Consider the following 57,671-nt stretch of genomic DNA (forward strand, 5'->3'; position numbering starts at 1 on the left):
ACCGGCCTGCGCAATCGTCATCATCTTGAAGATACTCTCCGTACCCAGATGAGCCAGGCGGTTCGTACCCAAGAACCGATCAGTTGCCTGATGATCGATATCGACCATTTCAAAAACATCAATGACCGCTTTGGTCATGAGGCCGGCGATAGTGTGATAAAAAGTATCGCCGCCGTTATTCAGCGTGTTGTCCACGACAGCGGCATGGCTTTCCGTTACGGTGGCGAAGAGTTTCTGGTACTGCTGGCAGGTGCGGATGAACAGGCGGCCAATAGCTTTGCAACGGATATTTACAACGGCGTACGCGAATTGTCACTGCGCTTTGGCGTATCCGATATTGGTCACGTGGATGTCTCTATCGGTGTTGCCAGCTACCCGCAGCATGCCCAAAGCGATAATCTGCTGCGTGCCGCAGACGTCGCGCTGTATCGCGCAAAAGAACTGGGGCGCTCGCGCATTGTGAGCTTTGGCATGCTGGAAGCAAGCTGAACTATGTCAGTTGTCGGCGCATTGCTTTACCTCTACGTCAGGTAGTGGTAAGTTGACGGGATGAACACCAGACACGATATCAACGCTTTTACTCATAATCTGTGGTGGCTGCCTTCTTAAAGGCGGTCAGAATGTGTTTCCCCCATTTTAAATAACCGCCGAAAGGCGGTTATTTGCATTTGAAGACCCCTTTCGGTTTTACGATCAAGGAGTCTTATATGAACAACAAAACCATCATCCTCACTGGCGATCGTCCTACTGGCCCGCTGCACCTCGGCCACTATGTTGGCTCGTTGCGCCAACGCGCCACGCTGCAGCACGATTATCAGCAGTTTATATTGGTCGCGGACCTGCAAGGACTGACCGATAACGGCAGTACGCCACAAAAGATCCAAAACAACATTCCCGAAGTGCTGGCTGACTATCTCGCCGCAGGCATAGACCCCTCACTCACCACCATTTGTTTGCAATCGGCCTTGCCCGCCCTTGCCGAACTGACCGCGCTTTATATGAACATTGTTACCGTGGCGCGCGTGGAACGTAATCCTACGGTCAAAAACGAAATTGCGCAGAAAGGGTTCGCCCGCTCGTTACCGGTTGGCTTTCTGGTTTATCCCATCAGTCAGGCGGCAGATATTTCGGCCTTCAAAGCTGAAGTGGTTCCGGTCGGCGACGATCAACTGCCGATGATTGAACAGACCAATGAAATCGTGCATAAAATGAACAGCTTATTACCTGCCCCAGTCTTGTCGCATTGTAAAGCGTTGCTGAGTGAAACCAGTCGTCTGCCCGGTATCGACGGTAACGCCAAGATGTCGAAATCACTAGGTAATACAATTCTGTTGTCCGCCAGCGAGGAAACCATTCATCGCGCCGTCAGCGCAATGTACACCGACCCTAATCATCTGAAAGTGTCCGATCCGGGGCAGATTGACGGCAATATCGTATTCACCTACCTCGACGCGTTTCACCCAGATAAAATCAAAGTGGCGGAGATGAAAGCGCATTATCAGCGCGGCGGATTAGGTGACAGGGCATGCAAAAATGAGCTGGAGATGTGCTTGCAAGAACTCATCGCGCCGATGCGTGAGCGTCGGGCAACTTACATTCAGGATAAAGGCATGCTGATGGCGATGCTGAAAAAAGGCAGTGAACAGGCGCACGAAGTCACACAGCAGACATTAAGAGAAGTGAAACAAGGGCTGGGTTTACCGGTGTTCTGAACACGAATAGAAAAATACAGGATAACTGATAACTCCCGCTAAACTTGAAAAATGTGGTTACGCTTAAGTTTTTCAATAGCATAACCGCTATTAAGAGAGTGAGATGTAACTATCTTATTATTACGCCTCATTATAAAAAGTTCGAATTCTCTTCTTTATGCCTGCCAGGGTCCGTGCCCATGCAGGCTTTTTTTTCACTATCAACTTTTCGGATATCAGTTAACCACTAATGTCCAGTCCATTTCCCCCCTGAATAAAAAACACGCTGCAAAATCAACAAAATATAATCAACTTGCTTAATTACTCTGCAAACGCGTGAGATCCGGAAGAAAAATGCGATTTCCCTCTTGCCTCATTCGGTCTGTGCCGCTAATATTCGTCCCCGTTGTCACCTACAACGTTGCGTTCATAGCTCAGTTGGTTAGAGCACCACCTTGACATGGTGGGGGTCGTTGGTTCGAGTCCAATTGAACGCACCATATTGCGTCCGTAGCTCAGTTGGTTAGAGCACCACCTTGACATGGTGGGGGTCGGTGGTTCGAGTCCACTCGGACGCACCATATCACTTTTGATGTGGTGCCTTTCTCCTTATATTATTCTCGATAAAATCCCCTAATTGTTGTTGCCGTCCTGAGCGATTTCGTTATTCTTGCTGTCTATCCCGTTTGTCTCCTGCGCCGTTATCGACCACACTTATCCTGCTTCGCTTGTTTTCGGCACAATGCCGACACAGAACATCGATCACAGGGCATAAAAATAATATCAGGTGGATAAGATGAACAAGATCGCTATCGTCGGTACGGGACCGACAGGAATCTATACGTTACTCGCGCTTCTCAAGCATCAAACCCCGCTTTCAATTAGCCTCTACGAACAATCGAATGAAGCTGGGGTAGGTATGCCCTATAGCGATGAGGAAAACTCGCGATTGATGCTGGCAAATATCGCCAGTATTGAAATACCCCCCATTACCTCTTCTTATCTCGACTGGTTACGCCAACAGAGCGTTGAACATTTAGCCCGTTATGGCGTGAAACACGCCTCGCTGCATGACCGACAATTTCTGCCGCGAATTCTGCTCGGTGAATATTTTCGTGACCAGTTTTTACGCCTTGTAGACCTTGCGGACAAACAGGGGTTTAACATCACCGTACACGAATCCTGTCAGGTCAAGGATGTCAAAGCCACAACGGATGGCGTTGTTATTTGCAGCGATCATAACGACCCGGAGCACTTTGATCTTGCTGTCATCGCCACGGGTCACGTCTGGCCTGACGCACAAAGCGCATCACGCACCTTCTTCCCGAGTCCGTGGACCGGGCTTATGGAGGCAAAAATCCCGGCGTGTAATGTAGGAATTTTGGGTACGTCGCTGAGCGCTATTGATGCGGCTATGGCCGTCGTCGCACAACACGGTAGGTTTGTATTAGATGATGCGCAGGGTGTTCATTTCGAAAGAAATGAAGGCAGTCAGGATCTCAACATTCTCCTCATGTCCCGTTCTGGCATTCTACCGGAAGCCGATTTTTATTGCCCTCTCCCCTATGAACCACTCTCCATTGTGACTGCTGAGGCACTGGAACAATGTATTGCAGATGGTTCTGCTGGGCTGCTGGACAGGATCTTTATGCTCATAGCCAAAGAAATTGAGCTGGCAGACCCTGTCTGGAGCAAAGAAGTCGCCCTCTCTTCCCTGAACGCCGACAGCTTTACGGATGTCTGGTTCGCTGCCCGTAAAAAGCACGATCCGTTTCGCTGGGCCGCAGCCAATCTTGAAGAAGTCGAACGCAATAAACGTGAAAAACACACGGTTGCCTGGCGTTACGCTATTCTGCGACTGCATGAGGCCGTACAGGAAATTGTCCCGTGGCTGGATGAGAAAGACAGAGAGCGGTTTAACAATGGACTTGCTCGCGTCTTTATCGATAACTATGCAGCCATTCCTTCACAGTCGATCCGTAGATTACTGGCGCTGCGTGAGGCCGGGATCCTGAATATTCGCGCGCTCGGTCAGGATTATCAGTTAGAGCAAAAAGAGAAAATGACGGTGATACGCGCTCAGGGCGAAACCTATAAGTTTGACGTTTTTATCGATGCCAGAGGCCAGAAAGCGTTAAAAATTAAAGATCTGCCATTTCCATCGCTGCGGGATCAACTGCAATCCACGAGTGAGGAAATACCGGATGTCGGCGATGACTATACGTTACAGGCGCCTGATATCGTCCGGGGCCGCATTGCGCTCGCCGCACTTCCCTGGCTGATGCACGATCAACCGTTTGTGCAAGGGCTTACTGCTTGCGCAGAAATTGGCCAGTGCGTCGCGCGTGCCATTTCCCGGCCAGCCACGCGTCTTCGTCGACGCTTACCCTATTACGAGGCGTGACGCGATGTCTTCTTCCATCACTCTGCTTGCAGCCGGCAGTTTACGTCCGGCACTGACTCCGCTGATAACCCATTTCACGCACATAAGTGGAATAGATGTGAAAGTGGAATATGGTCCAGCCGGTTTATTGCGCGAGCGGATTGAAGCAGGCGAACCCTGTGCGCTGTTTGCTTCGGCCAGTCGGGAGCATCCGCAACGCCTTCTGGCTCAGCATAAAGCTCTCTCAACGCACACCTTTTGCTGGAACCAACTGGGTCTGGTTACCAACCGGACCGGTGAATGGCTGGATTTGCTGCGAAACCCTACCCTGCGAATTGGTACCTCTACGCCCGGCAGTGACCCTTCCGGGGATTATACCTGGGCATTTTTTGACAAGATGGATGCGCTGGAGACGGGCCTTGGGCAGCAGCTTCGCGAAAGGGCCATTCCCCTGGTTGGCGGTCGAGACACCGTGAGGATCCCGCAGGGAGAACTGGCCAGCGCCTGGGTCCTGCGTCAGGGACTGGCCGATCTATTTATCGGCTACGCGCATTATGCAAAAACGCTCCGCGCACTACCCAACGTTCGTTATGTAGCGATTCCGGCTGAATATAACATTCAATGTGAATACCAGTTGGCGCTGCTGGAGGCATCCAAAGATGCGCTGGCGTTGGTTGAGTTTATGCTCGGCAACGGCGGTCAGGAATTTCTGATCGCCGCCGGTTTTATACCACTTACCGACGAATAGAAAACAGCGGCGCAATAAACGGCGTCTGGTAATGGTCAACGTTCACTTTTCGCAGCGGTAATCCATAGGCATGGGACAGATTATCTTCCGTCACGATGCTGTCCGTCGGCCCTGCCCGCCATTTTCCTTCAGGAAGCAGCAGCAGCGTATGCGTAGCTATCTGTAGCGCATGCAGCGGATCGTGGGTTGAAAACAGCACGCTGCAGCCTTGTTGGCGAGCCAGATCGCTGATGAGCTGCAGCACCACCTGCTGATTAGCGAGATCCAGCGCGGAACATGGTTCATCAAGCAATAACGTCTGGCATTCCGTGACCAATGCCCTGGCTATCATCACTAACTGTTGTTGCCCGCCAGAGAGTGAACCAAACGAGCAGGCGCCAAGATGTGCGATATTAAGTTGCTCCAGCGCCTGCGCTGCCCTTTTTTGATCCTGCTGGCTGGGCTGCGCAAATAACTTCACGTGCTGTGCCCGCCCCATCAGTACCACATCGCTGACCGTATAGGGAAACGGCAGATGACAATGTTGCGCCACAATCCCAATTCCACCGGCATTCTCAATACTGCCGCCCAAAGCAGGCAGTGTGCCGGTTAGCGTATCGAGCAGCGTACTTTTACCCAGACCGTTACGTCCCAGCACCGCCCAGACCTCACCTTTCCGGCAACTGAACGTAAGCGGCTCAAATAGCGGTGCGCGATACCCGTAAGTCAGCCGATTCACGCGCAGTGCGACAGATTTCATTGTTTCCTCCGACGGCTGTTGCGGATGAGTAAAAAAGCAAACAGCGGCGCGCCAAATAATGCAGTGATGATCCCCAGCGGGATCTCCGCAGGCATCAGGGTGCGCGCAATATCATCCACCACAATCATAAAACCGCCCCCCAGCCAGAAGGCACAAGGGAGCAATCGACGATGATCGACACCCACCAGCAAACGTGCCAGATGCGGAATAACCAGACCGACCCAGGCAATACTGCCGCTTACCGCCACCTGAGCGGCGACTAAAAAAGCGCAGCACACCAGCACGCTGCGTCGCAGAGGAACCACCGCCACGCCCAGCGCTCTGGCATCTTTATCATTGAGCGATAGCAGATTTATCCGCCAGCGTAACTGATACAAAACCGTCGCGGCGATACCCACCGGAATCGCCAACAGCAGAACTTTATGCCAGTTGGCCGTCGCAAAACTCCCCAGCAGCCAGAACACAATGTTCGGTAACGTCTCTTCGGTATCCGCCTGATACTGAATCAGACTCACCAGTGCGGCAAAGAAACCGCTCAGAATGATACCCGACAGGATCAGCACCAGCGTATTCTCCAGCCCCTGCAATGTAGCGATGGCATACACCAGAATCAGCGCCGTCAGACCGAAGAAAAACGTTGAGCCCATCATCAGCCACGGCGACAGGCCGAGCAGAATAGCCAGCGTACCGCCAAAGGCAGCCCCCGACGTCACGCCGATAATATGCGGGTCGACCAGTGGATTATGAAATACCCCTTGCAGCGTCGCGCCGCATAAACCCAACGCGCCCCCTGCCAGCAACGCGATCAGAATACGTGGTAACCTGACCGTCCAGACAATCTGGCTGGCAATCCCTGCGGTGTCTCTATAGTGCGTCAGATGGTAAAATACCTCGCTTAACGACAGCGGATATTGTCCGAGGCACAGCGAGCTGACGCCCAGTAATAAGACCGCCGCCATTAGCAGCGGCTGCTGGGGTAAAATGCGGTTACTTAGCTGCATCAGACTGCCAGTTCACACGATAAAAACGCTGATAGTAGTCTTGCGCCTGCGCATCGACATCCACGTCTTTATAGGCGTCCGGATACAGTTTTTTGGCCATCCACAGTTCACCTATCGCCAAGGCTTCCGGCATCGGATACCCCCAGGCTTTGGCGTATTCCGGCATCAGCCAGATGCGATGATTTTTCACCGCATCAATCCCCTGCCAGTTGGGATCGTTTTGGATCTCAGTCACCACCTGCGGGTAACGGTCCTGAACAAAAATCACCTGCGGATTCCACGCTAATACCTGCTCAAGCGCGACCTGACGGGCGCCTTTCACACTGGCCGCCGCCACGTTTAATCCCCCCGCATGCTGCATCATCAGTCCCGTATACTTCCCGGAGCCGTAAGTCATCAGGTCGGGGTTAGCCATATAAATACGCACCTTTTTCGCATCAGGAATGTTGGCAACTGGCGCGTTGAACTTTGCCCGCGCCGCAAAAACGTAATCGATCAACGTTTCTGCCTGCGCTTTGCGCCCCACAACATCCGCAATCAGGCGAATCCCCTGTTTTAACCCTTCGTTGTAAACCTGCTCTTCATCGGCCATAGTCGGATTCATTTTATTCTGCTGACCATCAGCATCCTGACGCAATGAGATAGCGACCACCGGAATACCGGCGTTCTGAATCTGCTGAATCATCTCCGCAGGCGCATAGTTGGCAACAAAGACGACCTGTGGGTGAATCGCCAGCAGGCTCTCGATATTCACGCTGGTGAGGTCGCCCGGCGTCGGCAATGTCGTTATCTTCGGCATAAAACGCGCGAATTCAGGTCCGAGCTGTTTTTTCCAGCTCGACATTACACCAACAATGTCTTGCTGGGCGTTAAGTTGCACCAGAATATTCAGCGTCTGGTGTTGCAGCACAACCACTTTGTCGACATGGTCTGGAATCGTGATCTGACGACCAAGCTGATCGGTAATCGTACGCTCGGCCTGCGCAGAGAACGCCACCAGGAAGCTGGCACAAACCAGCACAAAAGAACGGAGAGTTAACATGGGGTACCATCTGGATGAGGAATAAAAACGATATATATTAAATTATATAACGATATAACTGGCAACCCATTAGCGATAATTACCGCGCTACACACGAGGAAGATCAATTTTTGTGGGCAAAAATAAAGCCGACGGCAATGACCACCGTCGGCTTTTGTTGATACTGAGTGGCTAAACTATTTCGTCGCAGCTTTAATGATATCGAGCGCTTTGGCAAACTGATCCTGCGGAATTGTCAGCGGGTAAAGGAAACGAATAACGTTGCCGTACTGGCCACAGGTTAACAGCAGCAATCCCTGCTCAAGGGCTTTCTTCTGCACGCGTTGCGCGACGGCAGCGCTGGGCTTCCCCGTCGCTGCATCGCAAAATTCAGCAGCAACCATTGAGCCTAAGCCGCGCACTTCGGCCAGCTCAGGGCACCATCCTTGCACGTCAGTCAGGGTGGCGCGCAGTTGTTCGCCGAGAGCCGCTGCTCGTTGGCACAACTGCTCATCACGAATAATATCCAGTACCGCATGCGCCGCCGCAATCGACAACGGGTTGCCGGCATAGGTACCACCCAGACCACCCGGCGCAGGCGCATCCATAATTTCTGCCTTGCCTACCACGCCAGACAGCGGCATCCCACCCGCAAGGCTTTTTGCCATCGTCATGAGGTCCGCTTTGTCGGCGTAGTGATCCATCGCAAACAGTTTCCCCGTACGCGCAAAACCGCTTTGCACCTCATCGGCAATCATCACGATGCCATGCTCATCACAGATACGGCGGATCCCGGCAACAAACTCCGACGGCGCCACCACGAAACCACCTTCGCCCTGGACCGGTTCGAAGATAATCGCCGCAACCTGAGTTGGATCGATGTCGGCTTTAAACAGGCGTTCAATCGCTTTTAGCGAATCCGCCGTGGAGACACCCTGCAACTCAGAAGGATATGGCGCATGGTAAACGGAACCCGGGAACGGGCCGAACCCTTTTTTATAGGGCGCTACTTTGCCGGTCAACGCCATCGTCATGTAGGTACGTCCATGAAAACCGCCGCCAAAAGCGATAACACCGGGACGACCGGTATGCGCGCGGGCGATTTTCACCGCATTTTCCACGGCTTCTGCGCCGGTAGTAAAGAATGTGGTTTTGCGTTTACCGTCAATCGGCGCAACGGCGTTGATTTTCTCAGCCAGAGACACATAGCTTTCGTACGGCACAATCTGATAAGCCGTGTGGGTAAAAGCCTGCAGTTGGGCTTCGACTGCCTGCACCAGACGAGGATGACGGTGCCCGGTGTTCAGCACGGCAATCCCGGCGGCAAAATCAATATACTGATTGCCCTCAATATCGGTAATCGTGCTGTTTTCTGCCGACTGGGCGTAAAAATCACACATGACACCCACGCCACGCGGGGTGGCATCCAGACGACGTTGTTGCAGGTTTTTATTGTTCATTCTCTACACCTTGTCCATAAATACATTTCAGTTGAATTACCCTTTAAATTTAGACGCCATCTGGTACTTTAATCGAGAGCCAAATCGTTTTATTTTAAGGATCCAAATGCGTTCACTTGCCGGAGATGTGATCAAGCAAGCATTTAGCCAGCAGACAGATGAAAAATTACATCGTCGCCTGTATGCCGCCATCTGTAGTTGCATCCTTGAGGGCAGCCTGAAACCGGCTACCCGCATGCCTCCCTCGCGGGATCTGGCGGGCGAACTGACGTTATCGCGAAATACCGTCTTGCGGGTTTACGAGCAGTTGCAGGCCGAAGGCTATATCTCTGCGCGCACCAGCAGCGGCACATTCGTTAGCGACAGCGTGCTCGACAATCTCGACCTCCGCCCCAACAAAGAGCCAGTGGCTGTTGCGCTTGAGGATCACACCCGCTTATCTGCCCGATGCCTTGAACTGCTGGGGCATGCCAGCGCCAGTCCCCGGCAATGGGGAGCCTTTATTCCTGGCGTGCCTGATGTTCAGCATTTTCCTCACCGGGTGCTCAAAAAAATCCAGGATCGGCTGGCAAGGCGACTGCGCCCGGCGTTTCTCACTTACGATGCCGCAGGCGGGGTGAGTGAATTGAAAGAAGCGCTGGCAGACTATTTGCGCACCGCCCGGGGTGTACGTTGTTCGCCTGATCAAATCCTGATTACTGAAGGTATTCACCAGGCGTTGGATCTGGTTACGCGTGCGTTGTGCAATCCGGGTGACAGTGCCTGGATTGAGGAGCCAGGCTATTGGGGGATAAAAAACATTCTACGCATCAACGCGGTTCACTTTTCGGCAATCCTGGTTGATGAGCAAGGTATGATTCCGCCAGGCCCAACAGAACCCGCACCGAAGCTGATTTTTGTGACACCGTCACATCAGTATCCGCTCGGTTCGGTAATGAGTCTGAGCCGTCGGCAACAGCTTCTCTTGCGCGCCCGCGAAACGCGAAGCTGGATAATAGAAGATGATTACGATAGCGAGTTTCGCTTTTCCGGGCAGCCTATTCCGTCATTACAGGGACTGGAGGAAGAGACGCCGGTTATCTACATCGGAACATTCAGCAAGACCCTTTATCCCGCACTGCGACTCGGGTATGTGGTACTGCCCAAACCGCTAGCCGCGCCGCTAAAAAAGGTTCATAACGACCTCTATCGCGGCGGACATTTATTGATTCAGGCCGCGCTGGCGGAGTTTATCCGCGAGGGATACTACGCGGCGCATATTCGAAAAATGCGCCAGCTGTACAGTCGTCGTCGCCAGATGCTGGTGGAACTTATTACCCGCCAACTTGGTGAGCAATATCTTGGCTCCTTCAGCAGCAACGCCGGGCTGCATATGATTTTACAGCTACCCGCCGGAAGTGATGACGTCGCCATAGCCCGGCAAGCGAATGCGCAAGATCTGCTGGTGCGTCCGCTGTCTCGTTACTACGTGAATGAAGAGAAATGCAGCGGCCTGCTGTTGGGGTTTGCCAGTATTGAAGAACATGAAATGGCGGCGGCGTTTACCCGACTCGCGACGATTATCAGGGAAAACGCCGTATAAGCACTGCCGGATAGCGGTGCTCGCACCTTATCCGGCATGCTGTTTAATGTGACGCTTTTTTAACGCCAGCCAGATCCTCCTGGCTTACTTCACCATTCCCTTCCCCCCAACTTTTACGCACGTAGTTAATTACGTCACGCATTTCGCTGTCGGTTAACATGCCGCCGTAGGCTGGCATCTTAAAGGAGACGCTTCCCCGCGTTGTCGGGGTTTCTGCGCCATAGGCAATCACTCTATACAGTGGCGTCGGGTCATCCACCATCACCAGCGGATTGCGGATCAACGAAGGTGCATTATCATCCGTACCTTTGCCTTCCAGACCGTGACACGTTGAGCAGTAGCGGTTATAGGTCACTTTGCCCGCCTCGGCTGAATTCGACCAGGATGTCGTAGTCGCTGCGGTACGCCCCGCTTCAGGCTTCGTACTTTTCAGGCTCAGCAGATATTGTGCGATCGCCGTGGCATCTTCGTCCGTCAGATACTGTGTACTTTGCGTAACGACTTCAGCCATCGAACCAGAAACCGCGGCATGTTTACTTTTACCGGTCAGCAACAGCGATTTTAACTCCGACTCCGACATTCCGGTGCCCCGCAGCGACGGCGCATACCAGCCGTCGATCATCGCGCCGCTCAGATACTCGGGAGCGGCATTGCTGTACGCTTTTTCGTTCATCGCCACACCTCTCGGTGTATGGCATGAACCGCAGTGGCCCGGGCCTTCCACCAGATAAGCGCCTCGTTTTAGCAGGACCGCGTTTTCATCCGTTTTCGCGCTCGAAACAGCCGTCTCTGGCGCGTCGGTAAACAACCAGTTCCAGATATGCAGCGGCCAGCGGGCAGAGAGTAGCCACGGAATGGCATTCTCTTTATTGGGTTGTGCCGACGGCGTGACGTCATGCATAAAATAGCGGTACAGCGCCTGAACATCCTCGTCAGAAAGCTTCGCGTAAGAGGGATAAGGCATGGCCGGATAGAGCGGATGACCATCTTTGGCAATCCCCTGACGGACCGCCTTTTCAAAATCCTCGTATGCGTAGCTACCAATCCCCTGTGTCTTATCTGGAGTTATATTGGTCGAATAAATATCCCCAAGCGGAGTGGGAAACTTTTTACCCCCTGCCATCGCCGCGCCACCTTCCGTCGTGTGACAGGCTACGCAGTCAGAAATCCTCGCGATGTATTCGCCATGCGTTTCAGCCGCAGAAACCGTGGCGGTAAATAAACAGGCGGCAAGAACGGTTACATTACGCATAGATCACCCCATCTCCTTGAGTTCATTAACCGCTCGCCATGCCTGATCGATCGCCGTATGAGCATAAGCCCCCCAGTCAGAATCGGAGTTAGCAATGGCAATACGACCAACTGGCTTGCGCGCCCGCTCGATAATCTCGGGCATTTTGTCCATGTCGTCGAACAACGAGTTAGGGTAATAGGCATAGCCATGCGCCCAGCGGTTAACCGTAATGGCGGCAATATCGCGTTGATTATCAAAGCCTGTTGCGCCAAACATCTCCTGCAACTGGGCGCGAATCATCTCTTCATGCGCCGCAAATGTCGTCCCCAGCAGATAGGCCCTCCCCAGACGGAACTGCTCTCTGGCCGAGAGGTTACTGCCAGGATACGTGGGGACGTAGACCATATGAATCACCATCGGATCGTCTGGTGAGGCTGGGTGTTGATACCCGCCAATGCTGACCGGATAGTCGAGCTTAACCCGGCTGTAAGGTGCTGCCGGAGAGTAAAATTCATGCACGCCAAGCTGTTTAAATGCCTGCCAGTTTTTAACCACCACGTTGGTGTATACCAGCGGCGCTTTCACGTTCAGTTTGAGATCCGCCTGCTGCTGTTCCGGCATCTCTGGCACCAGATACGGAATCAGCATGTTATAACCCGCCATAATAGTGTTCTTACCACGAACGCGATGCATTTTTCCGTCGCGCAGATAGCTGACAACAACGCCATCCGGTACGTTGGCGGCGTTAATCACCGTGCTGTTCAGGCGCAGACGCGTGGTGTTTTCCGGCAGATCCAGTTTTTCATAATGCAGTCTGGCGAGGACCGAGTCCTCCATGGTGGTGCCCGGTAGCGCATCCGGTAGCATATACCTGACCAGCAGTCGGGCCAGACCGGCATTTCCATCCGGAAAATGGTAAACATACGGCTCTTCGAGGTCGGCCAGCGACTCTCCGTCCAGCGGGGGTAATCCCAGCGCTTCCATACCCGGTAAGGCGCACGCCCGGGCATCGCTACAGGAAATCCCTTCAATGCCAATGGCAAAGAAGTCGTTAGAACGCTGCTGAAAATAGAGCAGCGCCATTTTGCTCAAACCGACTTTTGTCGCCAGAAACTCACTGTAGCTGTGAGTATCCAGCCATTCAGTTTTCTCATCAATCGTCATACCCGGAAGGTAGTCCGCAGGACGTACATGCAGATCGATTAACGCTTTTCTGTCGTTCTCGCTTAGCGGAAAATCATTGATAAAGTCTTCGATCTTGCGTCCATTCAGTCTGTCCGGCGGAATATCATCAGATACCGCCCGTCCCGGATCGCCGCTGACGATTTTTGTTTCGCCAAAATTCTTTTTATCGAAGAAAACGCCGCGACTGAGCTGCCAGTCGGGATAGAAGTTTACGTCAAAACTCTCTTTCAACCGCATGACGCTGACGCCCACGGTTTCCATCAGCTTTTGCACTTCGGGACTGAAATTATGCGCCGGCGACTGGAATGCTTCGCTGCCGCCATAGCCGAGTAGTTTCTTGCCCGAGCTGGTAAACTCGTTCCGTTTGGCATGTCCTCCAAAATCGTCATGATTATCGAGGATCAAAATCCGGCTATTTTGTCCGGCAAGTTGACGCCAGAAACAACCGGCAGCCAGGCCGCTAATACCGCCGCCCACAATCACCAGATCGTACTCTTCCTCAATAGGCAAGGCGTTTAAATCAAAATGTTTATGCTCACGGCCCACGGCATGCGCCATTTCAAACGATCCAGGATGATTGCCCCGCAGCCCCGTCAGCGCAGGCGGATAATAACTTCCATCTATAAATGCGTTTTCCTTCCCTGCCGCCCTGACCCATTCCAGCGGGGTAAGCCCCGCCGCAACGGTCACCGCGACGCCGTTGAGAAAATCACGTCTGGTAATTGCCATTAACTTTTTCCTTATTGCTACACTGCCCTTAACACGACACAAATAAGAGGCATCCCCTTCTCAGCAAAAAGGGGATCGCCATCTATTTCACTGGCTTTAATTCTTCATCCAGTTTCTTAGAATCATAATAATCACCCTGCCAGGTGATTTTTCCTGCTTTAACATGAATATAGCTAACACCTTCAAATCTTATCAGATTATTTGTCGGTGGGCTCCCTGCCCATTCACCACTATTTTTTCCTGAGAACTGCCAACGAAAAGCCACGGTATCCTCGTCATAAACGGGTTTACCGATCATTTTCCAGGTCAGATCCGGGACCGCCTTAATAAAGGCCCCAATAACTTCTTTTTCTGCTTTTTCCCTACCGGTAATCGGTTCTCCCGCGGCGGCATCATAATAGACTGCATCATCTGCAAGATATTGAGCCGCTCGCGAAGCATCATGCGCATTCCACGCCGCCATATACTCGTTCACGGTATTCAGCGAGGTACTTTCTGCCAGGCTATAGCCCGAGAGCATCACCAATGAAAGCACCGCCACTTTTAATGTTTTCATCTCCACCCTCTCTATTCAGAAATGTCGCACATAATATGTTTCACCCGTGTGTATTCCTCGAGTGAATAAGATGAGAGATCTTTGCCATAACCTGATTTTTTGAAGCCGCCGTGCGGCATTTCGGCGCACAGGGGAATATGGCTGTTAATCCATACCGTGCCAAAATCAAGGTCAATGCAAAAGCGCTGCGCGCGGCTGTGATTGCTGGTCCAGACGCTCGCCGCCAGACCATATTCCACATCATTGGCCTTAAGTAATGCATCTTCATCGTCAGAAAACGGCTGAATAGTCATTACTGGACCAAATACTTCATGCTGGATAGCTTCATCGTGCTGTTGCAGACCAGAGACGATCGTCGGCTCAAAATAGAAGCCAGGGCCAGATCCGGCGCGCCCGCCGGTCTCAATTTTTGCATGCGCCGGTAAACGCTCAATAAAGCCTTTCACTTGTTCCAGTTGATTCCGGCTATTCAATGCGCCATACAGCGCATCCTGGTCTTCTGGCGGCCCAAATTTAATACTCTTTGTTTTTTGTACCAGTTTTTCCAGGAATTCAGCGTAGATGGACTGTTCGACCAGAATACGCGTGGCCGCCGTGCAGTCCTGCCCGGCATTGAAAAAGCCAGCCGTGACAATCGCCGCAACCGCCTTGTCCATATCCGCATCAGCAAATACCACCGCGGGCGCCTTCCCACCCAATTCCAGATGCGCCCGGGTCAGGTTCGCCGCTGCCGAGGCCGCAACCTGCAGACCTGCGCGGACCGAACCGGTAATCGAAACCAGTGAGGCTTTCGGATTTGAGACCACCAGAGAACCGGTACTGGCTTTGCCTAAAACCACGTTAAACGCCCCTCTCGGGAACAAGGGTGCCGCTAGTTCCGCCAACAGCAGCGTACTGACCGGGGTGGTGTCGCTTGGCTTTAACACTACCGTGTTACCCGCCGCCAGTGCCGGCGCAATCTTCCATACCGCCATCATAAACGGGTAATTCCACGGCGTAACTTGCCCGACAATACCCAGCGGTTCCCGGCGAATAGTCGAGGTAAATCCAGCGGAATATTCGCCTGCTGCCTTGCCTTCAAGACAACGCGCAGCCCCGGCAAAAAAACGGATGGCATCGCAGGATGCCGCGATCTCTTCCTTCTCAATAAAATGGCGAAGCTGGCCCGTCTCCTGGCTCTGGGCATTGACCAGTCGCTCCACGTTGCGTTCTATTTCGTCCGCCAGGCGCAATAACGCTATTTGTCGCTGGGCCGGTGTCGATTTTCTCCAGATGCTAAACGCCGCTTCAGCAGCAGAGTAAGCCTGCTCCACCTCTGCCGCGCTGGCATTAGGAGATAATGCGTACGTTTCACCGTCGACCGGACTCACCAGTTCGAAGGTCTCTTCGCTGCCGCCTGCTACATATTGCCCATTAATAAAATGCTTCAGGGTTTTCATGCCTGTCTCCACCCGTTAATACATAAAGAATATTATGTAATATATATTGTAAAGACTTTTCAAATACGCAACATTGACACTATGATAAGCCTCTCATTTTTAACTTGTTCTTTACATTATTCAGAGGAAGGCTTGTCATTGTTAGCTGACGCGGCGCGCGCAGCTCCAATGGTTATTGGGACACACATCCGTCTGTGCGGCAGCTTTTGCGCATGGGCATGTAAAATAACGCGGCCATTCTTACCTTCCTTGCCCAGCAGGCATGTGTTAGAAAGGGTCGTTGTTTCAGGGAATTGAGTGCAGAAAAGATTATGATTACTCACGCGGTCATATTTGCGCCTATCGGGCAGGTCAGTCGTTCAGACCAGATAGTGCAACGCCTTTCAAATGCCATTATCACGGGATTGTTGGAGCCGAAAGAACAGCTTCCCAACGAAACTGATTTGGCAAAGATGATGGGTGTCTCACATATCACTATCAGAGAAGCGCTAAACACGCTTCGGGCTAATAATCTTATCCATACTGTTCGTGGCCGTAATGGTGGCAGCTTTGTTTGCGAAAATATCGATGGCAAAAATAGCCCCCTGCATCCGTTCAAAGCGATCAGTACCGATTATCTTTCGGATCTGGGGGAAATGCATTGCGCCATCATTAGCCATAGCGCAAGACTTGCTTCCAGACGAATGACCGGCGCGGATATCGCCAAATTTCGCGAGTTTGTTGAGGTGCTCAGACAGGCAAAATCACCTGAGCTGATGACCCAGGCCGATATGCGATGCCTGCTGGCAATAGCCGCCAGTTCACATTCGGCACGGCTGGCGAACCAGGAGCTCCAGGTGCAAGCTGAATGGGCATCGCTGGTGGCGATCCTCTATCGCACGGACAGCATTCATGCCGAAATTATCGCGCTTTATTCAGCGCTGGCCGATGCGCTGGCCGCCCACAACGAGGCGGAATCAGTACAGCTTGCCACGCGGATCATCGACACCTTTACCTATTACCTTATCGAAAAAAAGCTGAAATATAACTCGAACTGACAATCCGTGAAGGCAGGACAGACAATGAGCTCTTCGACATCTTTAAGCGCATTAATCCGTAAAATTGATGATATTACTGTCTCTACGGTAGATTCTACCGTGGCGCTGGCGAGGAGCATCCATGAGGCGATTGCCGGGATACAGAAAGCTTCGGCCGAGGTTGTCCTCGATCCCTCTGTGCGATCCACCGTTCAACAGCATATTAAGCGTACGCTCAATGACAACCATTACTGCTCTGGAGCCGGATTTGCCAGCCATATAGAGAGCACCGCCACCACCAAAGAGTATTGGCTTTTGGAGTGGTGGTATAAGAAAGATAATGGTTTGAGCCAGGCGCACCTCGATTTGGATCAGGCCACGCAGCAACGACTGGATTTCAGAACCTTCGAGTGGTTTAAACATTCGCCACCGGCAGGCAAAGCTTATATCCACGGCCCGTACGTCGATTATATCTGCAATATCTCCTATACCCTGACTTCGGCAGTGCCGGTCTACTACAACGATCAGTTCCTTGGCGTCGCCGCCGTCGATCTGCTGGTCAGCCAAATCGAAGCCGAACTGCTCTCCTGCGCTCATCCTGACTATGTCATACTGACCAATCTGGAAAACAGGATTATCTTCTCCAGTTGGCCGCGCTTTCGCGTGGGTGAGTTACTGTCGCCCGCCAACAGCACCGTGGTATATCAGAGCGACTACTTTATCCTTTATCACTATCAAAACTAAGGGCCCGAAGGCCCTTGTTTTAGTTGTCCTGCCCCATATTGAGCTTATTGGCGTAAGCAATGGCGTCGTTTTCCGGCGCCGCAGAGCGCCCAAACGGTCGGGTCAGGAACATATAGATAAGCCCCGATCCAACGACAATCGCCAGGCCGAACAGCACTGTCCAACGATCAATGAAATCGCTGCTGTCTGCTGGTTGGGCCAGCAACCAGATCCCGCATAATCCATAGGCTAAGGCCAGTACGTTTACAATCACGCCCCAACCGCCAATGGTCCACTCCCCGGCCGGTTTCCAGCCCTTCAGACGCTGACGTAACGCAGCAAGCACAACCATCTGGAACGAGATATAAATACCGATTACGGCAAACGCGGTAATACGCGACAGGTTGTCTGGCTGGAAATAGACCCAAACGCAGATGATCACCGGCAGCAAGCAACTGACGACCATCGCATTATCCGGAACGCCGTTTTTCGAGATTTTGGACATCCATTCACTTCCCGGCAGCATTCTGTCGCGAGAGAACGAAAAAATAAGACGGCTTAACGCAGCCTGTAGAGACAAAATGCACGACAACATCGCCACAATCGCGACGATGATAAAGATAGTTGCGCCGGTTTCTCCCAGGGCTTCATTGAGAATGGCGGGGATTGGATCGGACGTTTTACCATTCACGATACTGACCAGATTCGGTGAAGCCAGCAGATAACCCATCACGGAAATGATGGCGGAAATCGCGCCAAATACGATGCTTAAAATCATCGCGACCGGGATCTTTTTGCTCGGGTTCTGCACCTCTTCCGCTACGTTACCGCAGGCTTCAAAGCCAAAGAACATAAACAGCCCCATCAGCGCGGCGGACATAAACGCGGTGGAGTAGCTTCCGTCCTGAGCAAGCACGCCCATCGAGTCGAAGATGACGGAGAAAGGCTGAGAACGGTGAAAGATCAGCAGGTAAATTCCCAGCGCAATCACGCTGACAATTTCACACCAGAAGCCAATTTTGGCGACTCTGGCCAGGTTTTTGGTCCCGGACATGTTAACAGCCATCATCAACAGCAGTAGCAGGACAGACGTCAGCAACATGGTGGCAGGCGTTTGACCATAGTGAAACAGCGACTCAACAAACGTCGAGGTATATTCCGCAATTGACGTAATGGTGACCACCAGCGCCCACAGGTAAATCCAGGCGGCAATCCAGGCATATTTCTTGCCCCATAATCTTCTCGCCCAGGGATACAGTCCACCGGTTATCGGATACTGGGAAGCGACCTCGCCAAATACCAACGCCACTAAAAGCTGGCCACATGCGACGATTAAAATCCACCATACTGCGGGCGGCCCCGCCAGCGTTACGGCCAGCGCAAACAGCGAATAGACGGCAGTGAGCGGCGAAAGGTAGGTAAACCCCAACGCGAAATTAGAAATTAAACCGATTGAGCGATTGAACTGTTCTTTGCCATCTTTATGAAAATTATCGTTTTTCTTATCAGGTGTCTGTTCCATATATCTTTCTCTTTTGTGGAATAGTCGCAGGGTTGAACAATTAATGTATAAAAGATATTAAGTTATATGTATAGTGATTTTGTCGCAGAGTTGTTAAAAATGATCGCATGTCACGTTAATGAAAAAGTGAGAGCAAAACGGTAGAAAGCGCTGGCATTTAGCAGTATTTATGACCAATGGATCTTCGCAGCCGCCAACCGTGGGCTACGCTGGCGGAAAAACATGCGCATCTGATTTAAGTTCGGGGCTAAGTAGCAATAATCGCTGCTGTTAAGCAACATTTTTGCAATATAATAGTGTGATGTTAAACGCTGAACCTGAGCAGGTGAATGATGGAAATTGATCTCGATAATCTGGTCTTTGATGGACTGGAAGAAGCGCAAGAGCGTAATGCTGAACGTCTGGAAGATGCAGATAAGAAAGCGCAGGAAATTATTGCTGATAATGACTGCGGCGACGCCTGCAAAATCTGATTTCCGAACCGGCGCAATGCCGGTTTTTTATCGCCTGTTACCCCTTCCCGTTTCAGCCCGTATACCGTAAAGCCTCAATCAATTTGGCAAAGGCGGCGGTGTGCTGCCTGCGGCTGGGGTAGTACATATAATAGCCCTGGAAGGGTTCGCACCAGTCCTCCAGCACTTTTTCCAGCGCACCGTCAGTCACCGCCTGTTCGACAGTGTCTTCCGGCACAAATGCCAGCCCCATCCCGGCAATCGCTGCGCTAATCCGCGGGGGGAGATTGTTAAAAATAAGCTGCCCTTCAACCCGCACGCGTAAATCTTGTCCGCCTTTGCTAAATTCCCAGGCATACAGCCCGCCCAACGTTGGCATGCGCATGTTGATGCAGTTATGGTTTTGCAGATCGTGTGGGGTGAGTGGTTTACCATGGCGGGCAAAATAAGCGGGTGAACCGACCACCACCATGCGCCAGTCCGGACCAATTCTGACAGCAACCATATCTTTTGCCACCTGCTCGCCGAGACGAATACCCGCGTCATAACGGCCGGCCACAATATCCGTCAGGCTGTTGTCGAGGGTCATTTCCACTTTCACTTCAGGATAAGCCTGCAAAAAAGGCGCCAGCGCGGGCCAGACGGTCGATTGCAACGCATGTTCACCCAAGGTAAGGCGAATGTTACCCGCCACCCGCTGACGGATGTCGGTTAATGCCAGCAGCTCCGTTTCAATGTCATCAAAACGCGGACTGATACTGTTGATGAGCCGTTCTCCGGCTTCAGTCGGCGCGACGCTGCGTGTGGTACGGGTCAGGAGTCGGACATCCAGCCGCTCTTCGAGTCCACGTATCGCATGGCTTAACGCTGACTGCGAGACCCCGAGCTTTGCCGCAGCCCGCGTAAAACTCCGCTCGCGGGCGACGATAATGAGATAATAAAGATCGTTAAAATTATCACGCAGCATGCTTGTCCCCAGCCATTAACTTTATTGACGTATGGTACAGGTCATGAGGGTAATCACGTAGCGTTTCTGAACGTTCGCGCACATCACTCCTGTTCTCCCCCCTTTCACTAATAACATTTTGTATATAGATAAGAATTTTTTCTTATTTTGTCTGAATCGTAAGTTATGGGAGCGTAAAAAGCACAAACCAAAAACTACAGGGATTTCTTACAATGATGGCAACGAAAATTCACAGCGCTAAAAAAACACTTCTGGCACTCAGCGTGCTGCTGGCCTCTGGCATTAGCGTTTCTCAGGCTCAGGCTGACCAATTGGCCGACATCAAAGCCGCCGGCGTCGTTAAAGTGGCGACATTCGACGCCAATCCACCGTTCGGTTCAGTTGATGCAAAAACGCATAAGATTGTCGGCTACGACGTCGATTTTGCCGAAGCGCTGGCCAAATCCCTGGGGGTAAAACTGGAGCTGGTGGCCACCAATCCGGCCAACCGTATTCCGCTATTACAATCCGGTAAAGCCGATTTAATCGTAGCGGATATCACGATCACACCTGAGCGTGCACAAGTGATCGATTTCTCCGTGCCCTATTTTGTCACCGGCCAGCAGTTCCTTGTGCCAGCAAAATCCCCGGACAAGCTCGATGAATACAGCAAAGCGCGAATCGGCGCGGTAAAAGGTACTACCGGTGAGCAGGCGTTACATCAGCGCTTCCCGCAGTCGCGCGTACTGGCCTATGACGATATCCCCCTGGCATTAACCGCCTTACGCAACGGTAATGTGCAGGCCATCACCCAGGACAGTACAATCCTGGCGGGCTTGTTAAGCGGTGCGCCGGATAAAGCAGATTTTAAAATTTTGCCGGACCTGCTGAGTAAAGAAGAGATCGGCGTGGGGGTAAAAAAAGGCGAACCGGCTTTGTTAAAAGCCGTCAACGATGAACTTTTGGAGCTGGAGTCTACTGGTCAGGCAGCAAAAATTTATGATGTGTGGTTCGGCCCTGAAACTAAAAACCCGCAGCCCCGCGCCTTTAAAATAGAAGCCAAGTAATATGCTCTCAGCTCTTTTTCATCGTTCCGCAGCTTCGGCTGCGGATTCTACCCAATTGGGTCAGGCAAGCGTCAAACTGCACAATGTGTTTAAACAGTATGACGCTCATACCGTACTTAACGGCGTCAGCCTGGCAGTTGAACCTGGTGAAGTGGTGACCATTTTGGGTCCTTCTGGCTCTGGAAAATCCACTCTTATACGTCTTATCAACCAGCTTGAGTCGCTCAGCGATGGCGAAATTTTCATTGATGATAAACCGATTAGTCAGTTGCGCGGCGCTGCATTACGCCAGTTACGCAGCCGTATCGGTTTTGTATTTCAGCAATTCAATCTCTATTCGCATCTGACCGCGCTGCAAAACATTGCGCTGGCGCTGGAATATGTTCACGGCTGGAACAAAGCGGAAGCAAAAGGCCGGGCACTCGAATTGCTGGATCAAGTGGGACTGCTCGAGAAAGCCGATGCCTATGCCGCTCAGTTATCCGGCGGGCAGCAACAGCGCGTTGCCATTGCCCGCGCGCTGGCTTCATCGCCACAAATCATTTTGTTTGATGAACCCACCTCCGCGCTGGACCCAGAAATGATCGGCGAGGTGTTACAAGTGATGAAAAATCTGGCTCACAGCGGTATCACGATGATCGTCGTGACTCATGAAATGCACTTCGCTCGTGAGATTGCCGATCGTGTGGTATTCATTGATGGCGGCGATATCCTGGAAGTCGCCTCGCCGGAGGATTTCTTCACCCGCCCACAACATCCCAGAACCCAGCGTTTCCTGAAAAAAGTGCTCGACCCGTTACACCAGGAGTTACCGTTATAATGCATCTAATGGACTGGCAGGGGGTGCTGAGCGGGCAACCTCTGCAATGGATAATTTCCGGTTTTCTCACCACGCTATGGGTGACGCTGGCAGGCGTCACGCTCGCCACTCTCTTTGCTCTCCTACTACTCGGCTTACGTTTGACAGGCAATCGCATTGCCACCGCGGTGGTCGGCGTGTGGGTCTCCGCTTTTCGCAATACGCCTTTACTGGTGCAACTGATGTTCTGGTATTTCGCCGCATGGAATTGGCTACCCCGTGACGTGATTACCTTTATTAATGCTGAACACCCATGGTCAGTTCTGCCGGGTGACGTCTGGTGGTTAACGCCGGAGTTTCTTTGTTCTGCCTGGGGGCTGGGTGTTTTTACTTCAGCCTTTTTGGTCGAGGAGATTGCCTCTGGTTTGCAGGCGGTTTCTGCCGGACAACGCGAGGCGGCCATTGCCCAGGGCTTTTCCTCATGGGCGGTTTTTCGTCACATTCTCCTTCCCCAGGGACTGGCGAACGCATGGCAGCCCATCGTTGGGCAATATCTCAACCTGATGAAGCTCTCCTCGCTTGCCAGCGGTATTGGATTTGCAGAGTTGACCTATCAGGTGCGGCAAATTGAGAGCTATAACGCGCATGCACTGGAAGCCTTTGCCGTTGGAACAGCGCTCTATCTGCTCATCGGTATCGTGTCAGGTATGCTGCTTACGCGCCTTGGACCAAAAACTGTGTCAGGTAAACCGTTCAGGGCAAAAGCCCATCTGTTCAGCGTCAGGAGCATATCGCATGATCGCTAATATTTCGGTCATTACTGACAATCTTGACTATCTTCTGTGGGGACGCGTGACCGAAGGCCAACCCGGCGGCGTTCTGCTTACTTTGCTGATGGCTATCGGCGCGGCATTGCTGGCACTTCCCGGTGGGATAGTTCTTGCCTGCTGCGCCTGGCGTTTTCCTGGCGCGATGCGCAAAGGACTGTTTATCTGGGCCGAGTTTATTCGCGGCATTCCGTTAATCTTTGTGATTTTCTGGATGTGGTATTTGCTCCCCATGCTGACTGGAAGCGATCTGCCTGGCGCAGTTACCGTGACGTTAGCACTGGCATGGTTCACCGCCGCCTCGGTGATGCACTCGGTGTATGCAGGAATTAGCGCCTTACCTGGCGGGCAATATGAAGCGGCAGTGGTGCAGGGTTTTCGCCCGTACCAGGCCCTGTGGCTTATTGTATTGCCGCAAGTGCTGCGCAACATTATGCCGTCGCTGACCGGGATATTTATTGGACTACTGAAGGACACGTCGCTGGCGTTTATCGTCAATGTGCCAGAACTCACGACGGTTGCCGGTCAGGTTAATAGCCGGGTGCAAATCTATCCGGCGGCCATTTTTATCTTTACCGGACTGGTCTATTACCTGCTGTGCTTTAGCCTGGAAAAATTCACCCAGCGACGATTCGCGCTAAAATGACCTCAAGGCTCAACATTCCACGAACTGGTGGTCTTCGTTGAGCCGATATTTCACGCCAGCCCGGATATTTTTTTCACCTTCAACGGCAAGTGCAAAACGCATTCTTTCGCCATCATGATAGGCCAGCGCCGCGCATCCGCCAGGACCGAGTATTATCGAATCGACAGTGCCTGTACTGGCAACAACGGCGTTCTCTCCGCTGGCAATAATATGGATATTGTCTGCGCAATTGGCGATTTTCGATTCCGCGCCGAAACAGGCTAGCTGGGTTAAATCACCGCTGCAGGCGATCCGATTTCTGTCGCCCAGTGCACTGATGCGTACACGCATACCGGCACTGGCGATGCGCGTACCGTCACCCACGCTACTGATACGCGCTGAATTTCCCGCGACCGCAATTCGCCCGCGATCGCCCGAGCTGCCGATATGCGCGTTATAGCCTACGCTGCCTATACGTACGCTGTAACCTGCACTGGCAATTTGCGCGGCATAGCCAGCGCTGGCGATTTTAACGTTATCATCCGCACAGCCAAAGCTGACATTATCTTCCGCACTCGCCAGCGGGCTGCTGGTCCCCCCCGTCGTTTTCACGCGGGAAATATTTCCCATCGCCCGAATATCCTGCCGGACAAAACTCTCCTCTTCTCGCCATTTTGACCAGCCGTATTCCACCAGACTATTTGCCCAGTCGATATACCCTTCCCGCTGGAGCGCACGATGTACATCGGCATAACTTCCCCCGGCGGGAAAAGTGCGTAGAAACCAGCGATACATTACGGGCCCAACGCGCCAGGCCCGTAAGTCATCACGCGTAATCATCATCGCTTAATGCCGGTGATAGCCATCCACCATGCACTTGAAGGTTTCGCCCGGCGTGCGGCCCGTAGTGCAAAGATAAAGATGCCCAAAAATGAAAAACAAACTGATTATTGCCAGCGCAAAATGCGCCTGTAACAACCAGTAACGCACACCGGGGAACAGATCGCCGACTACCGCCGGATAGAGCGATAACAGACCCGATATCAACAACAGCGGCAGCAGACCATACATCACGCCAACATAGGCCGCCTGCTGTAGCGGATTGAATTTCGAACGCGTTGATGCCGGGAATGGATGTGACTCTCCCTGCATAATACCAAACAGGTAAAAACGCGTTTGTCTTTGCGCGCGTCCGATCCAACCCTGCCGCTGAATAATATAGTGATGTCCGTTACCGCCAATCAGGTTGATCAGGACAAAACCAATCCAGCAGGCGAGCAGCAAAAAGCCACAGACTTCGTGTACGGTAAGCAGGCTTTTCATCACCGACGCGCTAACGGCCGAGAAGTGATTGACGAGTCCACTGGCCAGAAGTAGCAGAAATAACAGCGCGTTCGACCAGTGCCACAAGCGGACAGCCTTCGAGTATAAGTAGATCTTCTCACCGTGCCCTGCCGACGCTTTATGCGCGGCACGAAAGCGCAGCATGGCGTGTAGCGCCAGCACCAGCCACATTCCCACCAGCATTAATCCGGCGATGACCAGCCACACAGGCCAGTAGTCAGGTGAAAACATAGGGACATATTGCGCAAGCTGGGCGTGAAACTGTTCGGCATTCTGCGACGCGTTCATACATTTTCCTTTTTAATCAAATGTTGACCGAACCGACGATACAGATGGGGTTTCCCGGCGCCTGCAAGTTGATACTCGTAATACTTGTTTTCCCGCAGCCAGGTCTGAATCTCCGGGCTATCTTCACGACCAAAAATCAGCGCGTGTTCCGGGCAGGCGTTAACACAGATCGGTGGAAAACCTTTCGCCAGACGTGATTCAGCGCAAAAGTCGCATTTATCAGCCACTTTGGTGCGCGGATTGAGATAGCGGACCTGATAAGGGCACGCGCCTATGCAGTAACTGCAGCCGATACACGAAGACGTGTCGACCCGGACAATGCCGTTCTCATCTCGCCAGGAGGCGCCGGTTGGACAGACCTCAATACAGGGCGCATCATCACAATGCTGGCAGGACTGACGAAAATAGTGATACAGCGTTTCGTTGTCGTTATCCGAAACCGGAATATGCGCTATCGACAAACGGCTGCCCTGGTCAGGAACATGATTGGTTTTTCTGCATGCGCGGGCGCAAATATTACAGCCGTTACACAGTGATTCGTCGTGAATCATGACATAACGAACGCCTTTAGTGCTCCTGGGGCTTGCTAACAAACTTTGACCTGGGCCGGTAAAAAAAATCACCGTCCCCATGCCAATGACAAATTTACGTCGGGTGAAGGACATCGGGTTATCCTCTAATGCTGTGACAGTGGTCGTCCACACATTCCATGACATCAACCTGAAGAATTCAGGGGTTCTGATACTGCTCAACCTCAAACCATTCGCACAGGCCGTACGCTTTGCCATAACTCATAAAACGTTCGCTGAACAAATAAGGCTCCGCATTTGACGATTCCACAGTGCGTATATCTGCGTAATCCGGGTGCGTTTCCATTGCCGAGAGCGCCGCTGCAACCTGCTGATCGCCAAAGCTATACGGCGGTTGCGTCAACATGGCGACCTTATAGGGGCGTGGATACGTTTGACAGTCAAAGCGTACCGCCTCGGCAATCGCGCGACAGATGTCGTTCTCCACCACCTGCACACACATGCTGGCGTAGTTTGCCGTCATGGTTTGCGTCGAAAAGAAATATGCCTCTTCAGCGCCGTGCACACAGGTAATATCCGCCCCATTCGCGCCCTGACACAGGGTATCCAGCAGCACGGTTAAGTCAGTCTCAGGAACCGAATACGGTGGCTGCAGGAAGACACTGCGAGCCACCAACTGACCCGATGCTGAATGTTGGCGGATAAATTCCGCCACTATCGACTCCGGGCTGGCAGGTTCCTGAACCTGCGGCGCGTTCACCTGTTCAGCAGGCAGCTGTAGCGCCTGCAGCCAGTGTCTCTTTTGGCTATCTACCTCATCAGGAAACGCCTCAATGGGTGCCTGAACGTTGCTCACGTTAGTCATCTCGCGTTCCTTACGCTGGCAACAGATCTTGTGCCGCCAGATCGGCTGCCACATCCTCAAGTCCGAGTCGATTCAGCGTTTCGCGCTTAGGGCAGCCCAGCTCCGGATCCCAGCCCATTTCCTGATAGAACATTGTCAGTGACAGGCGCATGTCCTCCCGGTCCATCTTGTCGGTCCCCTCGGTGAAGACCGGGATCTTCGGATCTTTATCAAACACCCAGGAGCAAATGAGATCGTGCTCATTGCGCATATCTTTGGTTTGCATCAGTTTGACCGTATAGGCACGATGCAGGGTAAAGATACGTTCAGCGGCCAGATCCAGACTCGCCTGCGTGGTTTCATCGCCGGTAACCGCCTGGAAAAATTTCGCTTCCAGATCCAAATCTCCGCGATAATTACGGCTCTTGAGCGGCGAGACTGTCATCGGCCAGACCCAGTTGCATAGCGTGACCGCGTTATGCAAACAGACTTTCAGCAACGTCCATTTGGCATATTTGATCTTCGCGGCATTGATCGGGGTGTAGTTTTTGGTTTCGTCGTAGGCATCCTGCGAACCAAACAATTCGCCCGCCACTTCGCGCTGTAATTTCAGCGGCAAACCGGAACCGATGAAGTTAATATGGGTATGCGTCATACAGTCACGGTTAAACATACAGTTGGTGATCGCCCCAACCTGCGCTGAAGCCTCGTTAGCATGGTGGACAGGAAAACCAAACGGCGACCACAGTTTGTTCTTGGCATAACCCCAATACTCTTCGCCCAAATCCCAGCGTTCAGCAATGGCATATGAACCGTCCGCAAGGTGGCTGAGTTCCCCCACGCGATGCGCCAGCCGATAGTAAAAATCCTTAATAAAATTAGGATCGCCCGCTTCCAGCTGATCCCAGCGGATCTCCGCATACTCTTCCGCCGGCAGTACGCGCTTAAAAACGCCTTTCGAGTAGCAATAAGTAAAATCGCGGTGCAACTGCCCGTAGTTACACCAGATGCCATAATCGTCGAACAGGTTCAGACCAATCAGGTTTCCCACCACGCGCCCATCGTCTTTATCGTCAAAATCTTTCGGGCCATTGGGGAAAATGGTGGTGTGCACAAAGTTCGCCACGCAGGTGTTGCCACCGGTACTCGGTACGCCAAAATCTTTCACCCGCGGGACATTGAGCTGTGACATACAACGAATCGGACACGAATGGCAGCCGCTCATTTTTACCGTGTATTTCTCAGCGGCAGGTCCGAGATCGAACACGGATTTATAGGTACGGAAACCGACGGTATTCTGGTTGCCCGGCGGGATTTCACCCGTTTCAATTGGCCCGCCTTCCGCCGCGCCCCAGAACAGTCCCTTGCGGGCCGTCCAACGCGAGTTTGGCGAAGAGTATTCTGCCCAGGCCTGCGGGGTGCTCGGCACAACGTGGTTGTTGTTGGCGCCGATAAGCTCGGTCATCATATAGTCATTGAGCCGCTTCATCTCTTTGCGGTCGGCAATGTTGACACCTTTGGTCCCTTCTACCGCAATGGCCTTCAGATTTTTCGAGCCCATCACCGCGCCAGTACCGGCGCCGCCGCTGTGGTTGCGACTGTTGATCATGCAGGAGAGCGGTACCAGATTTTCCCCCGCCTGGCCAATCGCGGCGACGCAAGTCTCAGGGCTGGTAATGCGGCAAATCTCTTCGGTTGTGGCGCGCGTGCCCTTGCCCCACAGGAAATCGGCTTTTTCGATGCTGACTTTATCGTCTTTGATGTTGATCCAGACAGGCGACGCGGACTTACCTTCGATAATAATGGCGTCGTAACCGGCAAATTTCATCTGTGCGGCGAAGAAACCGCCCATGTGGGCATCTACGACTAAATTACCTTTGGTAAATGTTGACAAGGAGGTGATATTGACGCGGGAGCTACAGGGTGCGCCCGAGCCCGTTAATGGCCCGGTGGCGAAAACCAGTTTATTCCCTTCATCAAACGGCATGGTGCCTGGCGGGACTTCGTCGTACATAATTTTATACCCAAAGCCCATCCCACCGATAAATTTCTTAAATTTACTGGAATCTTCATGGGTGATATTACCCGTGGTAAGATTGATCCGTAAAATATTACCTGTCCAACCGTTAGCCATCATGTTTTCCTTTGCAAGAAGGTTTAATAGATATACCCGTCAGGCAGCTTTTTTATTCAAAACTGCGCTATTTTTGGCAATTAATGACGCGTATCAGGCATGCCTGCCCTCTATCAAACGGTAATATCTTTCCACTCGATAATTTTTAATGCCCCAGTCGGGCACGCATTGGCGCATTCCCCGCATAACACACATTTTGAGGATTTTTTCGTTTCCGTGTTGACGGTCGCCATCATCCACGGGCAGGCTGTGGTACAAGCGCTACAGCCAATGCAACGTTTATGGTCCACGGCAATACAACCGTCTTCCTGCTTCCAGGTAATGGCGCCAATCGGGCAGACCTTCATGCATTGCGGATCTTTGCATTGGCGGCAGGTATCCGCGGTATAGTTTAAATCACCATACAGTCCGCCACCGGACCCGACGCCATCATCGCCAAAGAAGTAATTACGATGAATTTTGATGCGGGAAAAGAAGGTGCCAACGGCCCCATCGTTATAATTGGTACAGGAAATCTCGCAGCGATGACAACCAGTGCAGCGTGCTCGCTGCGTTACCAGCACCCCTTTCGGTGTATTGATAAGCCCAACGGTACCGCTGTCGATATCTTCCTGCTTACAACCAAAAAGTGATAACAACGCGGGTGCAATGGTCAGTCCTGCCAGACCCTTTCCGGATATACGTAGGAATTCAAGCCGCGTTAAGCCACAATCTAAAAATGGACGATCAACCTGGTTCATTTATTTCGCATCCTCTTCGCAAACGCAGTAGCGGCAACACATCAAGGCTAATTTTTACGCACAGATCGGGCCAATTCGGCCATTAATGTTGCCAACAACACGTGAATATTTGCCCTAACCTGATCGTATAAATGACGGTGGTTAAACTAAATGAATCTAATCCTTTAGGGTTAGGCACAATGATAATGTGGTTATTCAGCGCCCGTCGTTTTGATCGTCATCAATTAAAAAACGGAAGAAAAGTAATTAATGCGGAGTGAGATTTATTATCATTAAGATAAGTTGAAATAATATTTCATATGGCTTGCAAATATTTGTGACTCCACTCTCAAATATATTTTTATATATCAATCGATATACAACCAAATATACAGCGGAGTATATTTCTCTAATTGCAGTCCTAAATTATATATATTGATAGAATAACGTGACGAGAATAAGAGGATGGCGCAAATGACTGCCCTCCTCTTTTTATGGATTATCCGGCCAATGCTTTAATAACGGTCTCAATGGCCTGTTTTTCTAGCTCACTGCGCTTTACACGCTGGTTGGCGAGGGTGGTTCTCAGCACACCCGCAATGACGATATGCTTTGGCTCTTGTCCCAGATCGCGCATTTCCAGTACTACTTTACCGACTATTCTGCACATTTCCCGGTACAACTCATCGTCTTTGGTCTGATTTCCCATATTTGCCCGCTCGTCATTAACTCAAACCAACAGCATATATCACTCTGGCTAATTAGACAAAATTCAATGAAAATCAAACAAATGTCATAAATCTATCGGATCCGCTGCAGTCGATTTACCAGTTCCGCAAGGCTCCGCGCCTGCATTTTTTCCATCACCCGCGCGCGATGAACTTCAACCGTGCGCACGGCAATATTCATAGCGTCCGCAATTTCCCGATTCATTAACCCTTTTGCAACCAGTTGCGCCAACTCTCGCTCCTTTGGCGTGAGCATCTGATAGCAGGCCACGATCTCTTGTCGCGAGAAGGCGGCGCGAGAAACCTGCAAAGCGTGCTCTAACGCCGTCTGCAAAGGCCCGGCGGACACCGGCTTTTGCAAAAAATCGACTGCTCCACGTTTCATTTGCTCAACCGCCATCGGCACATCGCCATGCCCGGTGAGGAACACCACCGCCAGCGTACTTTCTCGCTGGCGCATCGCTTCATGTACAGCATGCCCATCCAGTACCGGCATACGCATATCCAGCAAAAGTACGCCCACCTGGTGCAGATTTGCCCCTGCGAGGAATGTTTCACCCTGCTCCCAGCAACATACCTCATATCCCAGACTTTCCAGTAAAAACGCACAGGCCTGGGTGACGGCAATGTCGTCATCCAGCAGATGAATTAGTGCCACTACGGCCTCCCTCCTGGTTTTGCTTAAAATGTAATGTCACTACCGCCCCCGCTTTTTCATCAGGAGCCTGATGATTTTTGATCTCAATGTCGCCATTTGCGTAACGCACCAGCCGCTGACAAATGGCTAATCCCAGCCCCATGCCTTCTTTACGGGTGGTCATAAACGGCTGAAAAGCCTGGTACAACTGCGCCTCATCAATACCGCCAGCGTTATCCTGCACCTGAATACGCACATCCCCCTCCTCACGCTGAGCGCTAAACCACACCGTGGTTGCCCCGGCCTGGGCCGCATTGAGCACCAGATTGGCCAGCACCTGCTCAAGCAGAACGCTTGGCAGAGTCAGCGTTAACGTCTTGCCGACACGCGTTTGCAGCGCCACTGCCGGGAATTGCTGGGGCATGCGCAATAATTGCCAGACGTGATGAATTGCATCATGAACGTTGACGGCCCGCCAGTCATCGGTCATCACCGGATTACCCTGCGCCTGGCTGACCCACTGGCGCAGATTGTGCAACGTATCAGCGCCCCGCTGCGCCTGAACATCAATGTTCTCCAGCGCAGGCAACAACGGATGCTGCTTATCCTGACCGCGCAGGCGGATCAAACAGCCCTGCGCATAATGGCGGATAGCCGACAGCGGCTGATTGAGTTCGTGGGCAAACCCGGAGGTCATCTCGCCAAGCACACTCATTTGGCGAGCGGTTTCCAGCGCCTGTTCTTGTTTGCGCAGCAGAATGCTGTTCCGCTCCAGTTGCCTGCCGCGACGACGAACCAGCAGCATCACCCAGATATAATTGAGCGTCAGCAGCAACAGCACAACGGCCACAGCCCCCATAGCGAGCTGGTGCTGGATAAACCAACTTTTGACGTCCAGCCAGAGCTGACGTTGCTGCGGATGCTGGCGGACATCGCGTAGCAACGCTTCTACTTCGCGTGTCGAAGCAGGCGCTCCCCAGCGAAACGTTGCATTCTGCGGAGAATTGAACAGCACCCGTGTGACGCGATCGGCGAGCTCGTCGCTCACTGCAGGCAGTGCCGCAAATGACCAGTCAGGATAGAGCGGCGTACTGGTTAAACAGGGAATCGAGGTCGGATGGTTGAGTACAGCCCTAAAGTCCGTTTTATGAATGAGCCCTTCCTCATCCATGTTTTCCAGCAGACACACCGGCACAATCACCGCCTGCACAGCTTTTTCGCGTAGTAAATAGAGTAAGGCATCGGCAGGAAAACCGGTAAACGTCAGGCGTAAATCGCGCTCAGGTCGCAGACCGGCATCGCTAAGTGCTTTATACCCCAACAAATAGCCGCCAAAAGCCTGAGCATCAATGGCGCCAACCGTTTTACCGATCAGATCATGCGCGGAAGTGATTCCACTATCGCGCCTGACGAGAATCGCGCTACCGATCACGTTACTGGCGGCTTTGCCTCCCCGGGTAGAACGTAACGACGCCAGCCAGCGTAACGCAGAGCGGTTGTTTAGCTGTACAAACTGCGCCGGATTAGTGACCACAAATTGTACCGTGCCACGATTCACCGCCTCCTGCATCTGGTGCAGGTCCAGCGGTTGTATATGAAACTGCTCACCGGGAATTTGCTGATTCAACAGGGTTTCCAACGGCTGCCAGTGCTGACGTGTGGAGATCTCCCCACGCATTGCCAACACGCCAATGTTCCATGTCTGCGCCGCGACCGTGCCGCTTAGCATCCACAGCGACGCCAGTACCGTCAGGCATCTTACTACGTTGCGTCCCACTCAATTATCCCTGTCAATTATGTTGTTTTAGATCAACAACAAGCCGGGTATGTGGTTAACCACAATAGAGTACCCCCCGTCACGATTTTTACACTGTAAATCATTGAGATTCTTTATTCATCACACACAAATCAACGGCGTGACCAATGTTTCGTTGTTGTACCGTGACGGGAGAAAATATGGACAGCAGTAAACGGCAGTTTCTCCAGCAACTGGGCGTCCTGACCGCTGGCGCTTCACTGGTCCCCCTGGCGCAGGCGCAATTCCCCTTCTCGCCTGAACGCCATGAAGGCTCACTCGCGCATCGCTACGCCATGTTGATTGACCTGCGACGCTGCATCGGCTGCCAGGCCTGTACCGTCAGTTGCGCTATTGAAAACCAGACGCCGCAGGGAGAATTCAGAACCCTCGTTAACCAGTATCAGGTGCAGCTTACAGGCCAGCAAAGCGTCACCAACGTCCTGCTGCCTCGCCTGTGCAACCATTGCGATAATCCCCCTTGCGTACCCGTTTGTCCGGTGCAGGCCACTTTCCAACGTGAAGACGGTATTGTGGTCGTCGACAACACCCGCTGCGTGGGTTGCGCTTACTGCGTGCAGGCCTGCCCTTACGATGCGCGGTTCATCAACCATGAAACGCAAACCGCCGATAAATGCACATTTTGCGTACACCGTCTGGAAGCGGGGCTGCTCCCGGCCTGCGTGGAATCCTGCGTCGGCGGCGCACGCATCATTGGCGATATCAAAGATCCGCACAGCCGGATTTCTCAAATGCTGCATGAACACCATGAGGCCATCAAAGTGCTAAAACCCGAAAGCGGAACATCACCGCACGTGTTTTATCTGGGTCTGGATGAAGCGTTTGTCACCCCGTTAATGGGACGCGCTCAACCCGCGCTCTGGCAGGAGGTTTAAATGAACCATTCACTGATTATCGAAGAGGTTCTGGCCCATCCGCAACATGTAAGCTGGTTACCCTGGGCCGTACAGTATTTCTTTTTCATCGGTATTGCCGCCTGCGCCGCGCTGTTCGCCTGCGTGCTGCACTGGCGCAAACAAGAGACGCCGGACCTGGAAAACCTGACGCTGTTAATTGCCCTGACCTGTGCAATAACCGCCCCGTTGGCGCTAACCGCCGATTTACACCAAACCGCCCGCGTCTGGCATTTTTATGCTTATCCAACGCCATGGTCCTGGATGCCATGGGGCGCGCTGTTTTTACCGCTGTTCACCGGCTTCCTGGGCCTGTGGTTTTTGGCGCAGCACGTTAAGCAGATAACGCTCAAAAGTTACAGTGTAACTAAATGGTTGGCCGTCGGTAGCGCCTTATCCGCCATCGGATTACTGGTTTACACCGGTCGCGAAGTGTCGGTGGTGCAGGCGCGTCCTATTTGGTTCAGCTACGCCTTTCCGGTTGCAATGTTCCTCAGCGCGCTGCAAACGTTCCTCGCCCTGCTCATCGCTGCAACAAACAGTGAAGGATCTTTGCTGCGCAAACTGGCGTGGGGACAAATTGTCGCCTTGAGCGCGCTGGCTATCGTGGTGGCAATTTGGGTGAGCGGCAATACGCTCTCCGGTTCAGCAATTCGCCAGTGGCTGGATGTCGCCTCTTCGGCACGACACTACGCCATCGGTTGGGTTGCGTTATGGCTTGTCTCGCTCGTCCTTTGCGGGCTGGTGCTGCGTTTTCCATTATCGCGGCTGCTGCGCATATTACTGGCGTTTAGCGCCATGGCGCTATGCTGGCTGATGCGCTGGACGTTACTCATCCAGGTACAGACCGTACCGAAATTTAACGCCCAATTTAATCCTTACACCCTGCCCGGCGGCACCGATGGCTGGCTGGCCATTGTGGGCACCTTCGGCCTGTGGATAGCACTGATTATTATTGTTCGTGAAGCCCTGAACGCGATCGCAAGGAGAATGCAACATGGCTAATTTAACCCGTCGTCAGTGGCTTAAAGTCGGTCTTGCAGTAGGTGGCATGGTGACGTTTGGTCTGAGTTATCGGGATGTAGCAAAGCGCGCACTGGACGGTTTGCTGGACGGTACCTCTGGTAAAATTACCCGCGACCGCATCTTTGGTAATGCGCTCATCCCTGAAGCCAATGCCCGGCCGCAATGGCAGCAAAATCCGCAGCAGGTGATCTCAATGACGCAGTGCTTTGGCTGCTGGACGCAGTGCGGTGTGCGGGTACGCGTTGATAGTGAGCAAGGCAAGGTGCTGCGCATTGCCGGTAACCCTTATCATCCATTATCTCACGAGCACCATATTGACGCCTCGGTTCCCTTTGCCACGGCAATGGCGCAACTGGCGGGTGAGTCGGGTCTGGACGCGCGCTCCACCGCCTGCGCTCGTGGCGCAACCTTACTTGAAGGTCTGTACAGCCCACAGCGCATTCTGCAGCCCATGAAACGCGTCGGCAAACGCGGCGAGGGAAAATGGCAGCGCATCAGCTTCGAACAATTAATCACAGAGGTGGTGGAAGGCGGTGACCTGTTTGGTGAGGGCCATGTTGATGGCCTGCGGGCAATTCACGATCCCGATACGCCGCTTGATGCCAGACATCCCGGCTTTGGGCCAAAATCCAATCAGTTGCTGGTCACCAATACCAGCGATGAAGGACGTGATACGTTTTTACGTCGCTTCGCGCTGAACAGTTTCGGCAGTAAAAACTTCGGCGCGCATGGCGCTTACTGCGGTCTGGCCTACCGGGCCGGTTCTGGTGCGCTAATGGGCGATCTGGATAAAAATACCCACGTGAAGCCCGATTGGGATAATGTCGAGTTCGCGTTGTTTATGGGAACCTCTCCGGCGCAATCCGGCAACCCGTTTAAACGCCAGGCTCGCCAGCTCGCCAGCGCCCGTTTACGCGACGACTTCCGCTATGTGGTGGTGGCGCCAGCCCTGCCATTAACCACGGTACTGGCTGACGATCGCGGCCACTGGCAGCCCGTGCGTCCGGGAAGCGACTCCGCGCTGGCGATGGGTATGATCCGCTGGATAATCGAAAAACAGCGCTATAACGCCGATTACCTTGCGATTCCCGGCGTACAGGCCATGCAGCAAGCCGGTGAAAAAAGCTGGAGCAACGCCACGCATCTGGTGATCACCGATGAGATCCCAAATCTTGCCGGGCAGCATTTAACCCTCGCGCATCTGAACGCAAACGCCGCCCAGGAGCCGGTGGTCGTTAACGAAGCCGGAGAAATTGTCGCCGCCAGCGGTTGCCCACGCGCGCAGTTGTTTGTCACCCGCGTGGTGACGCTGGCAGACGGCCAGACGGTGACGGTAAAAAGCAGCCTCCAGTGCCTGAAAGAATCCGCCGAAAAACTAACGCTGGCGCAATACAGCCAGCAGTGCGGCGTGGCTGAAGCAGACATTGGCGCACTGGCCGACGCGTTTACCCGCCACGGACGTAAAGCGGCGGTAATCGCGCACGGCGGAATGATGGCAGGTAATGGATTTTATAACGCCTGGTCGGTAATGATGCTCAATGCGCTGATTGGCAACCTGAGTCTTGAAGGCGGCGTGTTTGTCGGCGGCGGCAAGTTCAATGGCGCCACCGATGGACCACGCTACAACATGGACAGTTTCACCGGGAAGATTAAACCAAAGGGATTAAGCATCGCACGCAGTAAAACCGCGTATGAGTCTTCCGAAGAGTACCGCAATAAAGTAGCCGCCGGACAATCGCCCTTCCCGGCAAAAGCCCCCTGGTATCCGTTTGTGGCAGGTCAACTTACTGAACTTCTTGTCTCGGCACTCGAAGGCTACCCTTATCCGCTAAAAGCCTGGATCTCTAACATGACCAACCCGTTTTACGGCATCGCAGGGTTGCGCGGCGTGGCGGAAGAAAAGCTTAAAGATCCTGCGCGTTTGCCGCTATTTATCGCCATTGATGCCTTTATGAACGAAACCACGGCGCTGGCAGATTACATCGTGCCGGATACCCATAACTTCGAAAGCTGGGGATTCAGCGCCCCGTGGGCGGGCGTCGCCAGCAAAGCTACCACCGCTCGCTGGCCCGTGGTCAGAGCCGCAACCAGCAGTACCGCTGACGGTCAACCGGCCTCAATGGAATCTTTCTGTATTGCGGTAGCAAAACGCATTGGTTTGCCGGGTTTTGGTGATAATGCGATTACCGACCCACAGGGCAATCAGTATCCGTTAAATCGTGCGGAAGATTATTATCTGCGCCTCGCCGCCAATATTGCGTTTATGGGTAAATCACCGGTCCCGGAGGCTCAGCCGGAAGACATTGCCTTGACCGGGGTGCAACGGATCATGCCGGTGATAACGCAAACGCTGAAAGCCGATGAAGCCAGCCGGGTGGCATTTGTGTATTCACGCGGCGGGCGTTTCGCCCCAGCCAGCAGTGGCCGGGTGGAGGATCGCGTCGGCAATGCGTGGGAAAAACCGCTGCAAATCTGGAATGCGAATGTCGCCGCGCACCGCCATGCGATTACCGGCGAGCGCTACAGCGGCTGCCCGGCCTGGTATCCTTCGCGTCTGTCAGATGGACGGGCGGTCGAGGAGTTGTTCCCGGAACAAGAATGGCCGCTGAAATTGATCTCCTTTAAATCCAATACCATGTCCAGCGCCACGGCGGTCATCCCGCGCCTGCATCATCTGAAGCCGGTTAATCTGGTGGCGCTCAACCCGCAGGATGGTAAGCGGTACGGCTTAGCACATGGCGATACGGTACGTATCACTACGCCTGGCGGTCAGGTACAGGCGCAAATAAGCCTGCTTCATGGTGTTATGCCGGGAGTTATCGCCATTGAACATGGCTATGGACATAAAGAAATGGGCGCGGCGCAGCATACGCTCGACGGCGAGCCGATGCCATTTGACGCGCAGATAAGGTCGGGAATTAATCTCAATGACTTGGGCTTTGCGGATCCTACCCGGCAGGTAACCAATACCTGGCTTGACTGGGTGTCGGGTGCGGCGGTACGCCAGGGGCTGCCAGCGAGAATTGAGCGCGTGTAACTCGCGCGTCCGGTGGCAACGCTAACGCATTTTATCCGGCCTACAACGTTCTGTAGGCCGGATAAGGCAAAAAGCGGATCAGTTATTTACCGGGATCACCGCGCCTTTGTATTTAGTGCGGATCCAGTCCTGAATTTCTTTTGAATGCAGCACGTCTACCAGCGCCACAATATCCTTTTTCTTCTCATCGCCGCGATGTACGGTAATGATGTTGGCATACGGGTTGTTTTCACCGCTTTCGACGGCAATCGGATCTTTCACCGGATCCAGCCCCGCGTCGATAGCGTAGTTCGCGTTAATCACCACCGCATCGCCTTCGTCGTTGTTGTACATCTGCGGTAACAGCGCCGCTTCCACGTTAGGCAGGAACTTCAGTTTTTTCGGGTTTTCCACGATGTCGCTAATGCGCGCGGTGACTTTGTCCACCCCCGGTTTCAGCTTGATCACCCCCTCTTTTTCGAAAATCGACAGGATACGGCCTTCCTCAGATACCGCATCGCGCATGATGACCTTGCCGCCTTCCGGCAGATCTTTAAGCGATTTCACCTTCTTCGAATAGATGCCGATCGGCTCAATGTGAATCGCTCCGGCGCTGACGAAGTCATAGGTTTTATCGCCAGCATGATCTTTAATCACGCTGTTCAGATACGGAATATGTTGGAAGTAGTTAGCGTCAATTTCACGGCCAGCCAGCGCGGTATTCGGCAGGATGTAATCCTGGAACGGCTTAATTTCCAGGTCGATCCCCTGCTTTGCCAGAATCGGTTTGGCCTGCTCAAGGATCTCCGCGTGCGGTACGTTTGATGCGCCAACGGTCAGCGTATCAGCCCAGGAGGCGAAGCTCAGGGCGCTTAAGGTTGCTGCGGCGAGTAATGTCAGTGATTTTTTCATGATAATGGTTTCCGTATTTTATTAGCGTTTATCTAACAGAGAGGTGATCACATCGCCGCAAAGCTGGATGATGAAGACGATGAGCAGAATCGTCACCGTCGCCACCAGCGTGACGTCGCTGTGGTTGCGCTGGAATCCTTCCAGATAGGCCAGATTCCCTAAACCCCCGGCACCAATGACTCCCGCCATCGCGCTGTAGCTGACCAGCGCAATCAGCGTCACGGTAATCCCGGACACCAGAGCGGGAGAAGATTCCGGCAGTAAAACCCGAAAAATAAGCGTACTCAGACGCGCGCCCATCGAACGCGTCGCTTCAATAACGCCTTTATCCACTTCACGCAGGGCAATTTCGACCAGACGCGCGTAAAACGGCGCGGCTCCCACAATTAACGCAGGCAGCGCGGCATTGGCGCCGAGAATGGTGCCAACCATCGCTTTGGTAAATGGGATCAGCAGCACGATCAAAATGATGAAAGGGATCGAACGGAAGATATTCACCACCAGCGAAATCGCGCTATACACGGCGCGATTGTGGAACAGTCCGCCACGCGCCGTCAGAAACAGCGCCAGGCCAAGGGCGATCCCAAGGACAAAGGTCGCCACGCCAGAAAGGGCGGTCATATAGAGCGTTTCCTGGGTTGCTGCTAATAATTGATCCCATTTCAGATGGGGGAACAGTCCTTCAGCCATGTTGAATCACCTCACCTTCAATGTCGCTATCGTGCAGGTCGGCCAGAATATTGCTCAGTTGCTCCTCGGTAGCCACAACGTGCACCCATAGCTGACCAAACACTCCGTGCGCGGTTTGCGTCATCTTGCCGTGCAAAATGTTAAACGGCAGGCCGTAGCGCAGGGTCAATTCTCCAACGACGGGACGGTGGGTGCGTTGACCGGTAAACGTTAGCTTGATCACCACGCCGCCCAGTTCGCGTGCCAACTGTGGGTTGAACTCATCTTCTTCGGCGTACTGGCTCACCTGACGCACGAATTGTCGGGTGATCGGCTGCTGCGGATGGGTAAAGACGCTGAGCACATCGCCTTCTTCAACGACTTTACCGTTTTCCATCACCGCCACGCGGTCGCAGATTTTGCGCACCACGTGCATTTCATGGGTGATCAACACAATGGTTAATTTGAAGCGACGGTTAATATCGAGCAGTAAATCAAGGATCTGATCGGTAGTTTGCGGATCTAACGCCGAGGTGGCTTCGTCGCATAGCAGTACGTCAGGATTGTTCGCCAGCGCGCGGGCAATGCCCACCCGCTGTTTTTGCCCGCCGCTGAGCTGAGACGGATAAGCATTCTCGCGACCACTCAACCCAACCAGCGTAATCAGTTCGGCAACCCGCGCTTTGATGGACGCCTTTGGCGCACCCGCGATTTGCATAGAGAAAGCAATATTTTCGCTAACCGTGCGCGACCACAGTAAGTTGAAGTGCTGGAACACCATGCTGATTTTCAGTCGCGCCTGACGCAGAGATTCTCCGCGGGCGGCAGAGATATCGTGGCCGTTAATCGTCACGCTGCCGGAGGTCGGTTTTTCCAGACCATTAAGCAAGCGAATTAAGGTGCTCTTACCCGCCCCGCTGTAACCAATAATTCCGTAAATCTGTCCCTGCTCAACCGTCAGGTTGACGTTATCGACAGCGGTAATGGATAGCCTGCCTGGCGTAAACACTTTTGAAATATTTTTCAGGACAATCATGTCGTTTGGGTATCCGCTGCTGCTTTTTGTAATCCTGCTAGCGCTTTTAGCTGTTTAGCAGTATGGATGTCCAAACGAGTGTAATGAGTGAAATTGGCTTTTAGAATGAATTAAAACGAATTTGATATAATTTTTAGGAATATGATCTGTACATTGAAAACCCTCGCGTAAATCTGTTTATTTGGATAGCCAGGGCAGGTTGTTGCGCAACAAACTGTCGCTGAGCCCAACGCCTTTATCCATACCGATGAACAAATTAATGAATATTTTTTGTAAAACCGCACAGAACTGTTTTGAAACAGCGTTTCCATTTTCCTTTTAGATAAAATTCAGCGTATAATGCGCGCCAATTGTCTCTTGAATGGTTTCAGCACATTGACCTGTAAAACTCAACGACTACAAAACTCACCTTCCCGTTGGGCTGAAACGCAAGCACACATTCCTCTGCACGCTCTTTCGATGTCACCTATCCTTAGAGCGAGACATCACCACTTTCGTAACTCAGGTTTAGCTTCCCATCCGTGCGCGATGGGAGCCAGATTTCCCAATCCTTCTCAACTTAAAGACTAAGACTGTCATGAAAAAGACGAAAATTGTTTGCACCATCGGTCCGAAAACCGAATCCGAAGAGATGTTAACCAAAATGCTGGACGCGGGCATGAACGTCATGCGTCTGAACTTCTCTCATGGCGATTACGCAGAACACGGTCAGCGCATCAAAAATTTGCGCAACGTGATGAGCAAAACCGGTAAGAAAGCCGCTATCCTGCTGGATACCAAAGGTCCGGAAATCCGTACCATTAAGCTGGAAGGCGGTAACGACGTTTCTCTGAAAGCAGGCCAGACCTTCACCTTCACCACCGACAAATCTGTTGTCGGCAACAGCGAAATCGTTGCTGTGACTTACGAAGGCTTCACTAAAGATCTGTCTGTCGGCAACACCGTACTGGTTGACGATGGCCTGATCGGCATGGAAGTTACCGCGATCGAAGGTAACAAAGTTATCTGTAAAGTGCTGAACAACGGCGACCTGGGCGAAAACAAAGGCGTTAACCTGCCAGGCGTTTCTATCGCGCTGCCAGCACTGGCTGAGAAAGACAAACAGGACCTGATCTTCGGTTGCGAACAGGGCGTTGACTTCGTTGCGGCATCCTTTATCCGTAAACGTTCTGACGTGGTTGAAATCCGCGAGCACCTGAAGGCGCACGGCGGCGAAAACATCCAGATCATCTCCAAAATCGAAAACCAGGAAGGTCTGAACAACTTCGACGAAATCCTCGAAGCGTCTGACGGTATCATGGTTGCTCGTGGCGACATGGGCGTTGAGATCCCGGTTGAAGAAGTTATCTTCGCGCAGAAGATGATCATCGAGAAATGTATCCGCGCGCGCAAAGTCGTTATCACTGCGACCCAGATGCTGGACTCCATGATCAAAAACCCGCGTCCGACCCGCGCTGAAGCCGGCGACGTCGCGAACGCAATCCTCGATGGCACCGACGCAGTCATGCTGTCTGGCGAATCCGCGAAAGGTAAATACCCGCTGGAAGCCGTGACCATCATGGCGACCATTTGCGAACGTACCGACCGCGTGATGACCAGCCGTCTGGACTTCAACAACGACAGCCGCAAACTGCGCATCACCGAAGCCGTTTGCCGTGGCGCGGTTGAAACTGCGGAAAAACTGGACGCTCCGCTGATCGTCGTTGCAACCCAGGGCGGTAAATCTGCTCGCGCAGTGCGTAAATACTTCCCGGATGCCACCATCCTGGCGCTGACGACTAACGAAACTACCGCGCGTCAGCTGGTACTGAGCAAAGGCGTTGTGGCACAGGTTGTTAAAGAAATCAGCTCCACCGATGATTTCTACCGTCTGGGCAAAGAAGTTGCTCTGGAGAGCGGTCTGGCGCAGAAAGGTGACGTTGTGGTTATGGTTTCTGGCGCGCTGGTTCCAAGCGGCACGACCAACACCGCATCCGTTCACGTACTGTAATAATTCCGCCGCGAATTAATTTGCTTATAAAAGCGCCCTCGTGGCGCTTTTTTTATTTTATCGATAGCCACAATTAATAAAAAATCAAATCGGATTTCACTATCTAATCCGTGATTATCTAAGATGAATCCGATGGAAGCTTTCTGTTTTCACTCGGTTTTTTAGCCGTTTTTGCACAATTCGATGCTTCTTTGAGCGAACGATCAAAAATAAGTGCATTCCCATCAAAAAAATATTCTCAACATAAAAAACTTTGTGTAATACTTGTAACGCTACATGGAGATTAACTCAATCTAGAGGGTATTAATAATGAATCGTACTAAACTGGTACTGGGCGCGGTAATCCTGGGTTCTACTCTGCTGGCAGGTTGCTCCAGCAACGCTAAAATCGATCAGCTGTCTTCTGACGTTCAGACTCTGAACGCTAAAGTTGACCAGCTGAGCAACGACGTGAACGCAATGCGTTCCGACGTTCAGGCTGCTAAAGACGACGCAGCTCGCGCTAACCAGCGTCTGGACAACGCAGCTACTAAATACCGCAAGTAATAGTATCTGTGTAATAAAAATGGCGCACGTTGTGCGCCATTTTTTTTGCCCTCAATTTCTCATTCCCTGTTATTGCGTAGCGCGCACCTCTGCATTCTCTCCCGGCACGCCATTTCGCGCAGACTTCACTTCCGCACCATTGCTAACGACCGAGGCCTGGCTGGCCGTCACTGTGACCGGATAACCCGCACGGCGATACAACGCGCGTTCCACCAGGCTGCTATCAACGGCTTTATTGTCTTTGAACTGAGTAAAACCGGCTGGGAGCACATACGGCATGGTCTGAACGTTTTGTTCCTCTTCCGGCGACAGTGGGCGATGCACCTCGACATACCGCATGCCGTTCGGCTCAATCGAATATTTGATCGGCTCATTAATCACCCTGACCGGCGTTCCTGTTCGGACTTGAGCAAACAATGCCTTGATGTCCGGCGCGTTCATGCGAATACACCCGGAGCTCACGCGCAGACCGACGCTGTCCGGCGCGCTGGTGCCATGGATCAGGTATTCACCGTTTCCATGCGCCAGACGCAGTGCAAAGCGTCCTAACGGGTTATTTGGCCCGGCGGGCACTACCGGAGGCAATGTTATGCCACGTTCCAGAGAGCGTTTACGGATGCCTGCTGTAGGGGTCCAGGTAGGATTCGGTATTTTCTGCCCTACCCGGGTTTCCATCACCGGAGTTTCCAGCCCCTGCAAACCGATACCAATCGGGAAGACCTGAACGATATTCTCTCCCGGCGGGTAGTAATACAGACGTAGCTCCGCCAGATTCACAATAATGCCTTCGCGTGGCGCATCAGGCAGCAGTAATTGCGAGGGAATAGTAATCAGGGTTCCGGGTTTGGGAACAGGGGCAATAGTATTATTGGCTTCGAGGATCAACATTGCGGCGGTATCAAACTTACGGGCAATCGCCTGTAGGTTTTTATCCCCTTCCTGCACGGTATAAGTTTGATTTTGCCCAACAAGACGACTGTTTGCCTGGGGCAACGGATAATCGACCGCCCATGCGGCCTGAATAGCGCTGTAAGCGCCGATTAGCATTAAGGTAATAACAGACGCGCGTTTCATACTCACTCACCCCCCTGGCGTTCCTGCCGGACGACGGCGAGCGCCAGATCCGGCTTACGAGTCACTGCGTTGCCTTACACGATCGATTTCAAGTCGGTCTGAAAGTTGACGTGTTTTATCAGTTTAGCTAAGAGTTGCGGCTTTGGCGCGGATAGCCCGAATCATTGCCTCCAGCCCCTGTGAACGAGACGGTGTGAGATGCTGTGCGAGCGCCATTTTTTCAAACCACGGACGCACATCAAAATTCACAATATCCTGGGCCGTCATGCGGTCGTACAGAATGAAGACCACGGCGATAAGCCCTTTCACAATTGCCGCATCGCTGTCGCCCTGAAATTCAATAATCCCTTCAGCATTCTGACGCATAACAATCCATACCTGACTTTGACATCCCTGAATGCTATTTTCGGGGCAGCGATCGTCGGCGTTTAATTCCGGCAAACGCTGACCCAGTTCAATGATGTACAGGTATTTCTCTTCCCAATTAGCGCAACGCAGAAAATTACGCAACAATTTTTCTTTATCCGGTAGCGCAGCCATAACGCCTCCCTGTTATCCCAGTAAGTGATGAATACGCTTGAGACCTGTCACCAGGCGATCCACTTCTTCATGGGTGTTGTACATGGCAATCGACGCCCGACACATGGCGGGAACGTGATAGTAGGCCATCAGCGGCATTGCGCAGTGATGCCCCGTCCGCACGGCGATCCCATAGTTATCGAGAAAACTCCCGACGTCATAGGCGTGATGTTTGCCGAGGTTAAAGGCAATCACCCCAAGGCGGTTATCCGGTCCGTAAAGCGTCAAATCCGGTACGTCCGCCAACTGTTCCAACGCATAGCGCATCATGAACTGTTCATATTCGCTAATTTCAGTCAGCCCCAGCGCTGAAACATACTCAATAGCCGCGCCAAGCCCGATGATTCCTCCTGTGTTAGGCGTACCGGCTTCAAAACGCCACGGCGCTTTGGCCCACGTCGTCCCCTGGTTCAGGCTCACGGTCGCAATCATCGAACCGCCGCCTTCCCATGGCGGCATTTCCTGCAGCAGCGCCTCTCTGGCATACAGCACGCCAATACCGGTTGGCCCGTAGAGCTTGTGTCCGGAGAAAACATAAAAATCGCAATCTAACGCCTGCACATCCACTTGATGATGCATAACCGCCTGTGCGCCATCCACCAGTACTTTTGCGCCGTATTGATGCGCCAGCGCAATCATCTCACTTAGCGGGTTTTCGGTGCCCAGTACGTTTGAAACATGGGTAATTGCCAGCAGTTGCGTACGCTCATCGAACAGCGCTGGCAACGCTTCCAGTTGCAATGTGCCGTCGGCATTGAGCGGAATGACCCGCAGTTCTGCGCCCACGCGGGCGCACAGCATTTGCCAGGGAACAATGTTGGCATGGTGCTCCATTTCGCTGATGATGATGTTATCGCCAGTCCTGACATTGCTGGTGCCCCAACTGTTCGCCACCAGGTTAATGCCTTCCGTGGTACCGCGAACGAACACCAGCTCTTCAGCGGAACGAGCGTTAATAAACAGCGAGGCGAGCTTGCGCACATTCTCCATTTTTTCTGTGGCCTGCGCGCTCAGCGTATGGATACCACGGTGAACCGCCGCATAGCCGTGACGGTAAAACTCGGCTTCGGCATCGATCACCTGATTAGGCTTTTGCGCGCTGGCGGCGCTGTCCAGATACGCCAGCGGTAAACCGTTCACTTCACGCGTCAGGACCGGAAAATCAGCCCGCACTTTTTCAATGGGAAATGTCATGCTACGCCTCCCGGCAGGCGGTGAGCGATCCGCGCCAGTACCAGTTGTTTAAGCGTTTCATCGCGCAGGGCTTCCGTCAGCTCAGCGGCAAACGCATAGAGAATCATCTGTTGAGCATCCTGCTGACCGATCCCGCGCGAACGCAGATAGAACATCTGCTCGTCGTCAATCCGCCCTACCGTCGCCCCGTGACTGCATTTCACGTCGTCGGCATAAATTTCGAGCTGAGGCTTGGTGTCCACTTCCGCCAGTTTTCCGAGCAGTAAATTGTTATTGGTCATCTGACCGTCGGTTTTAATGGCGTGTTGGGCGACGTTGATCAGGCCATTGAACACCGCCCGCCCCTTATCGCTGACAATCGTTTTATGCAACTGGCGGCTGTTGCAATAGCCCTTGTTGTGCGCAAGCCAGGTCCGGGTGTCACAAACTTCGTTTTTCACCGGCATCGCCAGGCTGTTAAGGCGCAGCGTGGTATTTTCGCCGTTGAGCTGGGTACTGGTGTTATGGCGTAACACGGCATCACCCAGCAAGAAACTTTGGCTGACTGCCGAGGCATCTGCACTCAACTGAATATCATTATGGGCAAAGTGGTGGCTGAGCGAATTCTCAAACGCCAGTTTAATGTGGTGCAAATGTGCATTGGCCGCGACGTTCATCGTTAAGCGCGCCCCGGTAAAATGGCGAAGCTCGCTGAGACTGACATAATGCTCAATAACGGTGGCTTCTGCGCCTTCCGCCAGATCCAGATGGTGACGATAGTGCGCCGTATTCACCGCATCGCCCGTCGCTCCCTGGGTAATGTGCAGCAGCAGCAACGGTTTCGCTGGCCGGTGGTTACGCTTGACCAAAATGTGCGTTACGCTGCGGGACAGGCTTTCGGTCAGATGCAGAAATACTTCCGGCTGGATAGCCGCAGGCAGCATCTGACGCTCATCATTAACGGTAATATCAAATCCGCTACCTTCCACGCTGTCGCTGAGCGTTGGACAAAATTTCCCGTCGACAAACACCAACCGTACCGCATCAATCGCTGGTGCCAGCGCCTCAAACTGGGCTGGCGTTAGCGCGGAGATATTGCTGACGAACCGGCTGTTGGTTAATCCCTCCAGCGGCGTGTATTTCCAGTCCTCATGCTTACGCGTTGGCAGCCCCAGACGCAGTAGCTGTTGCAGATGCTGTTGCGCATAGTGCGAACGGGTCTCCCCTTGGGTCTCAAACAGATGGTGCCACTGTTGCAGCACGTTACTGCTGTTCGCTAAGCCAGCCATATCCTTGCTCCTCCAGTTGTTTGACCAGCGTGAAATCGCCGGACTTCACAATTCGCCCCTGGTAGAGAACGTGAACATAATCGGGTTTGATATAGTCCAGGATGCGCTGATAGTGAGTGACGATAATGAATGAGCGTTTCCCGTTGCGCAGCGAGTTCACGCCATCGGCGACGATTTTCAGCGCATCGATATCCAGCCCGGAGTCTGACTCATCGAGAATGCACAACTGAGGCTCCAGCACCGCCATTTGCAGAATGTCATTCCGCTTTTTCTCACCGCCAGAGAAACCGACGTTTACCGAACGCGTCAGTAAGTCTTCCGGCATCTTCAGCAGCGCGATTTTTTCTTCCATCAGATCCTGGAAGTCGAACCTGTCCAGCGACTCCTCCCCACGATAACTGCGCACCGCATTCAGCGCCGTTTGCAGGAAAAACTGATTACTGACGCCGGGAATTTCTACCGGATACTGAAATGCCATAAAGATCCCTTCACCGGCCCGGTCTTCCGGCGACAGTTCCAGTAAATCCTTACCGTTAAATTCAACCGTCCCGCCAGTGACTTCGTAGTCTTCACGTCCGGCGAGCGTGGCGGACAGCGTACTTTTCCCGGAACCGTTCGGCCCCATAATGGCATGGACTTCTCCGGGACGAATCTCAAGGCTGAGCCCACGCAGAATCGCCTTATCTTCGACACTGACCTGTAAATCTTTAATGCTTAACATGTGCTTTCCTTAAATTTTAACCGACGCTGTGTTCAAGACTTATGGCGAGAAGTTTTTGCGCTTCCACCGCAAATTCCAGCGGCAGTTCAGAGAACACGTCTTTACAGAAACCGTTGACGATCATCGAAATGGCATCCTCTTCGCTGATGCCGCGTTGCAGACAGTAAAACAGCTGGTCTTCACCGATGCGTGACGTAGTGGCTTCGTGCTCAAGCTGGGCGCTGTTGTTTCGACACTCGACATACGGGAAGGTATGCGCCCCGCAGTCCGCCCCGATCAACATGGAGTCGCATTGGGTATAGTTACGCGCGTTGGTGGCGGTCGGCATGATTTTTACCAGGCCGCGATAGCTATTCTGACTCTGACCGGCGGAGATCCCTTTCGAGATGATGGTCGATTTGGTGTTCTTGCCAATGTGGATCATCTTGGTGCCGGTATCGGCCTGCTGGTGACCGCTGGTCAGCGCGACGGAGTAGAATTCGCCGATGGAGTTATCGCCACGCAGAATGCAGCTTGGGTATTTCCAGGTAATGGCCGAGCCGGTTTCCGACTGCGTCCACGACATTTTGCTGTTTTCGCCTTCGCACAGCGCGCGCTTGGTGACGAAGTTCAAAATGCCGCCGGTATTACCATCACCGGGGAACCAGTTTTGCACCGTCGAGTATTTCACTTCAGCATCTTTATGGATGATAACTTCCACCACCGCCGCATGTAGCTGGTAGCTGTCGCGTACCGGAGCTGAACAACCTTCGATATAACTGACGTAGCTGCCCTCATCCGCAATCAGAATAGTGCGTTCAAACTGCCCGGTCTTTTCGGCATTAATCCGGAAGTAGGTCGAGAGTTCCATGGGACAACGCACGCCTTTCGGCACATAAATAAAGGTGCCATCAGATGCCACTGCGGCATTCAGCGCGGCGAAGAAATTATCATTACCCGGAACGACGGTTCCCAGATACTGTTTCACCAGCTCGGGATGGTCATGAATCGCCTCACCGAACGAACAGAAAATAATGCCCTGCTCTGCCAGCTTGTCGCGATAGGTTGTCGCCACCGACACCGAGTCGAAAATAGCATCAACCGCCACCTCTTTTCCTTCACGGACCGGCACCCCTAGCTGTGCAAAGGCGTCTTCTACCTCTTTGCTTAAAAAGGCATTCGCCCCTGTTTGCTGAACAGCCCCCGGTTCAGAAGCACAGGTTTCATCACAATTGCCGCAGGACGGCGCAGAGTAATAGCTGTAATCCTGATAATTCAGCTTGTCGTAGTGCGCTTTGAGCCAGTGCGGCTCTTCCATGGTGAGCCATGCGTTAAAGGCATTCAGGCGAAACTCCAGCATCCAGTCGGGTTCATTACGTTTTGCCGAAATCGCGCGCACAACGTCTTCATTGATCCCTTTTGCCAGCTCATCGGTTTGCAGTTGGGTGAAGAAGCCCTCTTTATAATTGAGGTGCCCGCCAGCCCAGGTGTTGACATCATCAGTTGCTTCAGTATTACGAGACATAGTACCGCCTATACCCCAAAACTTTCGCCACAGCCGCATTCGTTCTGGGCTTTCGGGTTATGAAATTTAAATAACTGATTTAATCCTTCGCGAACGAAATCGACTTCCGTCCCGTCGATAAACGGCATCGCCTGTAACGGCACATAAAGTCTGGCGCCATCCGATTCATACAGCAGATCGTCTTTTTCCGGCTCACGGACGGTGTCCAGCACGTAGCCGAATCCCGCGCATCCGGTTTGTTTCACACCTAAACGCACGCCCAACATACCGGGTTGTTTTGCCACCAGTTCGCGGATGTGCGCCGCAGCTGCCGGCGTTAACGTCAAACCACGCCATGCGAAATCGTCCGGGTTAAATGTTCCTGAATGCAATTCCATAGGGTTACCTCGAGTCATTAGCTTTCAAGCTATAACACCATGTTAGTGATAATGATTATCACTTCAACCCCTCAACAGCAGGGGCATTCGGGTTAATCGCCATTTTTGGCTACTTTTAATAAGCATAGACCCTGCAGCGCGGGTTATCAGAGATGGATTATTTTGTTCAATGCATTGATTAATAATGGATTATGAAAATCCAATCGTTCAGGCAGGTCAAACGCCAAAAGATGTATAGGTAATACCTATTTAAGGAATTGGTTTTAAAATCTGAATAAAATCATGCAATTATTGTATAATCAGGGACTTAATACTTGCATGTTACAAAACGTATTGATTTACAGGCATATTACTTACGTTAATAAAAAAGCGGTAAGCATAAACTTACCGCCCTTTAACTATTACCAGTTAACCCGAATTCCCAGGTTGCCAGCAAAACCATGCATATTACCTTCAAAATCATGCTGATATTTCATATCTGCATATAGTGAAGCATTTTTAGTAATATCACCGGTAAAACCACCGCCCACTTCATACCATTGGTCTGAATAATCTTGATTAAATTTCACCGAGCTCACCGTTACATCTGGCGAACGACCAATATTAGTCAGGACATTTGCAGTTAAATATGGATGAGCTTTAGATGTTTTAACACTATCATAACCCAGACGTCCTCCGATACGAGCAAGGCCCGAGTTATCAGACGTTGATTTAACGTAGGCAACGCCATCGTTTGTCGCATCTAAGTGAAGGTATTGATACATAAGTTGAACTTGAGGTTCCAGATATAACCCATTAGCATATTTGAATGGCTTACCTGCCTCTACGGATAGAGTTATGCCATCACCATCCTGAGTGGCATCATTACCGTAAATACTATTATATTCATTACGATAGTGAGTATACTGAGCCACAGTATCTACATATACGTCATTTGAAAAATATGAGGTGTAATAAGCCCCTACACCGTAACCTTTGGAATTGATCTTACCTGTCGTTGTCGATCTGCCTTGATACATTCCACGAACAGAATCTTTAGCAGACGTGCTAACTTGTCCGAAAGTAGCAAATACGCCACTATGTACTCTGGTGCCATCTTCTTCAAAGTTGTTATAAAGATCGCCGCCAAGCTGAGCAAACCAGGTGTCGGCGTCATAGTTAAAACGATCTGCATTAGATTTTGTTTCACCGCCGCCAATACGTCCCCAGGCCCCCTGAGGCATATTACTTTCTTTCTTAATATTTTCCTGTTCACCGACCCTTTCATGCAAAGTACCAACGGTCTGATAGCCATACATACGGTTTAAGTACGGGGCGATAACGTAACCAGGTACTGATGGGTTATATGATGGTTCCGATGTTGGGGCCGGAGTCGGATTTGGCGTCGGCTCCGGGGTTGGGTTTGGCGTCGGATTTGGCGTCGGCTCAGGGGTTGGATTCGGCGTCGGCTCCTCGGTCGGTTCTGGGGTAGGCTCTAAAGTCGAGCGCAAATACCATCCATTTCCTGATTGGCCGCCGTTATACGCCAGATATTCATAAGCGCCTGCGACAACAGGTTTTGATAGCGTTACCGAGCTCGTATCCTGACCACTGATAGAAGCAAGTTTAATACCATCGTTTACCGTGAGCGCCCCCGCTCCACCAATCTGATTGATATTAATCGTATGGCTACCGGCAGCATCACCATTAACTACAATTCTGTCAGAAACTGTATTAGCGTCGCCTTCATTAAGAACCGTATTAAAAGTTATCGTTCCATTATTTCCGGAGAATGAATTCGTCGTGATGGTCTTAACATCATTAACGCCACTGCTTTGAAAGTTAATCAAAGCACTATTTAAGGTAATAGCCGCAGAATTTGAATCGCCCGTCACATTCCACTGGCTTCCATTGGCAATGTTTAGATTTGTCATATCAACAGCTTTACCTGTCCAGACAGAGCCATTGTTAAGCGAAAGCGAAGCCGTCGATGATGAGGTATTAATTGCATCCCCCGACACAACAGAGTTAGCATCGGCATTGACTTCTAACGCCGCTGCCCCCGTGTTTTGAATAAACACGCCGTTATTAACGGTGGAATTAACCTCATTTAACTGGATGGTCCCATTGCCTTCTATAGCATAGATAGACTCACCGGCAAGAGATGATAATGCACCGCCAGTCATTGAAAGCGTCGACACGCCGCGATTCTGCAAAATTGCCGGGCTTTGGATGCTATTAGTCGTATTTACTGTTGTATTAGTAAGAACGACATCCCCACCCTCAAGAGAAACACCTGGCGAATAGTTACCTTTCGTCTCTAACGCACTATCCGTGACGTTAATCTTGCCGCCAGATACCGCCCGTACCGCCGCTGAAATGTGATTCTCGGTAAGTATATTTGAGTTACTAATATTGGCGATGGCGCCATCCCTCGTCATAACGCCTGCAGCGGATGAATTTTTTGTGTTTATATTGCTATCAACAACGTTCAGGGTAGCCCCTTCTTTTATCGCGTATGCACCAAGCGCACCCACTCCAGCAGTTGAAATGTTAGTATTGGTGAGCGAGATGCTTGTCGGATTATTCAAATCACCGCTGCCATCTACATAGGCGCCATGAATGTTTGCACCTGTCGTGTTGATATTTATGGCATCTGTACCCTGGATTGAGACACTGCTTGCGGATGCAGCATAAATCGCAGATGTTGTGAAGATGGATGATGATGAATTCTTTTCGATGGTGCCAGTACCTGACAATGTGATTGTACTGCTGTCTGTAGCAGATATAGCAGAAGCATCATCGCCAGTACTCACAATATTGAACCGATCGCGAACGTCAACGTTACTATTATCTTGAGCAACTATCGCTGAAGCACCACTTCCGGTGGAATTAACACTTAACAGCCCCTGTGAGCTAACGTTGCCTGAACTCGTGGCATAGATGCCAAAAGATTCGTCGCCTGTCGTGTTGATTGAAACTCCATTGAGCTGTGAATCACCGCCAGCGATAACTGAAATACCGTTTGCAGTCGCCCCACTGGTCGTAATGGATGAATTTTGTATCACACCTGCACTATTGCTGCCGAGGAACTTAATACCATCGGCATCTGTCCCGGAGGTCGTTACGGTCGAGTCACTAAGTAAAAAATCATCCCCAACAAATACCCCATTTGCATTTGCACCCGATGTGGAGATAGCTAAGTTGCTTCCATGGACGGAAGTCCCCACTCCGTTAGCATCCATTGAGATACCATGCGCAGTATCGCCAACGGTTTTAATATTTAATTTAGAGGATGAGGTGCCATTAAGCTCGATACTGGCCCCATTTGATGCATTCACTGCAGACGAATTGACTCCTCCACCAGAAGGTAAAAGAGAGGATGTCTGAATCAAGCCTCCGGCATTAACAATTACACTGGTTCCGTTTCCGCTAGCTTCTATTGCGCTATATGGGCCATTGGCAGATGCATCGTTGTTAGCCGTTACGTTTAACGTCCCGGCGGAAACATCAACTTTGCCGCCGTTTAAGGCATATATTCCATACGAACTTCCATTTGCTGTGATGTTAAGGTCCCCCTGGCTTGTTACCGAAGAACCTGTACCATCCACTTTAATTCCGGATGAATCGCCGCCAGAAGTCGTAATAGTTGAAACGCCGTTGAGATTAACCGTCCCGCCAGATTGAGCAAGAACGCCCTCAGAGTTACCTCCGGTCGTGACAATATTTAATGCCCCAGGCGAAGTAATTGTTCCTGCATTCAAAGCAAATAACTCTGGAGTATCAGAAGTACTGCTTGACGATGAATAGCCTGCAGGCACATTAGTTGATGTGTTATCGGCTATCGTTTGCGCCTTAGCGATCTCAGTTGATGTTGAGAATAGAAGACCAATCATTATTGATACTTTTGATAACCTGGTGTTTAAGCAAGACATCGACGCTCCTTAATTCCCATATCTCTAAAACCCCACTACGTTTGCAGTGAAGTTCATTTTCTTAAGAGGTGTAATTACTTGAACGATCCTGGAGAATAGTAATAGCTCATGGCATAACTAAGTTATGTATAGCCCCATGATTTAGAAACATCAAGTTACACAGTTTTACGCCACGAGTATACCCTGGTTATTAAAGCTATCAATTTCCAACCAGCATGAAAAATCCTAAACTTTTTAATGCGGCAAATAGGTTCAGATTTAATATCCTGTTGTTTTATATCTATTACTTTCCTTTACATCCTTATCCTTGTCGTCCTGTTTTCGTTTTTATCTTGTCCTGACATACATAACAGACACCGTAACTAACATTTCTTTGACCGGCAGACCAGGCATATATTAACCATTTGATATATATGAAATTCCCCAGCCCACCGCTAACCGCACATTCCTGTTTATAACGATGCAGTCGCGAACAGGATCGTCGTCAATAAGTAATACGTTTGAAATTCTGCAGGCATTACGGCGCATTGCAACGTAACTCCCGATTTAATAACGGAATAAATTATTTCTCGCTTAACGAATTGCCTCTCGCCCCTCTCGTTATGTAAACTTATGTAAAGAGAAGATTCAAATGACACAATCAGGAATAGAACACATAAGAACCTTGTGGATATATAATTCACAAAATAGAGAGAGGACAGAACATTAAACCAGACATAAACGCAAAACCAAGATTAAAATATCAAAAAAACGGGCCAGTACAAATGCTTGAACCACATAACGACCTTATATTACATAATAATTTCATTTAATTTCATTAAGTTACCATTTCAATGTGGAATTAATTATTTTCCCATATTGCAAGGAAAGTATTCCCCATGTGAATATACTTACATCGTGAGTGCTCATTGAACATTGATACTAAAATTCCACTTTTATGATGAGAATCCTGCGTATGATGAAGCCAAATGATGAAATGAAGTTAATTATCTCCAAATGGTTATCATCCGGTGCCGCGCGTATCATAATAAAAAGCGAAATTGGAATTGAGCGTACTTTAGGCGTTAAGCCGAATAATACTGACTTCGTCTTTCTGACTGAAGGAGCGATGGATATCAGGAGAACAATGGACGACCTGGTATTCTGTACTGCGCTTGCGCCCTATATTATGAGCGGGACCGACCATCCTGAAAGTGAAGCGTACTTTTATGGTGAGATACGGGCTCATTCAGTAGCATATCGGATTAAAAAAGAAACCGCATTGAATTTAGTGGAAAAGTTCAATTTATTCAAAGAATTGTGGATAGTTGAAAAGTATAAATCTCAAGCCATATGGCGCAGAGATGCCAACCTCAATGGCGCATCAGTTAAAGTGGCAATCGGAGAGCTGATTACCGTTCTTAGTATGCTCCCACCAGAGTTTAGAAAATCAATCTCTGTTTATAAATTTCTTCAGGAAAGAACAAAGTATTCAAAAAGTACAATAATGCGTGTCGTAAACCATTACAGAGATAATGGCCAACTAGATATTAAAAATGGAATACTTATTGAATGGATTCCTAAAGAAAAAGGATAAACACTATGGGATTTCATATACATACTTACTGTGCCTATACCCGGCAGGGGGTTTTGGGCCTCATTGATGAAATATTTGAAACTTCACAACCCGATGAGGTCATTCATATTTTCGATCTCATCGAAAACCCACATCCAATCTTACTATTAAATAAAATAAAAAATTACATGCGGATTACATTAGATGAACCGCAGAAAATAATAGCTATATGCAATAAACAGACAGCAGATTTTCTGCGTAAATTCAGCATACTATGCATTACACCGACAGAATCAATATTAAACTGGGTGGATATTCTAAAAAAAGCAAAGGCGTATACTAAGTGGTCTGTAGCCAGCATTCCAGAACTGGAGCATCATTACGCTTCAAAGCCTCTGACAAATAAGGATTTTTTTATTCTTGAGCATTTGTGTCAGGGTTATTCATTTTCTGAAATCTCTGAACTAAGTGGTTTGAATGCAAAGATAGTTTATGCCAGACTCAGTAAAATTAAATGTGAATTTAACTTAGAAAGGAATAACATCCATCTCGCTTACACTTTTATTTTAGAGTCAAGAACAAACTATTTTCATTGTGGCAGACAGTCCAATTATCATCTTTAAAGGCACATAGAAATTAAGCGCTTACAGTCTCAGCAGCAATGCATTATTATGCGGAACAGTGCAAATAACAAAAAACCCTTAAGTCTGCTTGCTGGCAGGCTTAAGGGTTCCGGCCCCATCCGGCGCTTATCTCCGGCACTCGTAATGGCTTAGCTCTTGAAGGGGCATAAGAATAATCTCACTCCCGGATAAGTTTTGTTTAACACAAATTGCGGTTTGATTGTTTTTTGAGCGCAGTCAATGACATAATTCGCGCGTTGTTTCACTAATTGCGTCTAACAACAAGCGTAACCCCGCAGGCTGATGCTCACGAGAAAAATACAACCCGTATATTGGCAGGCGTTTAGGCTGTAGCTCTGGCAGTAACCGAACTAACTTTCCCTGCGCCAACCCTTCTCGCGCTTCCGGCTCCGGTACCAGCGCAATGCCCATACCCGCCAGCGCCGACTCACAGAGCAGCGAAGAGATCCCGGCGCTCAAATTCCCTTTGATCGCAACAGAAACCGTCTGCCCTTGTACATCGAGAAAGTGCCAGGATTTTCCGGCAAAGCCGCTGTAATAGAGGCAGTTATGCTGCGTAAGATCGTCGAGCGTTTCAGGAGTGCCATGTTGATGCAGATAATCGACAGACGCACACAGCACGGATTCACAGTCCCCCAATCGACGGGCGATGGTCCCAGGCTCGGGGGTATCCGTAATGCGGATCGCCACATCGATGCGTTCCCCGACCAGACTTACCGGTTGATTATTAATCTCAACCTCAATGCGCAGTTGCGGATACCGCGCCAGAAAAGTGGGCAGCACCGGAGCAAGAATATGCATCGCGGTATAGTGCGCGCAAGCGACACGTAGCGTACCGGAAGGTATTTGCGCGGCACTGGCGGCAGCAATATCCAGCGAAAGTTGCGCCAGAGAACGCGTTTTCACTAACGCTTCTTCTCCGGCTGGCGTGATCGTCAGGCGACGCGACGACCGATGGATAAGCCTTGCCCCCGCCCATTTTTCCATTTCGTCGAGGTAACGACTAACCATCGGTCTGGAAAGCCCCAGCGCTCGCGCGGCGGCGCTTAAGCTGCCCAAATCACAGATATGGTTGAATACCGTTGCCGCCATTACTCTGTCCATTGCATCCCATCCGATCGTTTTAAGAAACTCAGCATACCCTGATACAGGAATTCTAACAGATGCAAATATCCTTAAAATACGCGAACTATCAAAAGACAATTTCCTGCACAAGGTTACCTGGTATGAATGTTAAAACTCTGGCTCTGCTGTTACCCCTGTTCTCCTCTTCACTCTTTGCCGCCCCGCTCCAGCTGGACGTCTACAACCCGCAGGATAAGGCTATTTTCCCGGTCTCCTCGACGCTGGTTTCAGGACCGAAAGAAGCGATTTTGTTTGATGCGCAGTTCAGCACCAAAGATGGCGAACAACTGGTACAGATGATTCACGCCAGCGGTAAAACGCTGAAAGCCATCGTAATCACCTCCGGCGATCCGGATTTCTATTTCGGTCTGCAGCCCCTCGTCAACGCCTTCCCACAGGTAAAAGTGCTGGCAACACCGCATGTGGTTGAGCATATCCGCGCCACGAAAGAGGCCAAACTGCAGTTCTGGGGCCCGCAAATGAAGGACGGCGCGCCAACATCACTCACCGTGCCGCAAGCCACCACACAAACGCGTTTCACGGTTGATGGCGAAACGCTGGAACTTCGCCATCCCAACGATTATGCGGCGTATGTCTGGATCCCGGCGAACCGCGCAATCATTGGCGGTACCGGCGTGGCTTCGGGGATCCATGTCTGGACGGCGGATACGCAGTCTGCTGAACAGCGTTCCGCGTGGCGCAATGTGTTAAGCGAGATGCAGAACTTACAGCCCGCTCAGGTGGTTCCGGGGCATTACATTGGCGAACGCCCGACAGGCGATAAAGCGATTCGCTTCACCCGGGACTATTTGCAGTCATTTGAGCAGGCGTTAAGCGCGAATA

General features: G+C 51.5%; 52 protein-coding genes and 2 tRNA genes (1 of these 54 running past the window's edge). 23 read left to right on the forward strand and 31 right to left on the reverse strand.

Annotated elements, in window-relative coordinates:
• The 6 genes from FDW97_RS00565 to FDW97_RS00590 form a co-directional block, all read left to right on the forward strand.
• A partial coding sequence (locus FDW97_RS00565) for a GGDEF domain-containing protein (RefSeq protein ID WP_137350485.1) occupies window positions 1-489 on the forward strand: 489 nt, incomplete at its 5' end.
• 218 nt (window positions 490-707) lie between these two features.
• Complete coding sequence (trpS, locus tag FDW97_RS00570; RefSeq protein WP_110498134.1) at window positions 708-1,712, forward strand: tryptophan--tRNA ligase; 1,005 nt, start codon at window positions 708-710, stop codon at window positions 1,710-1,712.
• A gap of 402 nt (window positions 1,713-2,114) precedes the next feature.
• Window positions 2,115-2,191, forward strand: a tRNA-Val gene (locus tag FDW97_RS00575).
• A gap of 4 nt (window positions 2,192-2,195) precedes the next feature.
• Window positions 2,196-2,272 (forward strand) — tRNA-Val (locus FDW97_RS00580).
• A 215-nt stretch (window positions 2,273-2,487) separates the two neighbouring features.
• On the forward strand, window positions 2,488-4,095 hold the full coding sequence (locus tag FDW97_RS00585) for an FAD-NAD(P)-binding protein (protein ID WP_137350486.1): 1,608 nt from the start codon (window positions 2,488-2,490) through the stop codon (window positions 4,093-4,095).
• A 4-nt stretch (window positions 4,096-4,099) separates the two neighbouring features.
• The gene (locus FDW97_RS00590; protein ID WP_137350487.1) at window positions 4,100-4,822 is read left to right on the forward strand and encodes a substrate-binding domain-containing protein; all 723 of its coding nucleotides are present in this window, start codon (window positions 4,100-4,102) and stop codon (window positions 4,820-4,822) included.
• On the opposite strand, the gene FDW97_RS00595 is transcribed toward FDW97_RS00590, so the two are convergent.
• From FDW97_RS00595 to puuE, 4 genes are all read right to left on the reverse strand, one after another.
• Window positions 4,809-5,561 carry an ABC transporter ATP-binding protein gene (locus tag FDW97_RS00595; RefSeq protein ID WP_137350488.1) on the reverse strand — a complete coding sequence of 251 codons (753 nt, stop codon included), beginning with the start codon at window positions 5,559-5,561 and terminating at the stop codon, window positions 4,809-4,811. The genes FDW97_RS00590 and FDW97_RS00595 overlap by 14 nt on opposite strands.
• Window positions 5,558-6,562, reverse strand: coding sequence for an iron ABC transporter permease (locus tag FDW97_RS00600; protein ID WP_137350489.1), 1,005 nt, complete (start codon window positions 6,560-6,562; stop codon window positions 5,558-5,560). Before FDW97_RS00600 ends, FDW97_RS00595 begins: the two co-directional genes overlap by 4 nt.
• Complete coding sequence (locus tag FDW97_RS00605) at window positions 6,549-7,604, reverse strand: ABC transporter substrate-binding protein (RefSeq protein WP_085049422.1); 1,056 nt, start codon at window positions 7,602-7,604, stop codon at window positions 6,549-6,551. The genes FDW97_RS00600 and FDW97_RS00605 overlap by 14 nt, the downstream gene beginning before the upstream one ends.
• Before the next feature lie 176 nt (window positions 7,605-7,780).
• The gene (gene puuE / locus FDW97_RS00610) at window positions 7,781-9,043 is read right to left on the reverse strand and encodes a 4-aminobutyrate transaminase (RefSeq protein WP_137350490.1); all 1,263 of its coding nucleotides are present in this window, start codon (window positions 9,041-9,043) and stop codon (window positions 7,781-7,783) included.
• A 106-nt stretch (window positions 9,044-9,149) separates the two neighbouring features.
• Here puuE and FDW97_RS00615 point away from each other — a divergent pair, with 106 nt between their 5' ends.
• A complete protein-coding gene (locus tag FDW97_RS00615; protein ID WP_137350491.1) occupies window positions 9,150-10,625 on the forward strand; it encodes a PLP-dependent aminotransferase family protein in 1,476 nt (491 codons plus the stop codon).
• A 43-nt stretch (window positions 10,626-10,668) separates the two neighbouring features.
• Here FDW97_RS00615 and FDW97_RS00620 read toward each other — a convergent pair whose 3' ends face one another.
• The 4 genes from FDW97_RS00620 to FDW97_RS00635 all read right to left on the reverse strand — a co-directional run bounded on the left by FDW97_RS00620 (window position 10,669) and on the right by FDW97_RS00635 (window position 15,768).
• Window positions 10,669-11,877, reverse strand: coding sequence for a cytochrome c (locus tag FDW97_RS00620; RefSeq protein ID WP_137350492.1), 1,209 nt, complete (start codon window positions 11,875-11,877; stop codon window positions 10,669-10,671).
• Window positions 11,878-11,880: 3 nt separating this feature from the next.
• Window positions 11,881-13,773 (reverse strand): FAD/NAD(P)-binding protein, encoded by a 1,893-nt coding sequence (locus FDW97_RS00625; protein WP_137350493.1) that lies wholly within the window; start codon window positions 13,771-13,773, stop codon window positions 11,881-11,883.
• An 82-nt stretch (window positions 13,774-13,855) separates the two neighbouring features.
• Entirely contained in the window at window positions 13,856-14,329 is a 474-nt protein-coding gene (locus FDW97_RS00630; protein ID WP_038640326.1) for an ester cyclase, read from the reverse strand.
• 11 nt (window positions 14,330-14,340) lie between these two features.
• Window positions 14,341-15,768: a gamma-aminobutyraldehyde dehydrogenase gene (locus tag FDW97_RS00635; RefSeq protein ID WP_038640325.1), complete on the reverse strand. Its 1,428-nt coding sequence runs from the start codon at window positions 15,766-15,768 to the stop codon at window positions 14,341-14,343.
• Between the two features lie 311 nt (window positions 15,769-16,079).
• On the opposite strand from FDW97_RS00635, the gene FDW97_RS00640 reads away from it, so the two are divergent.
• Both FDW97_RS00640 and FDW97_RS00645 read left to right on the forward strand, forming a co-directional pair.
• Window positions 16,080-16,805, forward strand: coding sequence for a FadR/GntR family transcriptional regulator (locus tag FDW97_RS00640; protein WP_038640319.1), 726 nt, complete (start codon window positions 16,080-16,082; stop codon window positions 16,803-16,805).
• A gap of 24 nt (window positions 16,806-16,829) precedes the next feature.
• Complete coding sequence (locus FDW97_RS00645; RefSeq protein ID WP_038640317.1) at window positions 16,830-17,528, forward strand: cache domain-containing protein; 699 nt, start codon at window positions 16,830-16,832, stop codon at window positions 17,526-17,528.
• Between the two features lie 19 nt (window positions 17,529-17,547).
• On the opposite strand, the gene FDW97_RS00650 is transcribed toward FDW97_RS00645, so the two are convergent.
• On the reverse strand, window positions 17,548-19,029 hold the full coding sequence (locus tag FDW97_RS00650; protein WP_137350494.1) for an APC family permease: 1,482 nt from the start codon (window positions 19,027-19,029) through the stop codon (window positions 17,548-17,550).
• A gap of 332 nt (window positions 19,030-19,361) precedes the next feature.
• On the opposite strand from FDW97_RS00650, the gene FDW97_RS00655 reads away from it, so the two are divergent.
• Entirely contained in the window at window positions 19,362-19,502 is a 141-nt protein-coding gene (locus FDW97_RS00655) for a hypothetical protein (protein ID WP_003832695.1), read from the forward strand.
• A 52-nt stretch (window positions 19,503-19,554) separates the two neighbouring features.
• On the opposite strand, the gene FDW97_RS00660 is transcribed toward FDW97_RS00655, so the two are convergent.
• Entirely contained in the window at window positions 19,555-20,448 is an 894-nt protein-coding gene (locus tag FDW97_RS00660) for a LysR family transcriptional regulator (protein ID WP_042308719.1), read from the reverse strand.
• Window positions 20,449-20,660: 212 nt separating this feature from the next.
• On the opposite strand from FDW97_RS00660, the gene FDW97_RS00665 reads away from it, so the two are divergent.
• Genes FDW97_RS00665 through FDW97_RS00680 form a run of 4 tightly spaced genes read left to right on the forward strand, consistent with a single transcriptional unit; the run spans window position 20,661 to window position 23,766 of the window.
• Window positions 20,661-21,494 (forward strand): ABC transporter substrate-binding protein, encoded by an 834-nt coding sequence (locus tag FDW97_RS00665; RefSeq protein WP_137350495.1) that lies wholly within the window; start codon window positions 20,661-20,663, stop codon window positions 21,492-21,494.
• Between the two features lies 1 nt (window position 21,495).
• Window positions 21,496-22,314 (forward strand): amino acid ABC transporter ATP-binding protein, encoded by an 819-nt coding sequence (locus FDW97_RS00670; RefSeq protein ID WP_137350496.1) that lies wholly within the window; start codon window positions 21,496-21,498, stop codon window positions 22,312-22,314.
• On the forward strand, window positions 22,314-23,099 hold the full coding sequence (locus FDW97_RS00675) for an amino acid ABC transporter permease (protein ID WP_069324226.1): 786 nt from the start codon (window positions 22,314-22,316) through the stop codon (window positions 23,097-23,099). Before FDW97_RS00670 ends, FDW97_RS00675 begins: the two co-directional genes overlap by 1 nt.
• Entirely contained in the window at window positions 23,089-23,766 is a 678-nt protein-coding gene (locus FDW97_RS00680; RefSeq protein ID WP_137350497.1) for an amino acid ABC transporter permease, read from the forward strand. The genes FDW97_RS00675 and FDW97_RS00680 overlap by 11 nt, the downstream gene beginning before the upstream one ends.
• 9 nt (window positions 23,767-23,775) lie before the next feature.
• On the opposite strand, the gene ydhT is transcribed toward FDW97_RS00680, so the two are convergent.
• The 9 genes from ydhT to ttrS form a co-directional block, all read right to left on the reverse strand.
• On the reverse strand, window positions 23,776-24,588 hold the full coding sequence (ydhT, locus tag FDW97_RS00685; RefSeq protein WP_038640302.1) for a protein YdhT: 813 nt from the start codon (window positions 24,586-24,588) through the stop codon (window positions 23,776-23,778).
• Between the two features lie 3 nt (window positions 24,589-24,591).
• Entirely contained in the window at window positions 24,592-25,377 is a 786-nt protein-coding gene (gene phsC / locus FDW97_RS00690) for a thiosulfate reductase cytochrome B subunit (protein WP_087856324.1), read from the reverse strand.
• The gene (locus FDW97_RS00695; RefSeq protein ID WP_042308731.1) at window positions 25,374-26,042 is read right to left on the reverse strand and encodes a 4Fe-4S dicluster domain-containing protein; all 669 of its coding nucleotides are present in this window, start codon (window positions 26,040-26,042) and stop codon (window positions 25,374-25,376) included. The genes phsC and FDW97_RS00695 overlap by 4 nt, the downstream gene beginning before the upstream one ends.
• A gap of 64 nt (window positions 26,043-26,106) precedes the next feature.
• Window positions 26,107-26,772 (reverse strand): YdhW family putative oxidoreductase system protein, encoded by a 666-nt coding sequence (locus tag FDW97_RS00700; RefSeq protein ID WP_137350498.1) that lies wholly within the window; start codon window positions 26,770-26,772, stop codon window positions 26,107-26,109.
• Window positions 26,773-26,782: 10 nt separating this feature from the next.
• On the reverse strand, window positions 26,783-28,885 hold the full coding sequence (locus tag FDW97_RS00705) for an aldehyde ferredoxin oxidoreductase (protein ID WP_137350569.1): 2,103 nt from the start codon (window positions 28,883-28,885) through the stop codon (window positions 26,783-26,785).
• A gap of 113 nt (window positions 28,886-28,998) precedes the next feature.
• Entirely contained in the window at window positions 28,999-29,625 is a 627-nt protein-coding gene (locus tag FDW97_RS00710; protein ID WP_038640293.1) for a ferredoxin-like protein, read from the reverse strand.
• 478 nt (window positions 29,626-30,103) lie between these two features.
• Complete coding sequence (fumD, locus tag FDW97_RS00715) at window positions 30,104-30,313, reverse strand: fumarate hydratase FumD (RefSeq protein ID WP_038640291.1); 210 nt, start codon at window positions 30,311-30,313, stop codon at window positions 30,104-30,106.
• A gap of 92 nt (window positions 30,314-30,405) precedes the next feature.
• Window positions 30,406-30,990, reverse strand: coding sequence for a tetrathionate respiration response regulator TtrR (ttrR, locus tag FDW97_RS00720; RefSeq protein WP_038640289.1), 585 nt, complete (start codon window positions 30,988-30,990; stop codon window positions 30,406-30,408).
• Complete coding sequence (gene ttrS / locus FDW97_RS00725; protein ID WP_137350570.1) at window positions 30,965-32,698, reverse strand: tetrathionate respiration histidine kinase TtrS; 1,734 nt, start codon at window positions 32,696-32,698, stop codon at window positions 30,965-30,967. The genes ttrR and ttrS overlap by 26 nt, the downstream gene beginning before the upstream one ends.
• 227 nt (window positions 32,699-32,925) lie before the next feature.
• Here ttrS and ttrB point away from each other — a divergent pair, with 227 nt between their 5' ends.
• From ttrB to ttrA, 3 genes are read left to right on the forward strand one after another with little or no spacing between them, the layout of a single operon-like run.
• Window positions 32,926-33,660 carry a tetrathionate reductase subunit TtrB gene (gene ttrB, locus FDW97_RS00730; protein WP_038640285.1) on the forward strand — a complete coding sequence of 245 codons (735 nt, stop codon included), beginning with the start codon at window positions 32,926-32,928 and terminating at the stop codon, window positions 33,658-33,660.
• Window positions 33,661-34,683: a tetrathionate reductase subunit TtrC gene (gene ttrC / locus FDW97_RS00735; protein ID WP_137350499.1), complete on the forward strand. Its 1,023-nt coding sequence runs from the start codon at window positions 33,661-33,663 to the stop codon at window positions 34,681-34,683. It abuts the gene before it with no gap.
• Window positions 34,676-37,741 (forward strand): tetrathionate reductase subunit TtrA, encoded by a 3,066-nt coding sequence (gene ttrA, locus FDW97_RS00740; RefSeq protein WP_137350500.1) that lies wholly within the window; start codon window positions 34,676-34,678, stop codon window positions 37,739-37,741. Before ttrC ends, ttrA begins: the two co-directional genes overlap by 8 nt.
• Window positions 37,742-37,819: 78 nt before the next feature.
• Here ttrA and FDW97_RS00745 read toward each other — a convergent pair whose 3' ends face one another.
• Genes FDW97_RS00745 through FDW97_RS00755 form a run of 3 tightly spaced genes read right to left on the reverse strand, consistent with a single transcriptional unit; the run spans window position 37,820 to window position 40,337 of the window.
• Complete coding sequence (locus tag FDW97_RS00745) at window positions 37,820-38,632, reverse strand: MetQ/NlpA family ABC transporter substrate-binding protein (protein ID WP_003029358.1); 813 nt, start codon at window positions 38,630-38,632, stop codon at window positions 37,820-37,822.
• Between the two features lie 21 nt (window positions 38,633-38,653).
• On the reverse strand, window positions 38,654-39,322 hold the full coding sequence (locus FDW97_RS00750) for a methionine ABC transporter permease (RefSeq protein ID WP_069324235.1): 669 nt from the start codon (window positions 39,320-39,322) through the stop codon (window positions 38,654-38,656).
• Window positions 39,315-40,337, reverse strand: coding sequence for a methionine ABC transporter ATP-binding protein (locus tag FDW97_RS00755; RefSeq protein ID WP_137350501.1), 1,023 nt, complete (start codon window positions 40,335-40,337; stop codon window positions 39,315-39,317). The genes FDW97_RS00750 and FDW97_RS00755 overlap by 8 nt, the downstream gene beginning before the upstream one ends.
• Window positions 40,338-40,712: 375 nt before the next feature.
• Between FDW97_RS00755 and FDW97_RS23550 the strand changes: the two genes are divergently transcribed.
• The 3 genes from FDW97_RS23550 (at window position 40,713) to lpp (ending at window position 42,873) form a co-directional block, all read left to right on the forward strand.
• Window positions 40,713-40,907 (forward strand): hypothetical protein, encoded by a 195-nt coding sequence (locus FDW97_RS23550; protein WP_247672768.1) that lies wholly within the window; start codon window positions 40,713-40,715, stop codon window positions 40,905-40,907.
• 7 nt (window positions 40,908-40,914) lie between these two features.
• Window positions 40,915-42,327, forward strand: a complete 1,413-nt coding sequence (pykF, locus tag FDW97_RS00760; protein WP_006684766.1) for a pyruvate kinase PykF — start codon at window positions 40,915-40,917, stop codon at window positions 42,325-42,327.
• A 309-nt stretch (window positions 42,328-42,636) separates the two neighbouring features.
• The gene (gene lpp / locus FDW97_RS00765; RefSeq protein ID WP_003029373.1) at window positions 42,637-42,873 is read left to right on the forward strand and encodes a murein lipoprotein Lpp; all 237 of its coding nucleotides are present in this window, start codon (window positions 42,637-42,639) and stop codon (window positions 42,871-42,873) included.
• A gap of 69 nt (window positions 42,874-42,942) precedes the next feature.
• Here lpp and FDW97_RS00770 read toward each other — a convergent pair whose 3' ends face one another.
• The 8 genes from FDW97_RS00770 to FDW97_RS00805 form a co-directional block, all read right to left on the reverse strand.
• On the reverse strand, window positions 42,943-43,947 hold the full coding sequence (locus tag FDW97_RS00770; protein ID WP_087856317.1) for a L,D-transpeptidase family protein: 1,005 nt from the start codon (window positions 43,945-43,947) through the stop codon (window positions 42,943-42,945).
• A gap of 123 nt (window positions 43,948-44,070) precedes the next feature.
• Window positions 44,071-44,487 carry a cysteine desulfuration protein SufE gene (sufE, locus tag FDW97_RS00775; RefSeq protein ID WP_038640268.1) on the reverse strand — a complete coding sequence of 139 codons (417 nt, stop codon included), beginning with the start codon at window positions 44,485-44,487 and terminating at the stop codon, window positions 44,071-44,073.
• A gap of 12 nt (window positions 44,488-44,499) precedes the next feature.
• A complete protein-coding gene (gene sufS, locus FDW97_RS00780; RefSeq protein ID WP_137350502.1) occupies window positions 44,500-45,720 on the reverse strand; it encodes a cysteine desulfurase SufS in 1,221 nt (406 codons plus the stop codon).
• Window positions 45,717-46,988: a Fe-S cluster assembly protein SufD gene (gene sufD, locus FDW97_RS00785; protein WP_137350503.1), complete on the reverse strand. Its 1,272-nt coding sequence runs from the start codon at window positions 46,986-46,988 to the stop codon at window positions 45,717-45,719. The genes sufS and sufD overlap by 4 nt, the downstream gene beginning before the upstream one ends.
• Window positions 46,963-47,709, reverse strand: a complete 747-nt coding sequence (sufC, locus tag FDW97_RS00790; protein WP_137350504.1) for a Fe-S cluster assembly ATPase SufC — start codon at window positions 47,707-47,709, stop codon at window positions 46,963-46,965. Before sufC ends, sufD begins: the two co-directional genes overlap by 26 nt.
• 16 nt (window positions 47,710-47,725) lie before the next feature.
• Window positions 47,726-49,213: a Fe-S cluster assembly protein SufB gene (gene sufB, locus FDW97_RS00795; protein ID WP_038640262.1), complete on the reverse strand. Its 1,488-nt coding sequence runs from the start codon at window positions 49,211-49,213 to the stop codon at window positions 47,726-47,728.
• 8 nt (window positions 49,214-49,221) lie between these two features.
• The gene (gene sufA, locus FDW97_RS00800; protein WP_038640259.1) at window positions 49,222-49,590 is read right to left on the reverse strand and encodes a Fe-S cluster assembly scaffold SufA; all 369 of its coding nucleotides are present in this window, start codon (window positions 49,588-49,590) and stop codon (window positions 49,222-49,224) included.
• Window positions 49,591-49,991: 401 nt separating this feature from the next.
• Complete coding sequence (locus FDW97_RS00805; RefSeq protein ID WP_137350505.1) at window positions 49,992-53,504, reverse strand: autotransporter outer membrane beta-barrel domain-containing protein; 3,513 nt, start codon at window positions 53,502-53,504, stop codon at window positions 49,992-49,994.
• A 955-nt stretch (window positions 53,505-54,459) separates the two neighbouring features.
• On the opposite strand from FDW97_RS00805, the gene FDW97_RS00810 reads away from it, so the two are divergent.
• Window positions 54,460-55,080, forward strand: coding sequence for a helix-turn-helix domain-containing protein (locus FDW97_RS00810; RefSeq protein ID WP_032939795.1), 621 nt, complete (start codon window positions 54,460-54,462; stop codon window positions 55,078-55,080).
• A 5-nt stretch (window positions 55,081-55,085) separates the two neighbouring features.
• Window positions 55,086-55,682 carry a hypothetical protein gene (locus FDW97_RS00815; RefSeq protein ID WP_137347212.1) on the forward strand — a complete coding sequence of 199 codons (597 nt, stop codon included), beginning with the start codon at window positions 55,086-55,088 and terminating at the stop codon, window positions 55,680-55,682.
• A gap of 237 nt (window positions 55,683-55,919) precedes the next feature.
• Here the strand turns inward: FDW97_RS00815 and FDW97_RS00820 are convergent, their stop codons facing one another.
• A complete protein-coding gene (locus tag FDW97_RS00820; RefSeq protein ID WP_137350506.1) occupies window positions 55,920-56,807 on the reverse strand; it encodes a LysR family transcriptional regulator in 888 nt (295 codons plus the stop codon).
• A 122-nt stretch (window positions 56,808-56,929) separates the two neighbouring features.
• Between FDW97_RS00820 and FDW97_RS00825 the strand changes: the two genes are divergently transcribed.
• Window positions 56,930-57,671 carry the 5' portion of a Vmh family MBL fold metallo-hydrolase gene (locus FDW97_RS00825; protein WP_137350507.1) on the forward strand. 110 nt of this gene lie beyond the right edge of the window, so only the first 742 of its 852 coding nucleotides appear in the window; its start codon is at window positions 56,930-56,932; its stop codon lies off the right edge, out of view.

This window comes from Citrobacter sp. wls708 (genome assembly GCF_005281255.1).
Lineage (GTDB): Bacteria > Pseudomonadota > Gammaproteobacteria > Enterobacterales > Enterobacteriaceae > Citrobacter > Citrobacter werkmanii.

What these genes read in the sequence shown, in the direction of transcription:
- FDW97_RS00640 (WP_038640319.1), top strand. Translation starts at nt 16,080, where the DNA reads ATGATTACTCACGCGGTCATATTTGCGCCTATCGGGCAGGTCAGTCGT.
- sufD (WP_137350503.1), bottom strand. Translation starts at nt 46,988, where the DNA reads ATGGCTGGCTTAGCGAACAGCAGTAACGTGCTGCAACAGTGGCACCAT.
- FDW97_RS00675 (WP_069324226.1), top strand. Translation starts at nt 22,314, where the DNA reads ATGCATCTAATGGACTGGCAGGGGGTGCTGAGCGGGCAACCTCTGCAA.
- FDW97_RS00645 (WP_038640317.1), top strand. Translation starts at nt 16,830, where the DNA reads ATGAGCTCTTCGACATCTTTAAGCGCATTAATCCGTAAAATTGATGAT.
- FDW97_RS00755 (WP_137350501.1), bottom strand. Translation starts at nt 40,337, where the DNA reads ATGATTGTCCTGAAAAATATTTCAAAAGTGTTTACGCCAGGCAGGCTA.
- FDW97_RS00620 (WP_137350492.1), bottom strand. Translation starts at nt 11,877, where the DNA reads ATGCGTAATGTAACCGTTCTTGCCGCCTGTTTATTTACCGCCACGGTT.
- FDW97_RS00810 (WP_032939795.1), top strand. Translation starts at nt 54,460, where the DNA reads ATGATGAAGCCAAATGATGAAATGAAGTTAATTATCTCCAAATGGTTA.
- FDW97_RS00700 (WP_137350498.1), bottom strand. Translation starts at nt 26,772, where the DNA reads ATGACTAACGTGAGCAACGTTCAGGCACCCATTGAGGCGTTTCCTGAT.
- FDW97_RS00660 (WP_042308719.1), bottom strand. Translation starts at nt 20,448, where the DNA reads ATGCTGCGTGATAATTTTAACGATCTTTATTATCTCATTATCGTCGCC.
- puuE (WP_137350490.1), bottom strand. Translation starts at nt 9,043, where the DNA reads ATGAACAATAAAAACCTGCAACAACGTCGTCTGGATGCCACCCCGCGT.
- pykF (WP_006684766.1), top strand. Translation starts at nt 40,915, where the DNA reads ATGAAAAAGACGAAAATTGTTTGCACCATCGGTCCGAAAACCGAATCC.
- ttrA (WP_137350500.1), top strand. Translation starts at nt 34,676, where the DNA reads ATGGCTAATTTAACCCGTCGTCAGTGGCTTAAAGTCGGTCTTGCAGTA.
- ydhT (WP_038640302.1), bottom strand. Translation starts at nt 24,588, where the DNA reads ATGATGATTACGCGTGATGACTTACGGGCCTGGCGCGTTGGGCCCGTA.
- FDW97_RS00625 (WP_137350493.1), bottom strand. Translation starts at nt 13,773, where the DNA reads ATGGCAATTACCAGACGTGATTTTCTCAACGGCGTCGCGGTGACCGTT.
- sufB (WP_038640262.1), bottom strand. Translation starts at nt 49,213, where the DNA reads ATGTCTCGTAATACTGAAGCAACTGATGATGTCAACACCTGGGCTGGC.
- sufC (WP_137350504.1), bottom strand. Translation starts at nt 47,709, where the DNA reads ATGTTAAGCATTAAAGATTTACAGGTCAGTGTCGAAGATAAGGCGATT.
- ttrC (WP_137350499.1), top strand. Translation starts at nt 33,661, where the DNA reads ATGAACCATTCACTGATTATCGAAGAGGTTCTGGCCCATCCGCAACAT.
- FDW97_RS00665 (WP_137350495.1), top strand. Translation starts at nt 20,661, where the DNA reads ATGATGGCAACGAAAATTCACAGCGCTAAAAAAACACTTCTGGCACTC.
- ttrB (WP_038640285.1), top strand. Translation starts at nt 32,926, where the DNA reads ATGGACAGCAGTAAACGGCAGTTTCTCCAGCAACTGGGCGTCCTGACC.
- sufA (WP_038640259.1), bottom strand. Translation starts at nt 49,590, where the DNA reads ATGGAATTGCATTCAGGAACATTTAACCCGGACGATTTCGCATGGCGT.
- FDW97_RS00805 (WP_137350505.1), bottom strand. Translation starts at nt 53,504, where the DNA reads ATGTCTTGCTTAAACACCAGGTTATCAAAAGTATCAATAATGATTGGT.
- FDW97_RS00770 (WP_087856317.1), bottom strand. Translation starts at nt 43,947, where the DNA reads ATGAAACGCGCGTCTGTTATTACCTTAATGCTAATCGGCGCTTACAGC.
- phsC (WP_087856324.1), bottom strand. Translation starts at nt 25,377, where the DNA reads ATGAACGCGTCGCAGAATGCCGAACAGTTTCACGCCCAGCTTGCGCAA.
- FDW97_RS00650 (WP_137350494.1), bottom strand. Translation starts at nt 19,029, where the DNA reads ATGGAACAGACACCTGATAAGAAAAACGATAATTTTCATAAAGATGGC.
- FDW97_RS00750 (WP_069324235.1), bottom strand. Translation starts at nt 39,322, where the DNA reads ATGGCTGAAGGACTGTTCCCCCATCTGAAATGGGATCAATTATTAGCA.
- FDW97_RS00600 (WP_137350489.1), bottom strand. Translation starts at nt 6,562, where the DNA reads ATGCAGCTAAGTAACCGCATTTTACCCCAGCAGCCGCTGCTAATGGCG.
- FDW97_RS00590 (WP_137350487.1), top strand. Translation starts at nt 4,100, where the DNA reads ATGTCTTCTTCCATCACTCTGCTTGCAGCCGGCAGTTTACGTCCGGCA.
- FDW97_RS00630 (WP_038640326.1), bottom strand. Translation starts at nt 14,329, where the DNA reads ATGAAAACATTAAAAGTGGCGGTGCTTTCATTGGTGATGCTCTCGGGC.
- sufS (WP_137350502.1), bottom strand. Translation starts at nt 45,720, where the DNA reads ATGACATTTCCCATTGAAAAAGTGCGGGCTGATTTTCCGGTCCTGACG.
- FDW97_RS00705 (WP_137350569.1), bottom strand. Translation starts at nt 28,885, where the DNA reads ATGGCTAACGGTTGGACAGGTAATATTTTACGGATCAATCTTACCACG.
- FDW97_RS00695 (WP_042308731.1), bottom strand. Translation starts at nt 26,042, where the DNA reads ATGTCCTTCACCCGACGTAAATTTGTCATTGGCATGGGGACGGTGATT.
- FDW97_RS00605 (WP_085049422.1), bottom strand. Translation starts at nt 7,604, where the DNA reads ATGTTAACTCTCCGTTCTTTTGTGCTGGTTTGTGCCAGCTTCCTGGTG.
- FDW97_RS00680 (WP_137350497.1), top strand. Translation starts at nt 23,089, where the DNA reads ATGATCGCTAATATTTCGGTCATTACTGACAATCTTGACTATCTTCTG.
- FDW97_RS00710 (WP_038640293.1), bottom strand. Translation starts at nt 29,625, where the DNA reads ATGAACCAGGTTGATCGTCCATTTTTAGATTGTGGCTTAACGCGGCTT.
- FDW97_RS00815 (WP_137347212.1), top strand. Translation starts at nt 55,086, where the DNA reads ATGGGATTTCATATACATACTTACTGTGCCTATACCCGGCAGGGGGTT.
- FDW97_RS00745 (WP_003029358.1), bottom strand. Translation starts at nt 38,632, where the DNA reads ATGAAAAAATCACTGACATTACTCGCCGCAGCAACCTTAAGCGCCCTG.
- FDW97_RS00595 (WP_137350488.1), bottom strand. Translation starts at nt 5,561, where the DNA reads ATGAAATCTGTCGCACTGCGCGTGAATCGGCTGACTTACGGGTATCGC.
- FDW97_RS00820 (WP_137350506.1), bottom strand. Translation starts at nt 56,807, where the DNA reads ATGGACAGAGTAATGGCGGCAACGGTATTCAACCATATCTGTGATTTG.
- FDW97_RS00670 (WP_137350496.1), top strand. Translation starts at nt 21,496, where the DNA reads ATGCTCTCAGCTCTTTTTCATCGTTCCGCAGCTTCGGCTGCGGATTCT.
- trpS (WP_110498134.1), top strand. Translation starts at nt 708, where the DNA reads ATGAACAACAAAACCATCATCCTCACTGGCGATCGTCCTACTGGCCCG.
- FDW97_RS00635 (WP_038640325.1), bottom strand. Translation starts at nt 15,768, where the DNA reads ATGAAAACCCTGAAGCATTTTATTAATGGGCAATATGTAGCAGGCGGC.
- ttrS (WP_137350570.1), bottom strand. Translation starts at nt 32,698, where the DNA reads ATGCTAAGCGGCACGGTCGCGGCGCAGACATGGAACATTGGCGTGTTG.
- FDW97_RS00655 (WP_003832695.1), top strand. Translation starts at nt 19,362, where the DNA reads ATGGAAATTGATCTCGATAATCTGGTCTTTGATGGACTGGAAGAAGCG.
- FDW97_RS00585 (WP_137350486.1), top strand. Translation starts at nt 2,488, where the DNA reads ATGAACAAGATCGCTATCGTCGGTACGGGACCGACAGGAATCTATACG.
- fumD (WP_038640291.1), bottom strand. Translation starts at nt 30,313, where the DNA reads ATGGGAAATCAGACCAAAGACGATGAGTTGTACCGGGAAATGTGCAGA.
- sufE (WP_038640268.1), bottom strand. Translation starts at nt 44,487, where the DNA reads ATGGCTGCGCTACCGGATAAAGAAAAATTGTTGCGTAATTTTCTGCGT.
- lpp (WP_003029373.1), top strand. Translation starts at nt 42,637, where the DNA reads ATGAATCGTACTAAACTGGTACTGGGCGCGGTAATCCTGGGTTCTACT.
- FDW97_RS00615 (WP_137350491.1), top strand. Translation starts at nt 9,150, where the DNA reads ATGCGTTCACTTGCCGGAGATGTGATCAAGCAAGCATTTAGCCAGCAG.